We start from the raw sequence: 55316 nt of genomic DNA on the forward strand, positions 1-55316 counted from the left end.
AATCGTCGACATCGATGTAGAAGGTGTCGATCGACGGGTTCTGGCCGTCATCCGGGCTCCAGCGGTAGACGCGGAATTCGCGGGTGTTCTTCGCGCTTGCCGGCTTCGGCCACACCTTGCCTTCGCGCATCTGGGAATTCTTGGGAAGAGCGAGTTCAACCATGTCCAGTTCCTCTTAGTACACGCGAGCCTTGGGCGCGATCTTCTTGGGATCGATGCCCTCTGCGATGAGCTCGGTGTGAACCGGGCGGTAGTCGAGCTTGACGTCGCCGGCGTCGTTGACCCAGGCGAGCGTATGCTTGCGCCAGTTGACGTCGTCGCGGCCGGCGAATGCGCCTTCCGTGTAGTCTTCACGCGCGTGGGAGCCGCGGCTTTCCTTGCGGGCCTCGGCGCCATAGATCGTGGTGATGGCGTTGGCCATCAGGTTCTGTAGCTCGAGCGTTTCCACGAGGTCGGAATTCCAGATCATCGAGCGGTCGGTGACCTTGATATCACGCATTTCCTGCCAGATGGCCGAGATGCGCTTGCAACCCGATTCCAGCGATTCCTGGGTGCGGAACACGGCAGCGTCTTCCTGCATGGCGCGTTGCATCTTCTCGCGCAGCACGGCAGTCGATGTCGAGCCGCTGGCATGGCGAAGACCGTCAAAGCGATCCATGATCTTGTCGCAGGCGGCCACATTCAGATGCGGTACCGGTGCCGCACGGTCTATCACCTCGCCGGCGCGGATTGCCGCGGCGCGGCCGAAGACCACGAGGTCGATCAGCGAGTTCGAGCCGAGACGGTTGGCGCCATGCACCGAGGCGCAGCCGGCTTCGCCGACAGCCATCAGGCCGGGGATGATGCGTTCCGGATTGGAGCTGTCGGCGTTCAGCACTTCGCCCCAATAATTGGTCGGAATACCGCCCATATTGTAATGGACCGTCGGCAGGACCGGGATCGGCTCGCGGGTGACGTCGACACCGGCGAAGATCTTGGCGCTCTCGGAAATCCCCGGCAGGCGCTCGTGCAGAACGGCCGGATCGAGATGGTCGAGATGCAGGAAGATATGGTCCTTGGCCTTGCCGACGCCGCGGCCTTCACGGATCTCCAAGGTCATGCAGCGCGAGACGACGTCGCGTGAGGCAAGGTCCTTGGCCGAAGGCGCATAGCGTTCCATGAAGCGTTCACCTTCGGAATTGACGAGGTAACCGCCTTCGCCGCGCGCGCCTTCGGTGATGAGACAGCCCGAACCATAGATGCCGGTCGGGTGGAACTGCACGAACTCCATGTCCTGCAGGGGCAGGCCGGCGCGGGCCACCATGCCGCCGCCGTCGCCGGTGCAGGTATGGGCAGACGTTGCCGAGAAATAGGCGCGGCCGTAACCGCCGGTCGCCAGCACTACCATCTTGGCGGCGAAGCGATGGATCGTCCCGTCATCGAGGCACCAGGCGACAACGCCGGTGCAGCGGCTGCCGTCTTCCGACATGATCAGGTCGAGCGCGAAATACTCGATGAAGAATTCCGCGTTGTTGCGCAGCGACTGGCCGTAGAGCGTGTGCAGGATGGCGTGGCCGGTACGGTCGGCAACGGCACAGGTGCGCTGTACCGGCGGGCCTTCGCCGAAGTTCTGCATGTGGCCGCCGAAAGGCCGCTGATAGATCTTGCCTTCCTCATTGCGCGAGAAGGGAACGCCGTAATGCTCCAGCTCATAGACCGCCTTCGGCGCTTCCATGGTGAGATACTGCATGGCGTCGACGTCGCCGAGCCAGTCGGAGCCCTTGACGGTGTCGTAGAGATGCCATTGCCAGCTGTCGGGCGTCATGTTCTGCAGCGAGGCGGCGATCCCGCCCTGGGCCGCGACCGTGTGCGAGCGGGTCGGGAACACCTTGGTGATACAGGCCGTGCGGAACCCCTGTTCGGCCATGCCGAGCGTGGCGCGAAGGCCGGCGCCGCCGGCGCCGACGACGATCACATCGTATGAGTGATCGACATATTTGTAGGCCTTCCCATTCTGAGCGGGTGAAGTCGGTGCCATGATACGGTTATCCTACGAATGCAATTTTCAAAATGGCGAAGAGACAGAACCCCGCCATCAGGACCGAAAAGAAGGTGTTCAGCATCAGCAGGGCGAGCTTGGCGAATTCGCCATGCACGTAGTCCTCGATGATCACCTGCATGCCGAGACGCATATGAATGGTACCGGAAATGACCATCAGGCCCATGACGACTGCAACAAACGGGCTCGACAGCGCGTGAACCACGTCCGCGTAAGGCTCGCCCGCGTGAACGATCATGAAAATGATAAAGAAGAAAAAGAGCGGCACATTGGCAACCGCAGTGACGCGCTGACGCCAGAAATGATCGGTGCCTTCCTTGGCCGAGCCAAGGCCGCGAACCTTACCCAGAGGGGTGCGCATATCCATGAGAACAACCTTCAGAAGCGAATGAGGAAGCCGATCACCCAGACCAGCACGGTCAGACAGAGCGATATGACGATCGAAGCCTGGGCCATCTTGGTCGAGACGTCCTTATCGAGGCCGTAGCCGAGATCCCAGACGAAGTGACGGAAGCCGCCGACCATGTGGTGCAGCAGTGCCCAGGTATAGCCGAGCAACACGAGCTTGCCGATGATGCTGCCGAGTATCCAGTTGACCCAATCATAATAGGCCTGGCCGGTTGCAGCTCCGATCAGCCACCAGGCGACCAGCAGCGTGCCGACATAAAGTGCGCCGCCAGTAATACGGTGGACGATCGACATGACCATGGTGGGGATTGGTTTGTAAATTTGCAAATGCGGCGACAGTGGCCGGTTATTTGTGACATTCGCCATCAGAACCTCGCGGCGTCTTCTCTGCGCTCCCGGATTTCGGAGCATTCAAGGCAACCACACGAATGACAAATTTGTTTGTGTGCGTCGCATCAATGGCGACGTTTAATCACGGAAGCCCCTAACGACAAGTATAATTGCACCCCCAATTTAATTTAATCGATTTGCGTCTCTGGGTGGCGTGAACTGCGCTTGACGGCGCGGCGGCTCCGCTGCGCAAGCGGCATGGCCAGACGTCTTCTGGACAAGCGGCGGCTTTTGGCGCATTTTGCGGTTAACGCTTTGTTAACCATCTCGTTTCCGGAGATCCGCGCGATGCTGAAGGCCATATCCATGCTCGTTTCTCTCGCGGCTACGGCTCTGATCGCGCTGCCGACCTCAGCAGGCGATTTCGGCCAGAATTCGTTCTCTCGCCACGGTGGCAAGGGGTTCATGAGGCATCACGCGCCGACGATCGTCGGCCGACCCTTTCGGGGATGGAACGATGGACGCGTCCGCTTCTCGGATGGATACGGCCGGTTCGGCCATCGTCCCGGTCGCGCGCCTCTGATCAAGCGCGCCTCATGGCCGTATCGCGGCTACAATGGTTATAGCGGCTATGGCGGACGCAACGTCGTCATCTTGGTTCAGCCGCAGCCGGGTGGAGGGGTCAGCGGCACCTATTCAGGATCGCCATACGTCTATGATGCCGACGGCGGGACCTATGTCGCCAGCAGCGGCTATGGCTTCCCTGCCCCGCAGCGAACCACCAACCTCGCGCCAATGGCCAAGGTGATCAACGTCACCGCCAAGAGCAGCAGCTGTTCATACGAGGGTGGCGTCTGCGTTATCAGGCCATGAGGCGCCAAACGGTCGTTTTCTTCACCTCGCTGTCTTCCAACGCCCGGGTAACGGGAACCTGATAGATTGCGCAGAATTCCAAGCGCTTCTTGGGAAGATAGGCGCGTCCCGGATCCCCAACCAGGACTTCGATACCCTGACCGCTGAGGGTCTCGAACCATGGAACGATCGCTGCCGCAAAGTCGCTGTCGTAGAAGACGTCGCCCGCGAGCAACATATCCGCCTCGACCTTGTCGCCGATCAGATCAGCACCGGTAAAATCGACCTCGAGCTGGTTCAGGCCGGCGTTCAGCCGTACCGCGGTCTCGGCCCACGGGTCGATGTCGGCGGCAACGACCTTGGCGGCTCCCGCCATCTTTGCCGCAATCGCCACCAAGCCAGAACCTGTGGCGAAGTCGAGAACGCGCTTGCCGGCAACGATGTGCGGATGATCAAGTATGTAGCGCGCCAGCCCCTGACCACCCGCCCAGGCAAAGGCCCAGAAGGGTGGCGGTAGACCGATCTCCGCAAGCTCCTCTTCCGTCTTCAGCCACAACTCATGCGCTTCGTGCGCCAGATGCAATCGAATTTCCGGCACATGCGGCGGCGCCATCGGGCTGGTGTTGGCGCGGATGAAGAGCTCGGGATCGGTTTTCAACGGCGTCTCAACGCGGCGGATTATCGAGGCCACCTAGCCGGCAAATCTCCAGATACTCGTCGTCAGTCACCGGCTGGACCGAAAGCCGCATGGAGGTGACGAGCGACATTTTGGCAAACCTCTCGTTGGCCTTGAGGTCCTTCAACGAAACCGGTTTGGGAATGTCGCAGACAGCGCGAATGTCAACGCAATCCCAGCGGCCATCGCCTTTGGCTGTCGAGTCCGGATGCGACAAGGCACACACCTCGACGATGCCCACGATCTCGAGACCTTCGTTGGAATGATAGAAGAAGCCCTTGTCGCCAAGCTGCATCGCCCGCATGTTGTTGCGCGCGAGATAGTTGCGGACACCCGTCCACTCGGTGCCCTTCTCGCCGGCCGCCTTTTGCTGCTCCCAGGACCAGGAAGCCGGTTCTGATTTGTAAAGCCAGTGCGCCACGCTCATGCCTCCGGATTGTTGAAGACCCAATTGAAGGGCTTGATCTCGACGCTCTCGAAAAGCCCGGCCCTCGTGTAGGGGTCGCTGTCCGCCAGCGCCTTGGCTGCTTCGATCGTATCGGCATGAATGATGACGAGGCTGCCGCATGGCTTGCCCTCACCGTCGAGAAACGGGCCGGCCATCTTCAACACGCCCTCAGCATTGAGCTTGTTGAGATGTTCCACGTGAGCGGGCCGGGCCTCCATGCGGACGCTGAGATGATCGGGCTTGTCCTTGCAGAGAAGAGCAAAGAGCATATCGAAACTCCTATTCTGTGGTAATCGGGCGCGTCATGAGCTGATCGATCGCCTCGGAAATGCCGAGCTTACCGTCGATGATAGCGGAAACGGCATCGGTGATCGGCATGCTAACAGCGAGCGACTGCGCCAGACGCGATGCAACAGCGGCCGCAAAGGCGCCTTCGACGAGCTCGCCGTGGGCGGGATCGACTGTCTCGCCGCGGCCGAGCGCAATCCCGAAGCGCAGGTTGCGCGATTGATGGCTGGTAGCGGTCAGCACCAGGTCGCCGAGGCCGGACAGCCCGCGCACGGTATCGGCCTGTCCACCTTTGGCGACGACGAAACGCGACATCTCGGCAAGCCCGCGTGCAATCAGCGCCGCACGCGCGGAGTCTCCAATGCCGGCCCCCTCGACAATGCCGCATGCAATCGCCAGAACATTCTTCAGTGCGCCGCCGAGCTGCACCCCGACCCGGTCAGACGAGGCATAGAGCCGGAAAGTTCGACCGGAGATCGCATGTGCCAGCCTTTCGGCAACATCCATATCAGCCGCAGCAATCGCCATCGCCGTCGGCAACCCCTTGGCGATATCGGCGGCAAAGCCGGGTCCCGACAGGGCAGCAACCGCATGACCGGGTATTTCGCGTTCCAGCATGTCGGTCAGCAGATTGCCCGTCGCCCTCTCAATGCCCTTGGCGCAGGTCACGACGATGGCACTGCTCCTCAAATAGGGTCGGTATTGTCTCGCGGCATCCGCCTGCGCCTGCGAGGGCATCGCGAAGAGCACGATATCGGCGTCGCCGATCGCATCGGGTTCGGCCGAAAAGGAAAGAGACTCCGGCAACGCGATGCCCGGCAAGACCGCATCGTGCAAACGCTCAGCGTTCAAGTCCGCGATCAGTTCAGGATCCCGACCGACCAGCGTCACCGCGTTGCGCTCCGTCAGGGCGATCACCGCGGCCAGCGCGGTTCCAAAAGCCCCAGCTCCGACGACGGCAATCTTTTCGCTCATGCTTTCGCTCCCCGTTTGCCGAAGCCAAGCAAGGTTTCGGCGTTGGAATCCAGCGGCCAGCGCGAGCGCGGCTGCACATCGAGGTCATCGGGCGCCACGCCTGTCGCCATCCGCTCCAGACCAGCCCAGGCAATCATCACGGCGTTGTCGGTGCACAGCCGCAGCGGCGGCGCGACGAAACGAAAACCGTGCCTGCCGCAGAGCGACTGCAGCGTGCTGCGAACCTCCAGGTTGGCAGCCACGCCGCCAGCCACCACGAGGGCCGGTCTGCCGTCGACATGAAGGGACTCGGACTTGAAACGCTCCAGCCCGCGGCCGATGCGGTCCTTCAGCGTGCGTGAGATCGCCTTCTGGAATGAGGCGCAGATGTCCGCCACATCCTGCTCCGTCAACGGCGCGATTTCGGTTGCGGCCTGGCGCACGGCCGTCTTCAGGCCGGAAAACGAGAAGTTGAGCTTGGCCTCTCCCACCAGTGGCCGCGGAAAATTGAAGCGATCCGGGTTACCACTCTTGGCCGCGCGCTCGACCGCCGGCCCGCCAGGATAAGGCAGGCTCAGCAGTTTCGCCGTCTTGTCGAAGGCTTCGCCGAGCGCGTCGTCAATGGTCGTGCCCCAGCGCTCGTATTGCCCGACACCGCGGACAAGAATAAGCTGCGTATGGCCGCCAGAAACGAGCAGCATCAAGTATGGAAATGCGAGCCCATCCGTCAGCCGCGCTGTCAATGCATGCCCTTCGAGGTGATTGACGGCATAGAGCGGCTTTCCGGAGGCCTTGGCGATCGCCTTTCCGGTCATGAGGCCGACGAGCAGCCCGCCGATGAGGCCAGGCCCGGACGTTGCCGCGATGGCATCGATATCCGAGAGCGACACATTGGCACGTTTCAAGGCTTCGTCGATCAGCGTATCGAGTGCCTCGACATGGGCGCGAGCGGCGATCTCGGGCACAACGCCGCCATAGGCGCTGTGTTCCTCGAGCTGGCTCAGGACGACGTCCGAACGCACCGTCGGCTGCCCGTCGACGGCTCGCTCGACCACTGCCGCCGCAGTTTCGTCGCAGCTTGTTTCGATGCCGAGGGTGCGTAGAAAGGGCGCCATGAAACCTGATCGTTGATTGCGATGGGTCTTAAACCTGTTTACGAGGAACTCCGGTAACAACGGATCAATGCGGATGCAAACAAAACCTTTCCGGATCGGCACCCGAGGCAGCCCGCTGGCACTCGCCCAGGCTCACGAAGCACGCGACAGGCTGATGGCGGCGCACGGACTGCCGGAAGAGATGTTCGAAATCGTCGTGCTGAGCACCAAGGGCGATCGCATCACCGATCGCTCGCTGGCCGAGATCGGCGGCAAGGGCCTGTTCACCGAAGAACTGGAGCAGCAGCTTGCGAGCGGCGACCTCGACATCGCGGTGCATTCGGCCAAGGACATGCCGACACGGCTTCCCGAAGGGCTCTGTCTTTCTGCCTACCTGCCGCGCGAGGATATCCGGGACGCCGTGATCGGACGCACCGCGCCAAAGCTGATCGACCTGCCCCACGGCGCGACCGTCGGCTCCTCGTCGCTTCGCCGCCAGGCGCTGATCCGCCGCATGCGTCCCGATATCAAGGTCATCACCTTCCGCGGCCTCGTCGATACACGGCTGAGAAAGCTGCAAGAAGGCCAGGTCGATGCCACGCTGCTTGCGCTCGCCGGATTGAAGCGGCTCGGCAAGGTCGACGTGATAACCGATATCCTCGCCGCGGAAACTTTTCCGCCCGCACCGGCCCAGGGTGCGATCTGCATCGAAAGCCGCATTGGTGACGCACGCATCGATGCACTCCTTGCCCCCATCAACGATACGGCGACGTTCGACACGGTCTCCTGTGAGCGCGCCTTTCTCGCAGCCCTGGACGGTTCCTGCCGCACACCGATCGGCGGCTATGCCATCTGTGAAGGCGACCAGGTACGCTTCTCCGGCTTGATCATCACGCCGGACGGCCGCAACCAGCACGCCGTCAGCATTGACGGTCACAGGCGCGATGCGGCTGCGTTGGGCACGCGTGCCGGGCAGGAGATTCGGGCGCGCGCCGGCAGCAGCTTCTTCGACGACTGGAGCTGATGTCCTGATGCGTGTCCTCGTGACCCGTCCTCAGCATTCGGGCGAGCGCACCGCCGAGCGTCTTCGCGAACTGGGGCACGAACCGATATTGCTGCCGCTGTCGCAGCCGGTTCACGATGGCGATGCGGCGGTGCGCGGCCTCGAGACGACAGAAGGCGGTATTGTGATCACCAGTGCTGAAACGATCCGGGCGCTTGCAACGCATAGCGCCGAGCTCGCGGTTCATCTCACGCGGCCTGTTTTTGCAGTCGGGGATGCGACAGCCGAGGAAGCGCGGACGATCGGTTTCACCGCAGTCACGGCATCCGGCGGCAGCGGCAACGAGCTCGCCGAGACAATCGCGGAAAGGGCAGGCGGCTTTGTTCTCTACCTTGCCGGTCGACCAAGAGCCGAGACCTTCGAGAAGCGCGCGCGCGAAATCGGCCTAAGGATCACTGTCGTGGAATGCTACCGGATGAAGCCGACACGGATTGCGCCGCAAACACTGCAAACGATCGTCGCTCATCAGCGGCCGGACGCGATCCTCTTTTTCTCGCGCCAGACAGCGGAAAACTTCTTTCGCATGATCGAGGCGCACATGAGTCCCGACGGGCTAGCTGGAATGCGCTTTCTCTGCCTTAGCAAATCCGTTGCAGAAGCAGTCCCCATACCGCTGCAGGGCGCAGTAAGCATCGCCAGCATGCCGGACGAGCGCAGCCTTTTGTCGCTCCTTTGAACGCTTGCCCGCCCAAATTTGATCTAACCTCTTTCCTTGACTGGCATCACTGGCTACTTTCGTTGCATTGCATAAATATGAGGATCTCATGGCACCAGGAAATCCGCCTCGCCACTCGAAGAGCACCGAAGAGCCGGTCACTATCGATCTGGACGCGCAGGAATTTGCTTCTGCCAGGGATGCCGAAACGAAAGCCGATGAACCGGACGCGAGCCCCTCGGATGAGCCCCAAGCGCAGTCCGAATCGCCCAACGGACCGCCGCCTCACGAAGCGCCGACAGCTGCTGCGGACCCCGCGGCCGATGAGCCGGTTCCACCGGCGCCGCCTGCCCCGCAGCGCGGCAGCACGTCGGCTCTGGTCGCCGCCGGTATTGTTGGTGGTCTGATAGCACTCGTCGGCGCCGGCGCCATTCAATATGCAGGTTACCTGCCCGGCTCATCCGCTCCTGTTACAGCATCTGCCGATGTCACCAATCTCTCCGCCGAAATTGACGGGCTGAAGCAATCGCTCGCCAATCTCGCGGCTGCCCCCTCCACGTCCGATAACAATGCGCTAGAGCAGCGTATCGCTGCGTTGGAAACGACGGCAAAAGCACCGTCGCCTGCTGCCACCGACACGACAGCGGTGGATGCCCTCAATCAGAAGATCGCCGACCTGAACGGCCAGATCGATCAGCTGCGCGGCGCCATCTCTCAAGCCGCGGGACAGAAAACCGCCGACGGCGCCGATATCGAGCAACGTCTGACTGAGGCGGAGAAGAAGCTGAACGAACCGCGGCAGGACGTTGCTGTTGCCAAGGCGATCGCCGCCGCCGCGCTGAAAGCGGCAATCGATCGCGGCGGGCCGTTCGTTGCCGAGCTTGACACTTTTGCCAGCGTCTCCCCTGATGACCCGGCTGCCGCAGATCTGCGCAATTTCGCCCAGACCGGCGTTCCCTCACGCGCCGAGCTGATCCGTCAGGTACCGGATGTCGCAACGGCGATCGTCGATTCCGTCAATCAGGCCGACCCCAACCAGAGCTGGTCGGACCGATTGATGGCAAGCGCCAAATCGTTGGTGAAGGTTCGCCCCGTCGGCAATATCGAAGGCGAGAGCGTTGAGGCGATCGCCGCCCGTATGGAAGACAAGGTGAAGAACGGCGACCTACAGGGGGCCGCATCCGAATGGATCGATCTGCCGGCTCAGGCCAAACAGGCATCGGCCGCCTTCAAACAATCGCTGGAAGCCCGCATCCGCGTCGAGGATCTCGTGGGCAGCGCCTTGTCCAAGGCCGTTTCCAACGCCGGCAAGGAGGGCTGAGCATGGTCAGGCTCGTCATATTTGCCTTCCTCGTGCTGGTTCTCGGCTACGGATTTTCCTGGCTGGCCGATCGCCCCGGCGATCTTTCGCTGATCTGGGAAGGGCAGCTCTACCAGACCCGGCTCATCGTTGCGGCGAGCGCCCTGATTGCACTCATTGCAGTCGTGATGATCCTGTGGTGGCTGCTGCGGATGATCTGGATGTCGCCCTATTCCATCACGCGCTATTTTCGTGCCCGCAAGCGCGATCGCGGCTATCAGGCACTGTCAACAGGCCTGATCGCAGCGGGCGCCGGCAATGCGCTGATGGCGCGCAAGATGGCCGCCCGCTCCCGCGGTCTGATCCGCGCCGATCAGGAGCCGCTGATTGCCCTACTGGAGGCGCAGGCTGCTTTGATCGAGGGTCGCCACGACGAAGCCCGCGCCAAGTTCGAGGCGATGACCAACGATCCAGAGACCCGCGAACTCGGGTTACGCGGACTGTATCTCGAAGCCAAGCGGCTCGGCGCCAATGAGGCCGCGCGTCAATATGCGGAAAAGGCTGCCGACAACGCGCCTTATCTGCCTTGGGCTGCCCAGGCGACGCTCGAATATCGGAGCCAGGCAGGTCGCTGGGACGACGCCATACGGCTGCTGGAACAGCAAAAGGCCGGCCGCGTCGTCGAAAAGGCAGAGGCCGAGCGGCTTCGCGCCGTACTGCTGACCGCTCGTGCAACCGAGAAGCTAGAGAACGATCCAGCGGGAGCGCGCGACGACGCCACACATGCGCTCAAGCTCGCCGCCGACTTCGAGCCTGCCGCCATCATCGCGGCGAAGGCGCTGTTCCGCGAAGACAAGCTGAGGAAGGCGGCGTCGATCCTCGAGCAGGCGTGGAAGTCGGCCCCGCACCCGGATATCGGCCGGACCTATGTGCGAGCCCGCAGCGGCGATTCTGCTGCTGACCGCCTGAAGCGTGCCGAGCGCCTGGAGGGGATGCGGCCAAACAACGTCGAATCCCTGCTTCTCGTGGCGCAGGCCGCTCTCGACACGCAGGATTTCGCGAAGGCCCGCGCCAAGGCGGAGGCCGCTGCCCGTATCGAGCCACGCGAATCCGCCTTTCTGCTGCTCGCCGACATCGAGGAGGCCGAAACCGGCGATCAGGGCCGCATTCGCCATTGGCTTGCCCAGGCCCTCAAGGCGCCGCGCGATCCAGCATGGGTGGCGGATGGCTTCGTTTCCGACAAATGGCTGCCGCTCTCGCCCGTCAGCGGCCGACTGGATGCTTTTGTCTGGAAGGCTCCGTTCGACCATGTGGAGAAGGCGGCCGATGAAAGCACGACGATCTCGATCGACAGCGCGCTGAGAACGTTGCCGCCGGTGCGCGAAGCCCGCTCAGAAAGCCCGGCCAACGACCACCGCATCATCGAACTCGAGCGGGCCGCGACAATAGCTGAGGCGGCGCGTCCATCTCCAAAACCGCCTGCACCAACCAAGCAGGCGGCAGAAGCTGTAATTTCACCCGAACCGCGCCCCTTTTTTGGCGGCCTGCCGGACGATCCCGGCGTTCGCAATCCAGCGGCAGAGCCAGAACCCAAGACACGGCTTCGCCTTTTCTAGACAAACAGGACCTAAATGTTCGAACGCTTCCAGGAATTCTTTCAGAATCTGACTTCCGACAATGCAAAGAAAGGCTTCGCCCCCGATGATCCGCGCATCGCGGTGGCCGCGCTCTGCATGCAGGTCATGGAGGCGGACGGTCAGGTCAAGGACAGTGAGACGAAGCGGCTTCGCAAGCTGCTGAAGGATCAGTATGGGCTCGACCGCAAGCAGCTCGATGCGCTGATGGCCGCGGGCCAAGAGGCGGAAAGCGATGCGGTCGACTATTACCGCTTCACCTCGGATCTCAAGCGCCACCTCAACACGGAACAGCGGCTCGAACTGATCGGAGTCCTCTGGGACATCGTCTATGCCGATGGCGAGCGCAGCGAGATGGAGGATGACGCGATCTGGCGTATCGCCGAACTTCTTGGCGTTTCGGCTCGTGAGCGCATCCAGAAGCGCCAGGAGGCAGCGCGACGGGTCACGGATACCGAGGTGGTGCAGGACGATGCCGACTGACCGCTTACCGGAGAAGGGCGAGCATCCCGTCCTGATTGTTCTGCATCAGGAGCGTTCCAGCCCTGGCCGGGTCGGTCAGCTTCTGGTCGAGAAGGGATATCGGCTTGATATCCGGCGCCCGGTTCTCGGCGATAGACTGCCCTCCACGCTCGCCGAACATGCGGGCGCCGTTGTCTTCGGTGGTCCTATGAGCGCCAACGATACAGATGATTTCGTCAAGACGGAGATCAACTGGCTCGATGTGCCGCTGAGAGAGAAACGCCCGTTGCTCGGCATCTGCCTTGGCGCACAGATGCTGGTGAGGCAGCTCGGCGGCAAGGTTCAGGCGAATGCCGACGGTTCCACCGAGATCGGTTGGTATCCGCTACGTCCCACCGAGAAGGGCCGCCTGCTGATGCACTGGCCCAAGATGGTCTATCACTTCCATCGCGAAGGTTTCGACCTGCCGCACGGTGCCGAGCTGCTCGCGGAAGGCGATACCTATGCCAATCAGGCCTTCCGCTATGGCGGCCATGCGTGGGGTCTGCAGTTCCATGCCGAGCTGACACGCGCGATGATGCACCGCTGGGTGGTTCACGGCGCCCATCGCTTCATTCTTCCGAACGCACAGCAGGGTCGTGAGCATCTGGAAGGACGCATGCTTTTCGACGCGCCGCTGAAAGCGTGGCTGAACGAGTTCCTTGATATTGTTTTCGAAGGCAAGATGTCCAAATCCGTCGCAACATCCAGGGCCGTCCTTCCCGCCTAGCAGCGTGCGCCCGGCACAGCGTCGTGCTAGAATCGCGCACCCCACTCTCGTAATATTCACGAGCAAAATTGCGTTCCGAGCCAAGATTAGATCTTGGAATTGCCGTGCCCGAGCAATGACGACCAAAGCTATCTCCGGAGGAATTCCATGGTTAACTACGAGCAGAGACTTGCCGCGATGGGATTGGTTCTACCACAACCCCTGAAACTGCCTTCCAACATGGTCCTTCCGTTTCCGTGGGTGAATGTGCGCGGCAATCGCGCATTCGTCTCAGGCCATGGTCCGCAGAATACCGATGGCACGCCCGCCGGCCCATTCGGAGCCGTTGGCGAGAACATCTCCATTGAGGAGGCCAAGGCATCCGCGCGGAAAGTAGCTCTTTCCATGTTAGGAAGCCTGAAACGGGAGTTGGGCAGCCTTGATCGCATTACCGGCTGGTGCCGCGTGCTCGGTATGGTGAATTGCGCGCCGCGCTTTGCCAATCCGCCAGCCGTAATCAATGGTTTTACCGAACTCATCATCGAGGTGTTCGGGCCCGAGGTGGGCAGGCACTCCCGATCCGCGATTGGCGTTGCCGGCCTGCCGCTGAACTTTCCGGTCGAAATCGAAGCAGAGGTCATTATCTCGGCTTGAGGCCGTCACACTTTTCCTAGCCGCTCCGGCGCATCAAGCGTGTCGATCTTGCGGAGCTTCGGAAAGGTCGTTGCCCAAATCGCCGCCACGGCAAGCGTGCCAACACCGCCGATGATAACCGCAGGGACGGCGCCAAAAATGGAAGCCATCGTGCCTGCTCGAAATTCGCCGAGTTCGTTCGAGGCGCCCACGAAGACCATGTTGACGGCATTGACCCGACCGCGCAGTTCGTCCGGCGTCCAGAGTGCGATCAGGCTCTCCCGCACGTAGACGGAAATCATATCGGCCGCACCCATGATGGCCAGCGCCGCGATCGATAGTTCCGTGCTGGTCGAGAACCCGAAAACGACGGTGCCGACGCCGAATAGGGCGACGCCGACGAACATGGCGACGCCGGCACTATGCCTGAGTGGATAGGCGGCGAGAAAAATTGCCATGGCGATGGCACCGACCCCGGGCGCCGAGCGTAGGAGGCCGAGCCCCCAAGGACCGAGGGTCAGGATATCGCGGGCGAAGATCGGCATCAGTGCCGTTGCGCCGCCCAAAAGCACCGCGAAGAGATCGAGCGAAATCGCGCCAAGCACTACTTTCTCCGCCCGAATGAAGCGGAATCCGCCGAGGATCATGTCCCAGCTTTTGGCTTCACCAGTCGTCTTTTGCGGCGGCTTGGGGATCATATAGAGCAGTGCTGCACCAAGGGCCGCGAAGATAACAGCGACCGTGTAGGCCGTATGAGGGCTGACGCCGTATAACAGACCGCCAAGAACGGGGCCTGTGATCGCCGCGAGCTGCCATGAAGACGAATTCCAGGCAATGGCGTTCGACAGATCCGCTGTCGGCACAAGGTTCGGCGCCAGCGACTGCACTGCCGGCGACATGAAGGCGCGCTCGATGCCGAAAACCAGCAGAACGGCAAATACAGGCAAAGGCGAGAACGTCCCGGTTATCGTCATCAATAGCAGCGCCAGCGTACACAAGGCGCTGACGAGCGAGCAGATGGCGGCGATCGCACGTCGGTTGTGCCGGTCGGCGACGGATCCTGTGACAAGGATCAGGACCAGCGATGGCAGAAATTGCACGAGGCCAATCAGTCCGAGATAGATCGCGCTGCCGGTCTGGTCATACATCTGCCAGCCGACGGCAACACTGACGATCTGCTGCGAGAAAGACAGCAGAAACCGTGCAAAGAAGAACCGGGTGTAGGAGGAATGCCGGAACGCAGCAAAACGATCTCCGGTTGGCGAAAAGGACATGAAGGCTTTCCAAGGCAACAAGCCAGACGCCAACGCACGACGCCGCTGTTAAACATGATTTACAATGCGTTTCGAGACAGCACTTGCTCGTTTAGTCGTCAATGTCTACATGTCTGTCAACAACGAACTGGAGATTGCAATGCTTGCGCTTTTTCAAACCATTGATTTGGCTTTGAATCTCTACACTTGGGTGCTGATCGCCAGCGCTATCTTTTCCTGGCTGTATGCTTTCAACGTGATCAACTCCAGCAACCAATTCGTCAATTCGGTCGGCATGTTCCTCTACAACGTGACCGAACCGCTGCTGCGACCGATCCGCCGCGTGCTGCCGAACCTCGGCGGCATCGACATCTCGCCGATCATCCTGTTGCTGATCATCTTTTTCGTGCGCTCGCTGATGTGGAATTCAATCTTCCCGCTGGTGGCATGAGCCAGCCCTGGGCTGCATTCACCGACCACATCTTTCTTGCAGTTCGCCTGACGCCCAATGGCGGGCGCGACGCAATCGACGGCGTGGACACCGACGCCGCGGGCAAATCCCACCTCAAAGCCAGAGTGACTGCCGTTCCTGAAAAGGGAAAGGCGAACAAGGCGCTGATCGCGCTCGTCGCCAAGTCGCTTGGCGTCGCGAAATCATCGATCAGCCTCGCCTCAGGCGATACGTCGCGTAAAAAAACCCTCCGGATCGAAGGCGACCCGGAGGATTTGATCAGGAAATTGGGTGCTCTCGTCGAGAGCTGATCAGGCCTTTTCCTTCTTGGCGCGTTCGATCGCCTCAAGGATCAGGGCGCCGGCTTCGTTGGAATCACCCCAGCCGAAGATCTTCACCCACTTGCCGGGCTCGAGATCCTTGTAGTGCTCGAAGAAGTGCTCGATCTGCTTCAGCGTGATCTCCGGAAGGTCGGTATAGTCCTTTACCTTCTCGTAGCGCAGCGTCAGCTTCGGCGACGGTACGGCGATAATCTTCTCGTCCTTGCCGGAATTGTCTTCCATCTTGAGAACGCCAATCGGGCGCACATTGATGACGCAGCCCGGAACGAGCGGACGCGTGCTGGCGATAAGGACGTCGATCGGATCGCCGTCTTCAGAAAGCGTGTGCGGCACGAACCCGTAATTGCCCGGATAGGTCATCGGCGTATAGAGGAAGCGATCAACGACCAGCGTCCCGGCCTCCTTATCCATCTCGTACTTGATCGGGTGGCCGCCAACGGGCACTTCAACAATTACGTTGACATCTTCCGGCGGGTTCTTGCCGATGGAGATCGCGTCAATGCGCATAGAGCTTCCCTCTAAAGGTTAAGTCGATGGTTGCCAGATACTGGGAATCATCCCGCAACGCAACACGCCCGTGCGGATTTGAGGCTGTCTTGAACCAACGTCAAGGCAATACGCGGCTTGCGCGTCGTTGCGCAAGCGCCGCACCGGATCCGAGTAACGTCCCTCGTCGGTCTGATGAGACCCGGCGCAGGTAATGGCCCAGCTGCCTCAGCCTTCTCCAGAGGTGGAGACCAAGCATGACCCGACGCTGCAGCGGGTCGGCGACGATGCCCGTTACCAGCCCCGAGCCTATCGAGATCATGACCGGCAACGTCGCTGTCATAGAGGTCGCGGGATTGCCGTTATCGCCGTGAGGCCACCGGCTCCGACGGTAAGAGGAAAAACGGAGAGACCAGCCTCAACCCCAGATGAAGCCGATTTTCTTTAGCTGCTTCTGGTCGAAAGTTTCCATACCCTCGCAATAGTCGACGCCACCATGGCTGCGATAGAACTGCGCGCCGGTCTCGTTTTCCTCGAGGCACCAGACGACCAGTCCATTGCAGCCGAGCGACTTCAGAAGCCGTCTTGCTTCGCCAAAGAGCATGTGTCCGAGGCCAATCCCCTGGTACTCCGGCCGGAGATAGAGTTCATAGATCTCGCCTTCCTGCGGCAGAGCACGGGCACGATTGAGGCCAAGTGTCGCGTAGCCTGCGACCGTGCCGGCCACGTCGAGAACGAGTAGTGTTGCGGGTCCGCGGGTCGCCTTGCGCCACCAGTTCTCCCCGCGACGCTCGATCATTTGCCGCAATGCACGATGCGGAATAATCCCCGCATAGGTGTGCTGCCACGCAAGCCGATGCACTTCCGATATAGCTCGGGAATCCTGCGGTTCGGCCCGCCGAACATCGATCGACAACGTCTTCATAACGCTTACTCTGGTCCCATTGTCGGCAATTAACCATATGCGCCCAACGCATTCAGGTCGCTTGCCCACAGACTTAACGTGTGGACGATGGCTGAAATTTAACGCTTTTTTAACTATTGCGACAAGCCGGATTCGACGCGGCACACAATAAAAAACCCCGGCACGATGGCCGGGGTTTAAAGACTTCAAGGCGTCTGGATGGCTCAGGCGATCTTTGCCTTGCTGAAGCGCTTGCGATCGTTTGCGTCGAGATACATCTTGCGCAGGCGGATCGACTTCGGCGTCACTTCCATCAGCTCGTCGTCCTGGATCCAGGACAGGGCGCGGTCGAGCGTCATGCGGATCGGCGGCGTCAGCTTTACGGCTTCGTCCTTGCCGGCAGCGCGGATGTTGGTGAGCTGCTTGCCCTTGAGAACGTTGACTTCAAGATCGTTGTCGCGGGAGTGGATGCCGATGATCATGCCCATGTAGACCTTTTCGCCCGGCTCGATCATCATCGGGCCACGATCTTCCAGGTTGAACATGGCGTAGGCCACAGCTTCGCCGGCGGCGTTTGCGAGCAGAACGCCGTTGGTACGGCCACCGATTTCGCCCTTGTAAGGCTGGTAGTCCTTGAACAGACGGTTCATCACGGCGGTGCCGCGCGTGTCGGTCAGGAGCTCCGACTGATAGCCGATCAGGCCGCGCGTCGGCGCATTGAACACCAGCCGAACACGGTTGCCGCCCGAAGGACGCAGCTCGGTCATTTCGGCCTTGCGCTCGGACATCTTCTGGACGACGACGCCGGAATGCTCTTCGTCGACGTCGATGACAACTTCTTCGATTGGCTCCATCAGCTGGTCGTTCTCGTCGCGGTGCATCACGACGCGCGGACGCGATACGGCGAGCTCGAAACCTTCGCGGCGCATGGTTTCGATCAGAACGGCAAGCTGCAATTCGCCACGACCCGACACGTAGAAGGAATCCTTGCCTTCTGCTTCCTCGATCTTCAGCGCGACGTTGCCTTCGGCTTCCTTGTAGAGACGATCGCGGATGACGCGTGAGGTCACCTTGTCGCCTTCGGTGCCGGCCAGCGGGCTGTCGTTAACGATGAAGGACATGGTGACGGTCGGCGGATCGATCGGCTGTGCGGTCAGCGCCTCGGTAACAGCCGGATCACAGAAAGTGTCGGCAACCGTGCCCTTTGAGAGACCGGCGATGGCCACGATGTCGCCTGCGTGTGCTTCCTCGATCGAGGTGCGCTCGATGCCGCGGAAAGCGAGGATCTTCGAGATACGGCCGTTTTCGATCAGCTTGCCGTCTTGGCTCAGAACCTTGACGGCCTGGTTCGGCTTGATCGAACCGGAATTGATGCGGCCGGTGATGATGCGGCCGAGGAAGGGGTTGGCTTCGAGGATCGTGCCGATCATCGTAAACGGGCCCTCGTGGACTGTCGGCTCCGGAACGTGCTCGAGCACCAGGTCGAGAAGCGGCGCCAGACCCTGGTCCTTCGGACCTTCCGGGTTGACGTTCATCCAGCCATCGCGTCCCGAACCATAGAGGATCGGAAAGTCGAGCTGCTCGTCGGTCGCGTCGAGGTTCGCGAAGAGGTCGAAGACTTCGTTGATGACTTCTTCATGGCGACCATCAGGACGGTCGATCTTGTTGATCGCGACGATCGGGCGAAGGCCGACCTTCAACGCCTTGGAGACGACGAACTTCGTCTGCGGCATCGGGCCTTCGGAGGAGTCGACCAGAACGATCGCGCCGTCCACCATCGACAGGATACGCTCGACTTCGCCACCGAAGTCTGCGTGGCCGGGGGTGTCGACGATGTTGATGCGAACACCCTTCCACTCGACGGACGTTGCCTTGGCAAGAATCGTGATGCCGCGCTCTTTTTCCAGGTCGTTGCTATCCATGACGCGTTCTGCAACGCGCTGGTTCTCGCGGAACGAGCCGGACTGTTTCAGAAGCTCGTCAACCAGTGTCGTCTTGCCATGGTCAACGTGCGCGATAATCGCGATGTTGCGAAGTGCCATATGTCTATATCTCTGAGGCTGGGCGCCGCGCTGGGAGAAGGCGCCAATTTCATTTGGGCGGCTCATACAGTGTTTTTCGCTTCTGCGAAAGGGGGGAAAGCCGATTGCCTGCCACCCATGGCGTCAACTCGATATCTGCGGGTCGATGGTCGTCCGCCACAGTTCCGTGTCGTTCCGGTCCATCAGCCGCACCCTCAGTTGCTCGGTCTGCCCATCGATATCGATCAGCCCGAAAAATTGCATGCCGGCCGATGGCGGCAGGTTCTGCTCCGGGCCGCCGGGTGCTGCCTTCATGAACTTCACCTGCGGCCCGAAGGTCATGTCGAGTTGTTGCGGTCCGTAGGTTCCGGAATGCAGAGGTCCAGCCACAAATTCCCAGAACGGGAAGAACTCGCGGAACTTCGCCTTGCTGGGATCGTAGTAGTGCGCTGCCGTATAGTGCACGTCGGCCGTCAGCCAGACCATGTTGAATATGCCGGCATCGCGGATGAACCGCAGCAGGTCGGCAAATTCCAGCTCGCGACTGAGTGGCGCGCCATTGTCGCCGTTCGAGATCGACTCGCTTCCCCGCCGATGTCCGTAGTCGTCCCAAATCACAAGCCCGATCGGCAGATCGCAGGCAATCACCTTCCACGTCGCCGTCGAGCGAACCAGTTCTCGCTTCAGCCATGCCACCTGACGCTCGCCCAGCAGGTGAGAGCCATCGGAGAGGTTGGTATCAACGGCTTGGCTGTTCGGGCCGCGATAGGAGCGCAGATCCACGAAGAAGACGTCGAGTAGCGGGCCATAGGCGACCTTGCGGTAAATGCGGCCGGGCTCGTCTGCAATATATCGGATCGGTGTCATCTCATGAAAGGCACGGCCGGCACGGCTGGCGAGCATCGAAACCGACTTTTCCGTGTAGCGGTTGTCGTCGCGAAGGTCGGTCGAAGGCGACCAATTGTTCAATACCTCATGATCGTCCCATTGATAGAAGACGGGACAGACCGCGTTGAACTCCTTCACGTGAGTATCGAGCAGATTGTAAGCCCATTGCCCGCGAAACTGGTCGAGCGTCTGGGCAATGTCCTGCTTTGCCTCGGTGACGATCCTGTTTTTCCAGACACCGCCGTCGCCCAGCTTGATCTCGTCGGGTATCGGGTTGTCGGCATAGATCGTATCGCCGGAGTGGATCATGAAATCAGGGCGGTGATAGGCGATGGTCTGATAGGTGCGCATGCCTTCGTCGTCGATACCCCATCCCTGCCCCGCCGTATCGCCCGACCACGCGAAGCGGACGCTGCGCTTGCGCAACGGCGCGGTGCGAAACCGCCCCAGGATAGGCTCCGAAAGATCGTTGATATCCTGCAAATCCGCCGCTCGGAAGCGATAGAAAATCTCCTGGTCGGGCGGAAGGTTTTCAAGCAGCAGCTTTCCGGCAAGACCGGTTTGTGGTGTGACGTCTATGGGCGCCACGCGCACGGCATTGGCGAACTTGTCGCTTGTCGAGTACTCGATATGGAGCCGAGCTGGCCGGTCCACCTGTGTCCATATCATTGCGGATTTGGCATCGACATCGCCCGACTGGACGCCGGACGCAAAAACCGGACGCCTGGCGGAACCACGCGCATAATAGGGCGTCGCCAGCCCCGCCACTGCTAATCCACCTACCGCTCCCATGGATGAGAGAAAGCGTCGGCGGGTCGTTTCGGTCAATTTCATGCCAAGGTCTATCCGGCTGGAGCGGGAGAGAGCCTCCCGCGCCGAACCTATGGCGGCCGTCATGTCATCATCTTGAAGACGGCATGACGGTTTTTCGAAACTTCAGCGACAGTTTTGTTACGCATGACCGCAGGCGGAGAGCCTGAACTGCGCGCCATTGTACGAAAGTAATTCATTCCGCCACCAGCCCGCTGCGACGCAGCATGCCGAGCAGGAGAAGCGGCAACAACGTGGTGATCAAGATGGCAGGAAAGGCCATGGCATGCCGAGACCGATCGATCCCTGCTCGAACTGGCGCCATGAAAGTAGCGATCGTGTGCATGCCGTCGGGTGCCACGACAACCGAGGCGACCACCTCGCGCGAAGCGAGCGCAAAAACCAGCAGCATCGCCGAGGCGAGACTGGGGAATGCCGATGCCCTTCAAAACAGGCGTTGCACCATAGTGTCGACGCCGGCGGTCGAAACGGCAGCACTCGTCTCTGAAGGCTGAGAGGTCATGAAAAAACCGGCATCGATAAAGTCGATGCCGGTTGCTTATTAACCTTCAGTGAACAGTCATGTGACGAAGCGGTCAGATGTTGTCACCCGCCAATACTTTAGCTTTTGCGCATCGAAGATGCGCAAAACATGACTTGTCAGGCGTCGCTGCCGGACAGTTCTTCGAAGGTCGCAAGTCCCTTCTTCACCAGCATTGCATCCGGGCTCGGCAGCTTGCCGCGGAAGGCCTTGTAGGCATCCTCGGGATCGACGGCGCCACCGACGGAATAGATGTTGTCCTTCAGCCTGGCTGCCATTTCCCGGTTGAACGCGTCGCCCGTCTCCTCGAAGGCGGCGAAGGCGTCCGCATCAAGCACCTCGGACCACATATAGGAATAGTAACCGGCCGAATAACCGCCGGAGAAGATGTGCTGGAAGTGCGGCGAGGCGTGACGCATGACGATCGATTTCGGCATGCCGAGCTCCGAGAGCACCCCGGCCTGCACCGCCATCGGGTCCTCGACCTTGTCGCGCGTGTGGAACGCCATGTCGACAAGCGCGGAGGAGGTAAACTCGACCGTATTGAAGCCGGAATTGAAAGTGCGGGCCGCCAGAACCTTGTCCAAAAGCGCCTGTGGCATCGGCTCGCCGGTTTCGAAATGCACCGCATACTGCTTAAGGATCGCTGGCACCGTCAGCCAGTGCTCGTAAAGCTGCGACGGCAATTCAACGAAATCGCGCGAGACGCCCGTGCCGGAGACCGAGGGATAGGTGACGTTCGAGAGCATTCCATGGAGCGCATGGCCGAATTCGTGGAACAGCGTGCGCGCATCGTCGAGCGACAGAAGCGCAGGCTTGCCTTCGGCAGGCTTGGCGAAATTACAGACATTGTAGATGATCGGCAGCTCGCCCTGTCGCCCGTCCTTCAGCGGCAGCTTGTGCTGCGACTGGAACGAGCTCATCCAAGCGCCGGAGCGCTTCGAGCTGCGAGCGAAATAATCGCCAAGGAAGAGCGCCACCAGCGTGTCCTCTCGGTCGCGGATCTCGAAAACGCGAACATCGGGATGATAGGCGGGAATGCCTTTCTTCTCGAGGGCGCGAATGCCAAACAGCCGGCCGGCGACGTCGAAGCAGGCATCGATGATCTTCTCGAGCTGGAGATAAGGCTTCAACTCGGCTTCGGAGAATTTGAACCGCTGTGCGCGGATCTTTTCAGCATAGTGCCGCCAGTCCCAGGGCATGACCGCATGGTTCTTGCCCTCTGCGGCGATCAGCTTGGCGATGTCGGCCTCTTCTTCGCCCGCCCGCTTGACAGCTTTCGCCCACACCTCTCGAAGTAGGTGGTTCACCGCATCGGGCGTCTTCGCCATCGTGTTGTCGAGCTTCAGCTCCGCGAAGTTACCATAGCCGAGGAGCTTCGCCACCTCGTCGCGAAGCGCAAGCGTATCGCGGATGATGCCGCGATTGTCCGTCACACCATCGTTCTCGCCGCGCGCTACCCAAGCCTCGAAGGCCTGCTCACGCAGATCGCGCCGCTCGGAGAAGGTGAGAAACGGTTCGATGATCGAGCGCGACAGCGTCACGGCAAATTTGCCCTCTTCGCCTCGCTCGCGTGCCGCAGCCGCCATCGCATCCTTCAAGAATTCGGGAATGCCGTCGAGAGCGGCGCCATCGGACAGGATCAGCGCCCAGTTCTTTTCATCGGCAAGCACGTTCTGCCCGAACTGGGTGCCGAGGCCGGCGAGCTTTTCGTTGATGCCCGCAAGCTTCTCCTGCTCGGGTTTCGGCAGCTTCGCGCCAGACTTGACGAAACCCTTCCAGTGCCGCTCCAGCACCCGCGTCTGCTCCAGCGACAGACCAAGGCTTTCGCGCGCTTCCCACAGGGTATCGATGCGGGTAAAGAGCGCTGCATTCATGCCGATCTTGGAGTAGTGACGCGACATCTTCGGCGAAATGTCCCGCTCCAGTGTTTGGATTGTGTCGTTGGTGTGAGCGCCTGCCCGGTTCCAGAACAGCGCGGATACGCGCGACAGCTGATCGCCTGCAATCTCCAGAGCAACGACCGTGTTCTCGAATGTCGGCGCTTCCGGATTTCCGGCGATCTCATCGATCTCCTTCTCGTGTGCGGCGAGTGCGGTATCGAAAGCGGAAGCGAAGTCACCGTCGTTGAGCGCATCGAACCGAGGCAGGCCGTGAAGGCCGTCCCATTCGAAGAGTGCCGGATTGAATTCTGGTGTGGAAGGCATGCGGACATCCTTTGTGGCAGGCAACTGAAGAGGCAATATAGGGATGCCCGTACGCAATTGGTATTGCCGATCGGACGCTCTTTCCGCCGCCCGACTGTGAAAAGTTCACGGCAAGAAATGATGCATGAGAATTGACTAATCGTTAACGATTGACGCGGCTTCGGCGCGCGCGATAGCTTTGCTCGTCATCTTCTTGCAATTGGATATGGGCCATGGAAATCCTTTCTGTGCGGTCTTCGCCGAATTTCCTTTTCAGAAGAAATTCCGATAATTCTAATAGTTACAATGAATTAGAAGCCAAAATCGGCACAACTGCGAAGCCTTCGACGGCATTCCACATTGATGAAACTGGCGGCGATACGCCGGATTTCTCAGCGATCAGCGCCAGCGAACTGCGCCACTATGCAAGGCAGAGCTTCGATGCGGGCGCGATCAATCAGGATACATTCGCCGCCATCTCCGAACCGCTGCCGATGCGAGCGATCGACCCAGCCGGCAACATCCTCGACCTCTCCGATATCACCGATGCGACGACCTTCAATTTCCGGGACTACTACAAAGACCAGCTGCAGATCGCGACGTCGATCGGCGACCCGGAAACGGTGGCGACGCTAAATTCGGTCGTCAATTTCCTCGACGTCTGATCTCAGGCTTTCCGCCACCCGAGCAGGCCCGGTGTCGCGTGCCAGAGCGCCTGCGCTGCGAAACCCATGAACAAGACACCGGAGCAGCGGACGATCAGCCGCTCGTGCGAGCGATAGAACCGCCGCACCGTGCCGGCGCCAATGATCGTGATCAGGATCATATCGGCGACAATGAAGCCCAGAAACGAAACCGCAAGCAGGACCGGCAACGTGTGAAACTGCAACGCGCTCGCCGAGCCGGCAACGAGAGCCGTGAACGTTGCGAGCGCCACGGGATACCCTTTCGGGTTGGTGACGCCGAAGATCAGGCCACGGCGGAACGGCCGTTCGACGACCATCAAAGCCTGTCCGTCTCCTTTCGGCTTTGCCCTCACAGCATTCCAGCCGATCCAGGCAAGATAGAAGCCACAGAGAAGACCGAGCGCGTCGAAGACAAAGGTCCCGATCGTCTTTGCGCCGATGATTGCAATCAGCGCCAGTGACGCCCACAGCAGATCACCGACCAGATGGCCGCCGACGAACAGCGCGCCGGCGCGACGTCCCTGCCCCGCACCGATGCCAAGCAGGGCGAGGAACGCCGGACCGGGAATGAGCACATAAAGAAGGGCAGCCAGAAAGGCTCCTGCAAGCAACGATTGGGTCATCGAAAGAACTCCGGAAGGAACCACTGCAGCTTATGCGCCAATCCAAACCCGTCAAGCGATGATGGCGACCCATAAGATTTTTGAATTGCCGGATCACGCAGCTTGCGACAGAAGGAAGGGGTCGCCCTTTGGCGGCTTCTCACATGCCATCAAGACCGAGTACCCCTATGCCCCCATTCCGGATGAGCGAACGGCGAACCAGCATGCTCGGCGCGCTTCTCGCAACAATCGGCCCGATCTCGATGTCGATCTATACGCCTGCGATGCCCGAGCTCGTGCAGGCGTTCCGGACGTCCGACTCGGCAATCAAGATGACGCTCTCCGTCTATTTCGCCGGTTTCTCGTTTGCGCAATTGCTTGCAGGCCCGCTCTCGGACGCTTTCGGGCGGCGCGCGGCGACGCTCCTCTTCATCGGCATCTATGTCGCCGGTAGCCTGCTTGCCGCCTTTGCGCCTGGCATCGAATGGTTGCTCGCCGGCCGTCTCATCCAGGGCATCGGCGCCTCCGTCGGGATCACGGTCGCCCGCGCCATCGTGCGCGACCAGTTCACCGGAACCGAAGCCTCCCGTATCATGAACCTGATCGGGATCATGATCGCCATTGGGCCGGCCGCGGCACCGACAGTCGGCGGTTTGGCGCTTGCCGCCTTCGGCTGGCAGTCCGTCTTCTTCCTTCTGATCGGTTTCGGTCTGCTGATCTGCCTTTCGGTGATCGTCTTCATGCGCGAAACCAGCGTGCCCGATCGCCGCCGTGCCCTACCCGGACCGCTTCTGGCCGCTTATGCCGAGCTTGCACGTGAAAGCCGTTTCGTCTCCGCCTCGCTTGTGCTCGGCGGCTCGATCGGTGCCCTCTATGCACAGGCGACGCTGCTCCCGTTCATCCTCATCAAGGTCGTCGGTCTCTCGCCTGCAGCCTTCGGCCTCGGAATGCTGCTACAGTCCGGCTCCTACTTCCTGGGCTCCGTCTGCCTGCGTTATGCGGCGCCGCGCTTGGGCGGCGACGGTTCCGTGCGCGTCGGGCTCGGGCTGCTCGGGTTCGCGGGCATCATGATTGCGCTCTCCGTCCACTTCGTGACGCCCACCTATCTCTCGATCATGGGGCCGATCGCGTTCCTGGCCTTCGGACTTGCCTTGCTGACGCCGCACATGACAACCTCGGGCCTCTACCCCTTCCCGCATATTGCCGGCTCGGCGTCCGCAATGATGGGCTTCATCCAGATGGGTGGCGGCTTTGCAGGCGGCGTCGCGGGTTCGTTGATCGGCATGTCGCTTCTGGCGTTCGGAACCGTGATCCCGACCATGGCACTGATCTCAATCGCGAGGTACGTCTGGTTCGTCCGCGCCTCACGGCGCGCTGCAAAGGTTTCCCACGCCACGATTGGCGCATGAAAAGGCCCGCACGAGGCGGGCCTTTGATCTCTATCGGGCTGTTCTCGCTTACTTCGAGATATTGCGCTTTGCGAGCGTGCGCAGACGCAGTGCGTTGAGCTTGATGAAGCCGGCGGCATCCTTCTGGTCGTAGGCGCCCTGGTCGTCTTCGAAGGTGACGAGCTTGTCGGAGTAGAGCGACTTCGGGCTCTCGCGGCCGATGACCATGACATTGCCCTTGTAGAGCTTCAGCGTCACTTCGCCTTCGACATGCTCCTGGCTCTTGTCGATCAACGCCTGCAGCATCTCGCGCTCCGGCGAGAACCAGAAGCCGTAATAGATCAGCTCGGCGTAACGCGGCATCAGCTCATCCTTGAGGTGCGCGGCACCGCGGTCGAGCGTGATGGATTCGATTGCGCGATGCGCGGCAAGCAGGATCGTGCCCCCGGGCGTTTCGTAAACGCCGCGCGACTTCATGCCGACGAAGCGGTTTTCCACGAGGTCGAGACGTCCGATGCCGTTGTCGCGGCCGTAACTGTTAAGGGTTGCAAGCAGCGTCGCCGGGCTCATGCGAACGCCGTTGATCGAAACAGCATCGCCCTTCTCGAAACCCACCTTGATGATCGTTGCCTTATCAGGAGCGGCTTCCGGCGAAATCGTGCGCATATGCACGTATTCAGGAGCTTCCTGCGCCGGATCTTCCAGAACCTTGCCTTCGGACGAGGAGTGCAGCAGGTTGGCGTCGACGGAGAACGGCGCCTCTCCCTTCTTGTCCTTGGCGACCGGGATCTGATGCTGCTCAGCGAATGCCAGGAGATCGGTACGGCTCTTGAAGGCCCAGTCACGCCACGGCGCGATGATCTTGATATCCGGGTTCAGCGCATAGGCGGAGAGCTCGAAACGAACCTGGTCGTTGCCCTTGCCGGTTGCGCCGTGCGCGATCGCATCGGCGCCGGTCTTGCGGGCAATGTCGATCAGGTGCTTGGAGATCAGCGGACGCGCAATCGACGTACCGAGCAGATAGACGCCCTCATAGACGGCATTGGCACGGAACATCGGGAAGACGAAGTCTTTCACGAACTCTTCGCGCACGTCCTCGATGTAGATTTCCTTGATGCCGAGCATCTCGGCCTTCTTGCGCGCCGGCTCCAGCTCTTCGCCCTGGCCGAGATCGGCCGTGAAGGTCACGACTTCGGCGCCGAGCTCCGTCTGCAGCCACTTCAGGATGATCGAGGTATCGAGGCCGCCGGAATAGGCGAGCACGACTTTCTTCACGTCTTTCTTAGATGCCATGATGATGAGGTCCGTTGCAAAGGGGCAGCGGCAAACCCGCCAAGCCCGGTATGGCTGGGCACTTTTAGCGAGATTGACGCACGACGCAAGGGCAACGGCGACCATAGACGGCGCGGATAATGTTTGACAGGCCGAAAGCGCAACCCATATCTGCCAGCGTCCTGACAATGCTGAGGAGAGGCTGGCCGTGACAAGAATCCAAGACATCATCAAGAAATCCAATGTTGCCGTCATCACCGGCGGAGCCTCCGGAATCGGGCTTGCCGCGGCAAAGCACTTTGCCCGAGCCGGCATGAGCGTCGCCATTGCCGATCTCGGCGGCGAACGGCTGGCAGAGGCCGCCAAGCAGCTGAAATCGATCTCTGGAGAGGAGCACGTGCTGGCTGTTGAAACCGACGTTGCGCAGAAGGACTCGCTGGACGCGCTCGAACGGACCGTGATCCAGCGCTTCGGCCGCGTGCATATTCTTATGAACAATGCCGGCATCGGCCCCGAGACGTCGATGTTCAGCGCCCAGGCCGATTGGGACAGCATCCTTGGCGTCAACCTGCTTGGCGTCGTCAACGGAACGCGCACCTTCGGCCAGCACATGCTCTCGCACGGCGAACCGGGCCTTATCATCAACACCGGTTCGAAGCAGGGCATCACCACCCCGCCCGGCAATCCGGCCTACAATGTTTCGAAGGCCGGCGTGAAGGTGTTCACCGAAGCACTGGAGCACGAATTGCGAAACACAGAGGGCTCGAGGATCTCTGCCCACCTGTTAATCCCCGGCTTCGTCTTCACCGGCCTGACAAAGGGCGATCGTGCCGAAAAGCCGGCCTCCGCCTGGACGCCGGAACAGACCGTCGACTTCATGATCGAAAGCCTGGAACGCGGCGACTTCTACATCCTCTGCCCCGACAACGACGTCGCCCGCTCGGTGGACGAACGCCGCATGGCCTGGGCGATGGGCGACATCATCGAGAACCGTCCGCCGCTGTCGCGCTGGCACAAGGACTATGCCGACAAGTTCAAGGCCTACCTCGAACGCAAGGAATAGGTCGCATTAGAAGGTTTGATTAGACATTTTCTGAAAGCCGGATATGACGGCAAAGCTTTCATCCGGCTTTCGGAGTGTACCATGGACTTCCTGCCCAGCTTTCCGACGCTTCTCGCCTTTGCCGCTGCGACCCTTCTGCTTGCGGCGACACCCGGCCCCGATATGACCCTGTCCATCAGCCGGGCGCTGGCGCAGGGCAAGAAGGCGGCGTTGTTCGTCGTTCTCGGCACGAGCCTTGGCATCGTCGTTCACACCATGCTGGTCGCCTTCGGCGTTTCGGCCTTGATCACCGCATCGCCCACGGCCTTCCTGATCCTGAAGACAGGCGGTGCAGCCTATCTGCTCTGGCTTGCCGTCCAGGCGATCCGGTACGGCTCGAAGTTTTCGGTCAACAAGGTGGAAGCATCAAAGGGCACGCCGCTTGCCAACATCTCCTCGGGCTTCTGGGTCAACCTGTTGAACCCGAAGGTTATCATCTTCTTCATGACGTTCTTGCCGCAGTTCGTCAGCGCCGGCGACCCGACAGTGACGCAGAAGCTTTTGTTTCTCGGGTTCTGCTTCATCGTCATCGGCATGCCGGTGAATGCTGCCGTCGTCTTCGCGGCCGACTGGCTTGCCGGCTGGCTGCAGAACAACAAGAAGGTTCTGCGCGGCATGGATTTTACCTTCGCCGGCGTGTTCTCGGTTTTCGCGGCAAAGATCCTGCTGACGCAGGCGCGCTAAGCGCCCTACGGCTCAACCGATCAGCAGCGCGTCGTCATCCAAGGTCTGGCCGCGCATTTTGCGGAACATGGCGATCAGGTCTTCGACCTGCAGCGTCTTGCGGCTGTCACCGCTGACGTCGAGAACGATCTCCCCACCATGCAACATGATCGTGCGGTGCCCATAATCGAGCGCCTGGCGCATGGAGTGTGTGACCATCAGCGTCGTTAGTTTGCGTTCCGAGACAATCTTCTGCGTGAGGCCCATGACGAATTCGGCCATGCCAGGATCAAGCGCCGCCGTATGCTCGTCGAGCAGCAGCACTTCGGAGCCGGCAAGTGTCGCCATGACCAGCGACACCGCCTGCCGCTGACCGCCGGAAAGCAAGTCCATGCGGTCCTTCATCCGGTTTTCGAGGCCGAGGTTGAGCTCGGCAATGCGATCACGGAAATGCTCGCGGCGCTGCGGTCCGAGCGCCGAGACAGGGCCGCGCCGCTCACCGCGACGGGCCGCCAGCGCAAGGTTCTCCTCAATCGAAAGCGAGCCGTAGCTTCCCGTTAGCGGATCCTGGAAGACGCGGGCGACGAGGCCGGCGCGGGCCGCCGTGGATTTGCGCGTGACATCGGCGTGGCCAATCAGAACCTGGCCTTCGCTGGCAAGCACATCGCCGGCCAGAACGCCAAGCAGCGTCGACTTGCCGGCTCCGTTCGAACCGATGACAGTGACGAACGAACCTTCTTCGATGGTAAGGCTAACGCCGTTCAGTGCCTGCTTCTGCAGCGGCGTCCCCTTGCCGAAGATGACCTTGATTTCCTTGAGGGTTATCATGACGCGGCGCCTCCGCGGCGAAGGCGGGGAAGAATGAGCGCAACAGTAACCAGGACGGCCGTCACGAAATTGAGGTCGGATGCCTGCAGCCCGATGACATCGGTCGAGAGCGCCAGCTGGATCGCGATGCGGTAGAGGATCGAGCCTAGGACGCAGCCGATCAGCGCGATCAGCAGACCCCGCCGGCCGAGCAGCGTTTCGCCGATGATGACCGCCGCAAGACCGACGACGATCGTTCCGACACCCGAGGTGACGTCGGCAAAGCCATTCGTCTGCGCAAACAACGCACCGCCGAGGGCGACCAACGCATTCGAGATCGCCATGCCGAGATAGATCTGGCGGCTGGTATCGACGCCCTGCGCGCGGGCCATGCGGGCATTCGCACCCGTCGCGCGCATCGCCAGACCCGAGTCGCTCTCGAGGAAGCGCCAGACGAGGACGACGGCGACAACGACGAGGACGCCGACGAACAGCGGTCGAGCGTAGAAATCACGCAGCCCATGACCGAAGAACGGGCTGATCATCGTATCCGCGTTGATCAGCGCGACGTTCGGCTTGCCCATGACGCGCAGATTGACGGAGAAGAGCGCGATCATCGTCAGGATCGAGGCCAGCAGATTGAGGATCTTGAACCGTACGTTGAGCATCGCCGTGACGAGACCCGCCGCAGCACCAGCGACCATGGCAACGAGAGCAGCAAGCCAGGCGTTGACGCCGGCGACAATCAGCACCGCTGTCACGGCAGCACCCAACGGGAAGGAGCCGTCGACGGTCAGATCCGGAAAATCTAGCACCCGAAATGCGAGGTATACGCCGAGCGCTACGAAGGCATAGACCAACCCCAGCTCCACGGCTCCCCAGAATGCGATCTGACTCAAGGCTCCTGCCCTTTCTTCTGACCTGTCGCGCCTCTCAGCGGACCCAAGCTTCTAATACCATCAGCCGCCCCCGCATAAAACGGGAGCGGCTGGATGGTTGGTTCTGAAATCGACTTCGATCAGTCGATGGTCTTCGTCGCGCGCTTCAAAACGCTTTCCGGCAGCGTGACGCCCATCTTTGCTGCCGCACCCTTGTTGATGACGAGATCGCTGCCGGCAGCAACCTTCACCGGAATGTCCCCTGGGTTTTCGCCCTTGAGGATGCGAACGACGATCTCGCCGGTCTGCTTGCCGACGTCGTAGTAGTTGAAGCCGAGCGCAGCAATCGCGCCGCGCGAGACGGAGTCCGTGTCTGCCGTGAACAGCGGCAGCTTGCTTTCTTCGGCAACGGCAACGGCACCTTCGAGCGCAGAGATGATGGTGTTGTCAGTCGGGATGTAGATGGCATCGGCACGGCCGACGAGCGCGCGCGCAGCACCCTGCACTTCGGCGGACTTGGTGGCGGCCGACTCAACGACCGTCAGGCCGGCCTTCTCGGCCTCCGTCTTCAGGACGGCAAGCAACGATACGGAATTGGCTTCGCCGGAGTTGTAGAGGTAGCCGATCGTCTTGGCGTTCGGCAGGATTTCCTTGATGAGTGCAACATGCTCCGCAACCGGCGACATGTCGGACAGACCGGTGACGTTACCGCCGGGCTTGTCCATGTTCTTCACGAGCTGCGCGCCGAGAGGATCGGAAACGGCGGTGAAGACAACCGGAATGTCGCGCGTTGCGGAAACGACGGCCTGCGCGGAAGGGGTGGAAATCGGCACGATGACATTGGGGCCTTCGCCGGCGAACTGGCGGGCGATCTGCGCTGCCGTTGCTGGATTACCTTGGGCGGACTCGAACATGAACTTCAGGTTCTCGCCGTCCTTGTAGCCTGCGGCCGTCAGCACATCGAGGACACCCTTGCGTGCGGCGTCGAGAGCCGGATGCTCGACGATAGCCGTGACCGCGACGGTCACATCTTCCGCCTTGGCAGGCAGGGTGAGAGCCAGCGTGGCCGCGACAGCAAGCAGAATGGAACGCATTGGGTATCCTCCAGACATGATTTTGGCCTGCTTCTAGGAAAAGCAGGCCATGAAATCAATCATCCGGAGGTGTTTGAAGGATCAAACTTGCTGATCAATCATCCGCGCCGTGGTTGGCGATCATCATCGCCTCGAAAGCCAGCCGTTCGGTCTTGCGCATGCGCTCCGATTCCGACTTCAGCTGGCCGCAGGCTGCAAGAATGTCGCGGCCGCGCGGCGTGCGGATCGGCGAGGCATAGCCGGCCGAGTTGATGAAATCGGCAAATTTCTCGATCTGCGCCCAGTCGGAACACTGATAGTTGGTGCCGGGCCACGGGTTGAACGGAATGAGGTTGATCTTCGCCGGCACGCCCTTCAGCAGCCGGACGAGACCCTTGGCATCCTCGAGGCTGTCGTTGACGTCCTTCAGCATCACATATTCGAAGGTGATGCGGCGGGCGTTCGACAAGCCCGGGTACGTCCGACAGGCGTCGATCAGTTCCTTGAGCGGGTACTTCTTGTTGATCGGTACGAGGATGTCGCGCAGGTCGTCGCGCACGGCATGCAGCGAGATTGCCAGCATCACGCCGATTTCATCGCCGGTGCGGAAGATTTCAGGCACAACGCCTGACGTCGACAGCGTCACGCGACGCTTCGACAGCGACAGGCCGTCGCCATCGGTGGCGATCAGCAACGCCTGCTTCACGGCATCGAAATTGTAGAGCGGCTCGCCCATGCCCATCATCACGATGTTGCTGACCTTGCGGCCTTCGGCTGGCATGATGGTGCCCTGTGGGGCTTCACGGTCCGGGAAATCGCCCAGCCGATCGCGGGCCAGTAGAAGCTGGGAGAGAATTTCTTCGGCCGTCAGGTTGCGCACCAGACGTTGCGTTCCGGTATGACAGAAGGAACAGGTCAGCGTGCAGCCCACCTGGCTTGAGATGCAAAGCGTTCCACGGCCCTCTTCCGGGATATAGACAGCCTCGATCTCGACCGGACGGCCGGCGCCGCGCGCCGGGAAGCGCAGCAGCCACTTGCGAGTGCCGTCGTTTGACACCTGCTCCTCGACGATCTCCGGGCGCGCAATGGTGAAATGCTGCTTCAGCATCTCGCGCATGTCCTTGGCGACATTCGTCATGTGATCGAAATCGGAGACGCCGCGCACGTAGATCCAGTTCCAGAGCTGGGCCACGCGCATCTTGATCTGTTTTTCGGCCACGCCCCTTTCGCGCAGCGCAGCGCCCATTTCTTCGCGGCTCAAGCCGATCAGCGAAGGCTTTAGCGCGGCATCGGCACTGCGCATCGGGGCGCCGGCAGGCTTGGTAACGGTCATCGCATCCATGACGGACATAATCTCTAATCCCGAATTCAACATGCGATCCTCCCAGTAAGCCGGATGACTTGCGGGCACGGAGGGCATGATGGCAGAGTTGAATGCGGAGCACGGCGGCAAAGCCGCGATCTATCCGCTGTTGTGCGGGCCTTTAGCATCATTTTTGCCGCGCGTCACTAGAGATGGAAAACGACGAAGGCCGACGCAAGGCCGGCCTTCGAATTCAATGAACGGTCACGAAGCGCTTATTTGCAGCCTTCAACCTGTTTCAGCGCGGCCGAAATGCCGGAGAGCGAATAGCTGTAGGAGGTCGACGTGCCTTTGCGAGACGTAGCGTTGACGGTCATCGCGTGACCGTTCTTCATGGCCGCGACGAGTGCCGGCTCCTGAGCCGCGTTCTCAACCCAGCCGGCCTTGTCCTTGGTGAACATCACGAAGGTCTTGTTGTCGATAACGACATCGATCTTCGAGTTCTCCTTGACCGTGTAGCCCATCATTGCTTGCGGCTCGTAGGAAATGTTCTGGCCGGGACGCTGCGAGACGATGAAGAAGTTGTCACCGTGGTCGATGCCCGCCGGCTTCTTTTCCGTCGGCACAGACAGCACGTAGCAGACGGTGCTCGCGCCGGACTTGTACGAATAGGCGCCCCAAGCCTGAAACTGCTGGATACGTGTCGGCGCCGTCGAAGCCGGCGTTGCCTGCTGCTGCGCTGCCGGCGCTGCAGGCTGCGACTTCTTGGACTGAGCGGATGCAATGCCGGCGCCGGTGAGAACGAGGGAAAGGGCGATTGCGGTACTTCTTACAAACATGGATATCCTGCCGGTTCTTGCGATTCGAGCCCGAAGCGAACGGGCGACGCATAATCACGATCTGCTTTATTTTGACTTAATTCAGGTTACCAAAGCGTCAACAGGGACTGCGAGAAGTCCCTGCCTGTGTCATTTTCGCCCAAGTGCCAACGTCGGGCGCTGGCGCCTCGCCGGTGATGGCGTGATGCCGCGTGCGCACGCACACCATCGTCATGAATGATTTAAGACATAAAGATTCAGGCAAGAGTTTGACCTTTTCAGAAACCGTTGTACGTCAATAAGCGTTGGAAATCCGTTGGAGAATTCGCTGAGCCAGGGGACTTTGCACGGAACATGAATGCCGAGGAGAAACAGCGCTTCGCCGCCCTCGCCAGGGCCGTTGCGGAACGCCGCGACCAAGAGGCATTCACCGTGTTATTCGACTACTTCGCACCGCGCCTCAAATCTTGGTTACTACGTCAAAGGATGGCAAGCAGCGAGGCAGAAGAACTCGTTCAGGAGGTGATGATCGTGCTTTGGCACAAGGCCGGACTCTATGATGCAAGCCGTTCGTCTCTGTCGACCTGGCTTTTTCGCATTGCCCGCAACCGGCGGATCGATCTTCAGCGTCGGGCCAGAGCGCATGTCCTGGATCGAGCAGACCCGGCATTGCAGCCGGTCGCTGAAAGCGGCGCCGACGAGATCCTCGCAAACGACGATCGCGACGCCCACGTGCGCGCCGCTGTCAGCCAACTCCCGCAAGAACAACGGGAAATGCTCCGCGCCGCCTTCTTTCTCGGCCAATCCCATTCGCAGATCGCGGAGGCGACGGGCTTGCCGCTTGGGACCGTAAAGTCCCGCATCCGGCTTGCCTTCGGAAAACTCAGGAAGGTTCTTGAGGCCGAGAGCGCCTGACGTACCGACGCGGCTAGATCGTCTTCATGCCTTCAGCCTTGTCGGCGAGCGCACGGTCTGCTGCTTCATAGTGCCTCGGCTGCAGGTGCCTGCTGACCATCGCGAAGGCTGCGGAGAGGACTGCTACGTCGTCCGAAAAACCGATCACGGCAAAAACATCAGGGATCATGTCGATGGGCATGACGAAATAGGCAAGCGCCGCCAGAAGGACGCCGCGCACCCTCGTCGGCGTCTGCGGATCCATCGCGCAGTAGAATGCGGCAACGACGTCGCGCGCGAATGGAATCTGCCGCACGGCCTTCTTGAAAGTCGGCCAGAATTTCTTGCGTACAGTCTGCTCGCGCCGGCTCTGCGTATCATCGTCACCCGGCAGAAGGATCTCACCGAATTTGACGTCGTCCATCCCGATTGGTCCTTTCGTTCACGCGCACATATGGTGATGGCTGCACCGGATTCAATCAAGCCGGCGTGCTGCCGCCTTCTCCATCGCCGTCGCTAGCCGGAAGTCAAGCTCGGTCAGGCCGCCAGCATCGTGGGTGTTGAGCTTCACCTCGACGCGCGAATAGACATTGAGCCACTCGGGATGATGATTGAGCCTTTCCGCCGCGAGCGCTGCTTCGGTCATGAAGCCGAAAGCCTCGACGAAATTGCGAAACTTGAAGCTTCGCGAGATCGACGTGCCGGCGTCATCGAGCGACCAGCCATCCAGCTTGGCGAGCTCGGCAGCGATGGCTTGCCGTTCCAGTTTTTCCCGTTTCATGCGATTGTCCCTCCTCTTTCCATCATGGACCACAGATGAAACGCATCAGCATCCTGTTTGTTTGCATGGGCAATATCTGCCGTTCTCCCCTTGCCGAGGGTATCTTCTCGCATCTTGTCGACGCGGCCGGCTTTGCCGATCGTTTCGAGATCGATTCTGCCGGCACCGGCGGTTGGCACCAAGGCGAGCATCCCGATCAGCGTTCGATCGCGACGGCCAGAGGTCACGGGATAGACATCTCCCGGCAAAGCGCTCGTCGGATAACGACGGAGGATTTCAGCGACTTCGGCCTGATACTCGCGATGGATCGCACAAATATCGCCGAACTGCATCGGATCCGCCCGCAAGCCACAAACATCCACCTATTCGGCGATTTCGCGTTGGCGAGCGGCGAGGATATACCCGACCCCTATTACGGCGACGCGGACGAGTTCGAACTTGTCTACGCCAGGCTCTTCACCGGCTGCAGGAAGCTGCTCGAGACGCTGGGAACGGACAATGCCTCGTGGAGCGGGAAGATCTCTTCCGTCAGATAGGGGCCGCCGCCGACCGATTCCCTTGACGACAGCAGGACGAAGCGGGGAACAGTGAAGGCCGAGGTCTGGAAGTTTCCGCGACCGGCCAGATAATGCACCACATCGTCGACCCGCGACGATTTCAGCCGCGCGAGCGTGACATGCGGCGTGAACTTACGGGGATCCGGCGGCAATCCGATACGCTGGCAGATCCGCTCGATTTCGGCCTGCAGCGCATACATCTCGGGCGAAGGCGAGACGCCGGCCCAGACCGAATGTGGCTTCTTGGACCCGAATGCGCCGATTCCATCGAGACGGATCTGGAATTCGGGCCGGTCGATGCGGTCGAGCCGATCGACAATTTCGTCTGCCGTTCGTCCATCGACATCGCCGATAAACCGCAAGGTGATGTGGTAATTTTCCACATCGATCCATCTTGCACCAGGGAGACCACCGCGCAGCAATGAGAGGCTCATCGCGGCATTGCGCGGAATTTCGAGGGCGGTAAACAGTCTCGGCATAACGAGCACTCCCCGAATCTTTTGCACGTGCTCACACGGAATCACGCATTGGGCACCTGTGCAAGCCCCTAATTCTTCACAGTAGAAATCGTTGCCAAGAATTGCGTGATAGCCGGCTCCATCTTTTCGACCATCACATCAACCCCCTTGCTGTTGGGGTGCATCCCATCCTCAAGCTGCAGACCGGCATGAAGGACTACGCCTTCGAGAAAGAAGGGATAGAGCGCAACGCCATGTTTTTGCGCGAGTTTCTGGTAGATCGGGTTGAAGCGCGCCGCATAGTCCCCGCCCATGTTCGGCGGCGCCAGCATTCCGACGAGAAGGACGGCAATCCCACGCTCCTTTAGCCGGGCAATCATCTGATCGAGGTTTTTTTCACTTTCTTCGGGAGGGATGCCGCGCAGGGCATCATTGGCACCCAATTCGAGAATCACGCCATTGGTGCCGTCAGGGATCGACCAGTCTATCCGCGCAAGACCGCCGGTCGTCGTGTCGCCGGACACTCCCGCGTTGGCGATCGATATGTCGACCCCTTTGGCTTTCAGTGCTGCTTGCAGTTTTTCCGGAAAGCCATCACCGGGAGGGAGTTGGTAGCCCGCCATAAGGCTGTCTCCAAAGCCGACCAGGCTGATTGGCCTTGCGCTCGCCGCGACAGCAAAGATCAGCGAAGCAACAATGACGGCGATGTGAAGGCCGGCAACTTTAAATCTCATTCCGCTTTCCCTAGATTGGCAAGACGATCGGCATCTATATAGGGCGAATACTGTTGGCAAAAACCATCATCGAGTTGAAGCGCGCCGATTTGACGCTTGGCAGCGCCGCCGCCTCTGTCCATGTGCTGAAGGGCATCGACCTGACGATTGCCGCCGGTGAGTCGGTCGGCATCGTAGGACCGTCGGGCTCTGGCAAATCGACATTGCTGATGGTGCTTGCAGGGCTTGAGAAACTCGATAGTGGCGAGATCAATGTCAGCGGCACACCATTGCATGCTCTGAGTGAAGACCATGTGGCCGACTTCCGTGGCCGCAACATCGGCATCGTCTTCCAATCTTTCCACCTGATTGCCAACATGACGGCGCTGGAAAACGTTGCTGTGCCGCTGGAGCTTGCCAACCTTCCCAATCCCTTCGAAATCGCACGCCGCGAATTGAAATCCGTCGGTCTTGGCGATCGATTGAACCACTATCCCGGCCAGCTTTCGGGCGGCGAACAGCAACGCGTGGCAATTGCCCGCGCCCTCGCACCCTCGCCGGCATTGCTGATTGCCGACGAACCGACCGGCAACCTCGACACCGACACCGGCCGCCAGATTGCAGATCTCCTGTTTTCGAAGCAGGCTGAGCGCGGCATGACGCTGCTGCTTGTCACCCATGACACCGCCCTTGCCAAACGCTGCTCTCGGCAGATTCGGGTTCGTTCCGGCCAAATTGAGGGCGATAGTGCGCCAGTGCAGCCCGAGGCGGCGATTGCATGACATTGCTGACCCCGCGCGTCTCCCTTGCCTTTCGTCTCGCGCTCCGCGAGCTTCGCGGCGGGCTCGGCGGCTTCTACATCTTTCTGGCCTGCATCGCCCTCGGCACCGGCGCCATTGCGGCGGTCAATTCGGTTTCGCAGTCAATCACCGACACGATCGCCACGCAGGGTCAGGAGATCCTTGCAGGCGACGTGCGCTTCGAGCTCAACAACCGCGAGGCGACGGAAGCCGAAATGGGCTTCCTGCGGGGTTTCGGAAAGGTGTCGGTGTCGACCGGCCTGCGCTCGATGGCGCGCAAGCCCGACGGCTCGGATCAGGCCCTGGTCGAAGTCAAGGCGGTCGACGGCGCTTACCCACTCTACGGTACTTTCGAAGCCGAACCGAACTATCCGCTGCACGCGCTTCTATCCGGGCAGAGCGGCACCTATGGCGCAGTGGCCGCGCCGCTTCTGCTCGAGCGGCTCGGCCTCTCCATTGGCGACGAGATCCTGCTCGGCAATGTCATCTTGAACATCACCGGCACGATCAAGACTGAGCCGGACGCGGTCTCGGAAGGTTTCGGCTTCGCACCCCGCCTCCTCGTGAGCAGGGACGGGCTCAAGGCATCCGGCCTCATCCAGACCGGCAGCTTGGTCGAACACGTTTACAAGATCCGCATGGACGATCCGGCCGAGAGATCCACGATCCGCGATCGGGCTGCGAAGGACTTTCCGTCCGCCGGCTGGTCGATCCGCACGAGCGATCGGGCAGCGCCTTCGCTAACCGAAAACATTGAGCGCTTCTCGCAATTTCTAACGCTGGTCGGACTGACGGCCCTGATCGTCGGTGGTGTCGGCGTCGCAAACGCTGTGCGTGCTTTCCTGGATTCCAAGCGCACGACGATTGCTACGTTCAAGTGCCTTGGCGCGCCGGCAGCGACTGTGGTCCTGATCTACCTGTTCCAGATCGCGATGATTGCCTTGGGCGGCATGGTCATCGGCCTCGTCATCGGAGCGCTGGCGCCAATCGTGGCGTCGCAATTTCTGGCGCAATTCCTGCCTGTTTCCACCGATCTGACGTTCTACCCCGGGGCCTTGTCGCTCGCCGTCCTTTTCGGCATTCTGACAACGCTGGCCTTTGCCATCATGCCGCTCGGACATTCCCGCGAGGTTCCGGCGACAGCTCTCTTCCGCGAACAAGGTTTCGAGGCGCGGGGTCTACCATCGTGGCCCTACATCCTCCTTGCCGCGGCCTTTCTCCTTGCCCTTGCCGGTCTTGCCATCGTCACCGCTCACGATCGCTTCATCGCGATCGTCTTTGTCGGCGCGATCGCCTTCTCCTTCGTGATCTTGCGGCTTGTCGCTGCCGGGATCGCTTGGCTCGCGCGTCGCAGCCCGCGGGTGAATTCACCCGCCCTGCGGCTCGCAATCGGCAACATCCATAGGCCCGGCGCGCTGACGCCCTCCGTCGTCCTGTCTCTCGGTCTTGGCCTTGCACTGCTCGTCACCCTCACCCTGATCGACGGCAACATGCGGCAGCAATTGACCGGGCGCATGGCCGCCGGCGCGCCGAACTTCTTCTTCGTCGACATTCAGGGATCGGAACGCGAGAAATTCCGTAGCGTCATCAAAGCCAGTTCCCCGGATGGCCACTTGGTCGAGGTGCCGATGCTGCGCGGCCGCATCCTCGCCTTCAACGGCGAGGACGTGACGAAGCGGAACGTTCCGCCGGGCGGCCAGTGGGTCCTGCGCGGCGACCGCGGCATCACGTATTCGCAAACACTGCCGGAAAATGCATTGTTGACCGAGGGTTCATGGTGGCCGAAGGATTATAGCGGTGAGCCGCTTGTCTCCTTTTCTGCCGAGGAAGCGAAGGAACTCGGTCTGAAGATCGGCGACACCGTCACCGTTAACGTGCTTGGGCGTAACATCACAGCCAAGATCGCCAATCTGCGCAAGGTCGAGTGGGAAACGCTCTCCATCAACTTCGTGATGGTGTTCTCGCCGAATACGTTCCGCGGCGCCCCGCACGCCTGGCTGGCGACGCTCACCGACCCGGCCGCGACCTCTACTCAGGAGGCCGTGATTCTCAAATCCGTGACAAATACCTATCCGACGATCACCAGCGTGCGGGTCAAGGATGCGATCGATATCGTCAACACACTGGTGGCGCAGCTTGCGACGGCGATCCGCGCCGCCGCCTCCGTTGCACTTATCGCCTCGGTGCTCGTTCTTGCGGGCGCTCTGGCTGCCGGCAACCGCGCCCGTACCCATGATGCAGTCGTCCTCAAGACACTGGGCGCGACGCGACGAATGCTGATCCGCGCCTTCTGCTACGAATACCTCATTCTCGGGGCAGCAACCGCAGTCTTCGCCCTGTTTGCCGGCGGCGTCGCGGCCTGGTTCATCACCGCCCGGATCATGCGCATCCCCTCGCACTTCCTGCCCGACGTCGCCGGCCTGACACTCATAACGGCGCTGGTGCTCACCGTCGGCATTGGACTCATCGGTACCTGGCGCATCCTCGGCCAGAAAGCGGCACCCGTTTTGCGCGAGCTCTGATTGACCAAACGGAGAAATTCCCTTCACCTTACGGCGATTTAACCCGATCGCGGGTTGCAAGGGCCTTGTTTGCGAAAGGCGAAAGGCTCATATTGTGTGCAGGCATGCTGGGCTCCGCAGCGGCGCCCGGGTTACGCACCCGCCACCGTGTCCACACCGGAGCTTATAAGAGGAAACTATGGCTGACCTTCGTAATTACCAAGGCCGCGTACAAACTGGCGAGATGATCGACCAGGGCCTACGTAGCTATATGCTCAGGGTCTACAACCTGATGGCGCTGGGTCTGGCGATCACCGGTGTGGCCGCCTATCTCGGCTTCAATTTCGCCGTCCAGGACAATCAACTGACGCAGTTTGGCGTGCTGCTCTTCCAGTCGCCGCTCCGTTGGGTGGTCATCCTTGCCCCGCTGGCCGCCGTGTTCTTCCTGAGCTTCAGGATTAACCGCATGAGCGTTGCCGCCGCGCAGACGACCTTCTGGGTCTATGCCGCGCTGGTGGGTCTGTCGCTTTCGTCGATCTTCCTGGTCTACACGCAATCGAGCATCACGCAGACGTTCTTCGTGACGGCGGCCTCATTTGGCGCGCTTTCGCTGTATGGCTACACGACCAAGCGTGATCTCTCCGCGATGGGCTCGTTCCTGATCATGGGCCTCTTCGGTCTGATCATCGCGTCGATCGTGAACATCTTCCTGGCGTCGTCTGCCCTGCAGTTCGCGGTCTCTGTGATCGGCGTGTTGATCTTCGCAGGCCTGACCGCCTACGATACGCAGCGCATCAAGGAGCTGTATTACGAAGCCGACGGCGCAGAGGTTGCCGGCCGCAAGGCGATCATGGGTGCACTGACCTTGTATCTCGACTTCATCAACCTCTTCATGTTCCTCCTGCAGTTCATGGGTGACCGCAAGTAAGGAACAGGGATGTTGTCGAAAAAGGCGGCTTCGGCCGCCTTTTTTGTTGCCTGGTCATACGGAGAATGATTTCTGGATGGGTCCATTGTTCAAATCCTCCCGGCCGACCGAATGCCCATCTTCCTCCGCGACGCTTCCTCATTCGACCTCCCCACCATCACGGCCATCTATCGCGAATCCGTCCTGAATGGTGTCGCAAGCTACGAGATCGTCCCGCCGGAGCAAAGCGAGATGGCGGCACGATTTTCCGCGATCACGGGCCAGAACTATCCCTACATCGCCGCCATCGATGAGGATGGCAGCCTGCTCGGTTACGCCTATGCCTCAGCCTTCCGGACGCGGCCGGCCTATCGCTGGATGGTCGAAGATTCGATCTACCTGGGGCCTGAAGCACGCGGCAGGGGCGTTGGAAGGCTGCTGCTCGCCGAACTGATCCGACGCTGCACGGATCTCGGCTTTCGCCAGATGGTGGCCGTGATCGGCGGCGCACATCCGGCATCGATTGCCGTGCATCGCGCATTGGGCTTTGAGGAAACCGGCCGCCTGAGAGCAACAGGTTACAAGCACGGTCGCTGGCTCGATACGATGATCATGCAGCGGGCCCTTGGTGAAGGCGCGGCCACGGACCCCGATGCCTCGACTTATCCAGGTACCCTGTTCAAAGCTTGAGCCGAGCTACTTCTCGACCAGCTTCAAGGCCTTATTGAAGACCTTCAAAACCTGCTGCAGCTCGTGCCCGCGCTTCAGGATGACACCGTGAGTGTTGAAAACGGAATAGGCACCCTGCTTGGTGGCAAGCTTCGGATTCTTCTCGATGCGAAAAAGCGGCATTTCGCCCGATCGCTTGAAAACCGAGAAGATGGCGCAGTCTTTCAGATGATCGATCGCGTAATCCCGCCACTCGCCCTCGCCGACCATGCGGCCGTAAATCCACAGGATCGCGTCGAGCTCGCGACGGTGAAAGGTGACCGGCGGTGGGTCCTTGCTCTGCTTGTACTCCTTGAGATCTACGACGACTGAGGAACTGTTCTCGGCCGACCGGCTTTCGCCGCGCCGCAAATCCGGCTGATCTGACATCAGTCTCCCTGTGCCTCCGCTCGTGACAGGAGAATGACAGTTTGCCTTAGCGTTTATAAATTGCAAGCAGGCGATCAGTCACATTAATCATAGTCTGTGCAATCTCCCGAGCGCCGCAATTCAGTCAAAACAGCGCCTCATTTGCAAGGGAAATTCCCTCACGATTGCGCCGCGGGCCCCGTTCGGACCCGTCGTCGCACCCGAATTGCGCATGATCTTTTGCCAGATTTGGTCTGCTGAAACGGTTGTGTGTGAGTTTGGCGCCAGCGCGCCAAAGGGCCCGGCTGACCGTATCGACCTTAACCCCAGCCCCGAATACGATCAGCCGGGCCACCCCGTTTTCGATCCGCAGAAGCAGATGAAACGGTCAGATGTTCTTCCCGGCCATGACAACCGTCGCTCCGAGGATCGCAGATGGATTGCCGTCGGCGGTGGAGGATTGAAGTAGAATCGCGCAGCCCTCAAGGTCCGGCTTCTGCATCACGCTGGCCGGCAGCGTCAAGCTCGTTTCCTTGCCCTCCCACATGCCGACGGTCTCAACATCGGCAACGCTGTTGAGGTATGCAATCTTCTGTCCGCTGTTTTCGCCCTTCTCCACGTCGATGGTCTTCTCGCGGTTGAAATAGACCATGACGACATTGGCTTTGCCCTGTCCTGCGCCGATCTTGATCTCGAGTTGGTCGTCGCGCATCTGCGCAGTCACCGGCACTGACAACCCCATGCCTTCGGCTGCATAGCCATCGATCTTCTTATTGATCGCGCCAAGATCGGCTCCCGCTACGTGGTCGCGGCCGTTGACGATGACCTGCGGCGTATAGACGTTGGCGCGTCCCATGGTCTGCGCGTAGCCATACTGGCGCTCCGTATTCTCCTTGGAACTCAGCGTATCGGCCCATCCCATATAGTTCCAGTAGTCGACGTGATAGGCGAGAGCGATAACGCCGCCGGCCTCGACGATCTTGCGGAAAGCCGCATCGGCTGGAGGACAAGAAGAACATCCCTGCGAGGTGAAGAGTTCAACCACACCTTTCGGCGCGTCCTGGGCAAAAAGTGGGCCGGCAAGCGCCACACCTGCAACCATGGAAATCAGAAACCGCGGGGACATTCACTGCACCTTTTTATTCAGTACCTACCGCCACGCTTCGCCGCAGGTTCCGATGTATGAACGTAGAGATAGTGGTTCTCGCTCCAAACGGAAAGTCACGAACGGGTGAGACCAAGCTTCGTGGAAGCCAAGCCGAAACACATCGTCGTGACCGGGCATCCAATACCGTGCGCTCAAACGAAAACCGCCGGAAATCTCTTTCCGGCGGTCATTGTCACGGAAGCCTGTTAACAATCAGGCAGCGAGATCGCGCAGAACCGTCTGCAAGATGCCGCCGTTGTTAAGGTAGATCACTTCATCGAGCGTATCGACACGCGACAGCAGTGGAACGTCCTTCACGGTGCCGTCGCCATAGGTGATCTTGGCGATCTTCTTTTCGCGCGGCTTGATGTTTTCAAGGCCTTCGATGGTGACGATTTCGTCGCCCTTCAGACCGAGGCTTGCCCAGGTCGTGCCTTCTTCGAATACGAACGGGACGACGCCCATGCCGACCAGGTTCGAGCGGTGGATACGCTCGAAGGACTGCGCGATTACAGCCTTGACGCCAAGCAGGTTGGTGCCCTTCGCCGCCCAGTCGCGGGACGAGCCGTTGCCGTATTCGACACCTGCGAAGATGACGAGCGGAACGCCCTCGGCCTTGTATTGCATGGCCGCGTCGTAGATCGATTCCTCTTCCTTGGAGGGATAGTGGATCGTATAGCCGCCTTCCTTGCCGTTCGGGCCGAGCATGTGGTTGCGGATGCGAATGTTGGCAAATGTGCCGCGCATCATCACTTCATGGTTGCCGCGGCGTGTGCCGTACTGGTTGAAGTCCGCGACGCCGACATTGTGCTCGAGCAGGTAGGCACCGGCCGGAGACGCCGCCTTGATCGAACCGGCAGGGGAAATGTGGTCGGTGGTGATCTTGTCGCCGAACAGGCCGAGAACGCGGGCACCCTTGATGTCGGAGATACCGGAGCCGGACTTGCCCATGCCCACGAAGTACGGCGGGTTCTGAACGTAGGTCGAATCGTCGTCCCAGGCATAGGTCTGGCCAGGAGGAACCTGAACGGCCTGCCAGTTCTCGTCGCCCTTGAAGACGTCAGCATACTTCGTCTCGTAGAGCTCGCGCGTAACGTACTTCTGGATGAATTCCTGAACTTCGTGCGAAGTCGGCCAGATATCCTTGAGGAACACCGGATTGCCGTTCTGGTCTTCGCCGATCGGCTCTTTGGTCAGGTCCTTCTGGACCGAACCGGCAAGCGCATAGGCAACGACCAGCGGCGGGGACGCCAGGTAGTTCGCCTGAACATCAGGAGAGATACGGCCTTCGAAGTTACGGTTGCCCGACAAAACGCCCGAAACGATAAGCCCCTTGTCGTTGATTGTCTTCGAGATCGGCGCCGGCAGCGGGCCGGAGTTGCCGATGCAGGTCGTGCAGCCGAAGCCGACGAGGTTAAAGCCGAGCTTGTCGAGGTCAGCCTGCAGGCCGGACTTGGCGAGGTATTCGCCGACCACCTGCGATCCTGGAGCGAGCGAGGTCTTGACCCACGGCTTGGACTTCAGGCCCCTGGCAACGGCATTACGGGCGAGAAGGCCGGCAGCGATCAGAACCGACGGGTTGGAGGTGTTGGTGCACGACGTGATGGCGGCAATCGCAACGTCGCCATGGCCGAGATCGAAGTCGGTGCCTTCGACCGCGTAGCGGTTGGAGAGCTGGCCCGGCTTCTTGTAGTCGGCGTCCATCGAACCAGCGAAGCCGGCCGCGATGCTTTCGAGCGGGATGCGGCCTTCGGGACGCTTCGGGCCAGCCATCGCAGGCACGACGTCGCCGAGGTCGAGTTCGAGCGTATCGGTAAAGACGAGGTCCGAACCGTCGCCGTCGCGCCACATCCCTTGAGCCTTCGAATAGGCTTCGACGAGCGCGATGCGGTCCTTGGTGCGGCCCGACATGTTGAGGTAGTTGATGGTTTCGCCGTCGACCGGGAAGAAACCGCAGGTCGCGCCGTATTCCGGACCCATGTTGCCGATCGTCGCGCGGTCTGCCAGCGGCATGTTGTCCATGCCCGGGCCGAAGAATTCGACGAACTTGGAAACGACGCCCTTCTTGCGCAGCATCTGCACGACCATCAGCACCAGGTCAGTCGCCGTGACGCCTTCCTTGAGCTTGCCGGTGAGCTTGAAGCCGATGACTTCAGGCAGGAGCATCGAGACCGGCTGGCCGAGCATGGCCGCTTCAGCTTCGATACCGCCAACACCCCAGCCGAGAACGCCAAGGCCGTTGATCATCGTCGTATGGCTGTCGGTGCCGACGCAGGTGTCGGGATAAGCGATCGTCTCGCCGTCCTCTTCCTTCGTCCAGACGGTCTGGCCGAGGTATTCGAGATTCACCTGATGACAGATGCCGGTGCCGGGAGGAACGACGCGGAAGTTCTTGAATGCCTGCTGGCCCCACTTCAGGAAGCGGTAGCGCTCGCCGTTACGCTGGTATTCCAGCTCGACGTTCTTGGCAAAGGCCTGCGGCGTGCCGAATTCGTCGACGATAACAGAGTGGTCGATGACGAGGTCGACCGGAACCAGCGGATTGATCTTCTCCGGGTCGCCACCGAGCGACACCATCGCGTCACGCATCGCGGCCAGATCGACGACGGCGGGAACGCCGGTGAAGTCCTGCATCAGGACGCGCGCCGGACGATAGGCGATTTCGTTTTCGACAGCACCCTTGTTATCAAGCCATTCGGCAACGGCCAGAATGTGTTCCTTGGTCACCGACTGACCGTCTTCGAAGCGCAGCAGGTTCTCGAGCAGAACCTTCATCGAGTAAGGAAGCTTCGAAACACCCGGCAGGCCATTCGCCTCAGCCTTGGGCAGGCTGAAATAGACGTAGTCCTTACCGTTCACGGTGAGCGTGGAACGACAATTGAAGCTGTCAAGAGATTTAGACACGAGAGACCCCGTTTCTGATAGCGAACACAATCGTGCGGACGCCTATGCACGTAATGCACATCAGGATGCGGGTACGGCCATTTCCGCTGTCCGCACGTGGAGCAAAGCCCATGTTCGGCGCAAGGATGAAATTCACGCCGACCGCTGGCGTGGTTGCGGGTCTTATAGATAATTTCTAAGAAAGGTGCCAGAGAGTGCGTGGCCCATTTCGGATTTTTTTGCATTGCGATGACTGAAAAATTAAACCACGGAAAAGTCATGTATCTCGAGGCCGCCAATCTGGCCGCGCGCCGGGGAGAAGAACTCATTTTCGAGGGCGTATCCTTTCGCCTGGAATCGGGCGAAGCGCTGGTTTTGACAGGCAAAAATGGATCGGGAAAGTCAACTTTGTTGCGCGTCGTCGCCGGTTTGCTGCATCGGGAAAGAGGCTCGGTTAGCTTCACCGATTCGCATGGCAACACTCTCCGGCGCGTCGGCGAAATCAGCCACTATCTCGGCCACCGCAATGCGATGAAAAGCGAGTTGACGGTCGCCGAAAACCTCGACTTCTGGCGCTGCTTTCTGGGAGATACGCAGGGCGGTTCGACCGTTTCCATCGACGAGGCAGCCGAGGCGGTCGGGCTCGCGGGAATAACGCAGCTTCCCTTCGGCTACCTTTCGGCTGGCCAGCAACGCCGCTTTGCCTTCGCCAAGCTGCTTATCGCCTACCGGCCGGTCTGGATTCTCGATGAGCCGACCGCTGCGCTGGACGCAAGCGGCGACCGCCTTTTTGCAGAGCTTATCGAGGCGCATCGGCGCAAGGGCGGGATCGTGCTTGCCGCAACCCACCAGCCGTTGGGCCTGGAGGGCGCGCAGGAGCTGCGGATGGCGGGATTTTCTCACACTGGTCCGGGAGTGTGGGCATGATGGCCCTTCTGCTGCGTGACCTCAAACTTTCCATTCGCGCCGGCGGCGGCGCGCTGATCGGCGTTCTCTTCTTTCTGACCGTCGTCGCGGTCATCCCCTTCGGCGTCGGGCCTGACCTTGCACTTCTGTCTCGCATCGGTCCGGCGATCGTGTGGATCGGTGCGCTGCTTGCGGCGCTTCTCGGCCTCGACCGCCTGTTTCAGGCCGAACGCGACGATGGCTCGCTCGATCTCATGCTGATGCACGAACATCCGCTTGTTTTGACGTTGCTAGTTAAGTGCCTGGCACACTGGATCGCCACCAGCCTGCCGCTGGTCATCGCCTCGCCGCTGCTTGGCCTCTTCATGAATATGAGTGAGACGGCGATCGGCGCGACGATGCTGACGCTCCTCGTCGGTTCGCCCGCGATTACCTTCATCGGCGCCGTTGGCGCCGCCGTTGCTGTCGCCTTGCCGCGTGGCGGACTGCTGGTCTCGATCCTGGTGCTGCCGCTGACCATTCCGGTGCTTATTTTCGGCGTCAGCGCCACTTATGCGGCGGTCGAAGGCCCATCGCCCTTTTTGCCGCCTTTCCTCATCCTGATCGCGCTCACGCTGTTCTTCGCCGTCATCGGCCCGGCAGCGGCCACACTGGCACTACGCAACACGACGGATTGATGGGGCGCTCGATTGCGGCATCGGGCATATCGCGGTAAGGAAACGGCATGAGCGAAACGAGCCTAGCCATCACGAAATTCAGCGATCTCGCCAACCCGACGCGGTTTCTGGCGCTGGCGGCACGCATCATTCCCTGGATGGCTGGTTTCACGGCCCTCTGTTTTATCGTGGGTCTGTATCTCAGCTTCACGACCGAAGGCGACTATCAGCAAGGCGAAACCGTTCGTATCATGTATGTCCACGTGCCAGCCGCCTGGCTGGCGATGATGGGCTATACGATCATGAGCCTCTCGGCGATCGGTACGCTGGTCTGGCGCCATCCGCTGGCGGATGTATCGGCAAAGGCCGCCGCCCCGCTCGGCGCCGCCTTCACTCTGATTGCCCTGGTGACAGGTTCGCTCTGGGGCAAGCCGATGTGGGGCACCTGGTGGGTATGGGACGCCCGGCTCACCTCCGTCTTCATCCTGTTCCTGATGTATCTCGGGCTCATCGCCCTCAATCGCGCGATCGACGACCCGTCAAAGGCCGCCCGCGTCAGCGCCGTCCTGATCCTCGTTGGCTTCGTCAACATCCCGATCATCAAGTTCTCCGTCGAATGGTGGAACACACTGCATCAATCCGCGAGCGTACTGCGCCTCGACGGCCCAGCCATCGATCCGGAGTTCCTGCGGCCACTGCTGGTAATGGCCGTTGCGTTCACCGCGCTCTTCTTCACGCTGCATATCATGGCCATGCGCAACGAAATCTGGCGACGCCGCGTCACCGCCCAGCGCCGCATGGCAGCACGCTTGGCGAGCCGCGAGGGACAGCCATGACGCATGCTTTCTATGTCTATGGCGCCTATGGCTTTGCAGCCCTCGTCACCATCGCAGCCACGCTTTGGACGTGGGCGGACGGCCGTGCGCGGCGCAGCGAGATGGCAACCCTCGAAGCCGCCGGAATCCGCCGCCGCTCCGTGCGGACAAAGGATGGCGAATGAGCACCACACCGGAAACGAGCCGTGCCAAGCGCGGATTTGGGCGCTATGCCGTCGCCTTGATCCCGTTGATCGTCTTTGCCGGCATTGCAGCCACCGCGGCAAAGATGCTTTACGACCAGGACGTCCACGGCAAGGATATCTCCGAAATCCCCTCTGCACTGATCGGCACGAGGGCGCCGGCACTGAACCTTGCGCCGCTTGAGGGTGCCAACCTGCCGGCGCTGACTGACAGTGTCATCAAGGGCAAGCTGACCCTCGTCAACGTCTTCGCCTCCTGGTGCATTCCCTGCCGCGAAGAACATCCGATCTTGAAGGAACTGGCAAAGGACGGCCGCCTCAACCTGGTTGCGATCAACTACAAGGACAAGAACGACAACGCACTTCGCTTCTTCGGCGAACTCGGCAATCCCTTTGCCGCCATCGGTGTCGATCCCAAGGGGCAGGCAGCCATCGATTGGGGTGTGTACGGCATCCCGGAAAGCTATCTCGTCGCTCCCGACGGCACGATCCTCTACAAGCGGGTCGGCCCGTTCGACGAGGTCAGTCTGAAGGAAGGGCTTTTCCCCGCCATGGAGAAGGCGCTGGCAAAGCCGGCGTCCTGACTAGATCCCGCCTTGCCAGGTCTTGATCGCCTCAACGGGCCAAATCAGCATCAGCACGTTGAGCGTCAGGTTGTCGCGAATGAGGTAGCCGGTCAAGAGCTCGAAGAAAATCGCGATCGCGACCGTTAATCCGACGGGCGCTCGCGAGGCGAAGAAGAACCCGACCACCATGAAGACCGTGTCCATCGCGGAATTCAGAATGCTGTCGCCGTAATAATCGAGCGAGATCGTTGCCGTCCGATAGCGGTCGATGATCAAGGGTGAATTTTCCAGCAATTCCCAACCGGATTCGATCACGAGCGCCAAAAGCAGCCGCACGGCGATCGGCTTTCCGCGCATAAAGAGGTGCGCGATGCCGTAGAAAATGAAGCCGTGGATGATGTGAGAGGGCGTGTACCAGTCGGAAATATGCTGAGAGTTACCGCTGGAATTGACGGTGCCCTCCCATAGCTTGACATATCCGCAGGTGCAGATGGGTGTGCGACCCATCATGTATTCGGCGATGATCTGGACCAGCAGAACGGCAATGCACGCAGCAAACCAGAAGGTCTGATGCTTCGCTCTATCGGCCGTATCCAGTGTTGTCAATTCTCGATCTCTCCCGCCGGCGTGACCGTATGCTTCATGATCAGTGGCATCTGTGCAAGCGTGAAGATGATGGTGATCGGCATTGTGCCCCAGACCTTGAAGGCGACCCAGAAATCATCGGAGAAATTGCGCCAGACGACCTCGTTCAGCACCGCGAGGAAGAGGAAGAAGATACCCCAACGGATTGTCAGCTTGCGCCATCCCTCCACATCGAGCTGGAAGGCCGCGTTGAAGACGTAGCCGAGCAACGATTTGCCGAAGGCGAGGCCGCCAAGCAGAGCAACGCCGAAGAGCGCGTTGACGATGGTCGGCTTCATCTTGATGAAGGTCTCATTCTGCAAATAGATCGACAGCGACCCGAAGATGACGACCACGATGCCCGACACGAAGGGCATGATCGGCAGATGCCTGAGCACGACCTTAGAAACGATTAGTGAGATCACCGTTGCAGCCATGAAGAGGGCCGTCGCCACGAATAGTGGTCCGCCAAGCTCCGAAAGAGCCGGGAACCGCTCGACCAGCCAGGGGCCGCGCAGGTTGGCGAAGAAGAAGATCAACAGCGGGCCAAGTTCCAGCGCCAGCTTCAGCATCGGGTGATGCCGGTCGGCCGCGCTTGGGGTGATATCGCTCTCTGTCGTCATTCTATCTCAAATCCGTTTGTGAACACGAAACGCTTGCCCGTGCTTGTCGGCATATCTGTGGCATTATTGGCCGAGACCGGCAATGGCATGCGCGAAATCCTCGGCCTCGAACGGCTCCAGATCCTCGACGCTTTCTCCGACACCGATGAAATAGACCGGCAGCTTGTGCTTGGCCGAGATCGCCACGAGAATGCCACCCCGCGCCGTCCCATCGAGCTTTGTCATGATCAGGCCGTTGACGCCGGCGACATTGCGGAAGATCTCAACCTGCGACAGCGCGTTCTGCCCCGTCGTGGCGTCGAGCGTCTGCAACACGGTATGCGGCGCATCCGGATCGAGCTTGCCGAGAACGCGAACGATCTTCTCGAGCTCCGCCATCAGCTCCGCCTTGTTCTGCAGGCGGCCGGCTGTATCGATGATCAACACATCGCACTTCTTCGCCTTCGCCTGCTCGAAGGCGTCATAGGCAAGACCCGCAGCATCGGCGCCGAGCTTGGTGCCGATGAATTCTGATTTGGTGCGGTCAGCCCAGATCTTCAGCTGCTCGATGGCAGCGGCGCGGAATGTATCGCCGGCGGCGACCATGACCTTGAGGCCGGCACCCGAAAGCTTCGCGGCCAGCTTTCCGATCGTCGTCGTCTTGCCGGTGCCGTTGACCCCAACGACCAGGATGACGTGCGGCTTATGGCTCAGATCGAGCTGTAGCGGCTTTGCGACAGGCTTCAGCACCTTGGCGATCTCGCTTGCCATGATGCGGCTCACATCCTCGCCGGTGACGTCCTTGCCGTAGCGCTCGGATGCCAGCGTATCGGTGACCCGCATCGCCGTCTCGACGCCGAGATCGGCCTGGATCAGCAGATCCTCCAGATCCTGCAGCGTCTCGTCGTCGAGCTTGCGCTTGGTGAACAGTGCCGCGATCCGGCCGGTGAGATGCGAGGAGGTGCGGGCAAGGCCGGCGCGCAGCCGCTGGAACCAGGAAAGCTTTGGCGGAGGGACCAGGGGCACAGGCTCGGAAGCCGCAGGACCCGTGGCAAATCCCTTGGGAAGGACAGGAGCGGCAAAAGGATCACTTGAAGTGCTGTCGTCTTCCTCTGTTCGGGCGGATATCTCTTCCGCGGCCGGAGACATAGGATCGGCGATGGGCTCCTGCTCCGCGTCAGCTTCTGCGGCAAGCCCGGACGCAGGCGTCTCTTCAGTCTCGCCGACAGATGCTACCTCCGCGACACCCTCATCCTCTGGACGATCGCCACTCCCCAGCTGGAGAGGCAAAGCAGCAGGAAGCGTGTCTTCGATAGTGCTTTCGGCAGGAGCCCCGGTCTCGGCTTCCGCTTCCGCCTCAAGCAGCGAGAGCGGCACAAGGCCCATATCCTCAGCCTGCACCTCAGCCGGAAGAACATCGGAAACATCGTCGTCTTCCGGCGCGAGCGCTTCGGCCTGATCGGCAAGCTCCTCCACGGAGGCATCCTTGCCTACGTCATCGGCAGGCCCGCCGGCCGTCTCCATCTCTTCCGCCAGGACCGGATCGGCGGCAACGGGAAGGTTCTCCTCACGCGAATGCGGCTCCAGTTCGGATTTGAGTACTCTCGCCTCGACCGCCTCCGGTGCCTGTTCTTCCTCCGGCTTGGGGCCGAAGGTGAAGACCTTTTTGATAAAACTGAACGCCATGAGGATTCCGTAAACTCAGGCCGCGTCGGCGGCCGTCAATTGCATGTCGAGGTGCTTGCCGTTGTGGCCAGTAATTGCAGCCTGCACGAAGCTTCGAGGCGCAAGCCCGGCTGCGGCGACAAGCGTGAAGTTTTCGGTGTGCGCCAAACCGTTGTTTTCCACGAGCAGCCATTGCCGCGTTCCGACCATTCCGTCGAGATGGGACTGATGCAAGCGATGTCCAGTGGCGCGAAGCCGTGCAGCCCGCTCCTTGACCAGCGCGCGATCGAGCTGTGGCATTCGCGCGGCAGGCGTGCCTGGCCGCGGGCTATAGGGAAAGACATGGAGATGGGCGATATTGGCGTCTTCCGCCAGCCGCACGGCATTGGCGAACATCTCTTCGCTCTCAGTCGGAAAGCCGGCTATCATATCGGCGCCGAAGCTCATGTCCGGTCGCACGTTGCGCACGTCGTTGATAAAGGCCAAGGCATCCGCGCTCGAATGGCGGCGCTTCATCCGCTTCAGGATCATGTCGTCGCCATGTTGCAGCGAAAGGTGGAGATGCGGCATGAAGCGCGCTTCGTTGGCGATAAGATCCAGCAGATGCCTGTCCGCCTCAATGCTGTCGATCGATGAAAGCCGCAGGCGGCGAACATCCGGCACCTGTTTCAGAAGCGTCTTGGCAAGCAGTCCGAGCGTCGGCTCCCCAGGCAGATCGACGCCGTAACTGGTTGCGTCGACCCCGGTCAGCACGATCTCTCGGTAGCCGGTTTCGACGAGCTTGCGCGCCTGGTCGACGACTGCCCCCATCGGCACGGAACGCGAATTGCCGCGGCCATAGGGAATGATGCAGAACGTACAGCGGTGGTCGCAGCCGTTCTGGACCTGGATGAAAGCCCGCACATGACCATCGATGTGCTTGACCATCTGCGGCGCCGTCTGGCGCACGCTCATGATATCGTTGACGCGCAGCTTCTCTTCCGCTGAAACGCCGAAATCCGGAAGCGTGCGATAGGAGGCGCTTTTCAGTTTCTCTTCGTTCCCGAGAACGGCATCGACCTCGGCCATGCCAGCGAAGGTCTCTTTTTCCGTCTGCGCCGCACATCCGGTAACGATAATGCGGGCATGCGGGTTGTCGCGCCGTGCGCGTCGGATCGCCTGGCGAGCCTGGCGCACAGCCTCGCCGGTAACCGCACAAGTATTCACCAGGATGGCATTGTTGAGCCCGGCCTTCTCGGCCTCCGCCCGCATCACTTCGGATTCGTAGGTGTTCAGACGACAGCCGAAGGTAATGACCTCGACGCCGCTCACCGCGCTTGCGCTCCCTGGGTCGCATCTCGCGACCACGCACCCGTCGACGGATCGAGCGCGCCGGACCACTCCCACTCGGCAGGGCCCGTCATGATGACGTGACCATCATGCTCGCGCCATTCGATCGTCAACACACCCTGGTTGGGGCTGCTTGCGACCGTCACCGCGACTTCACGCCCCGTCCGACCGGTACGGGCGGCAGAAACGGCCGTGGCGCAGGCGGCAGACCCGCAGGCAAGCGTCAGTCCCGCGCCCCGCTCCCAGGTGCGCGTCGTGATCGAGCTTGGAGAGGTCACCTGCGCCAGCGTTATGTTGGCGCGCTCGGGAAACATCGGATGGTTTTCGAGCAACGGGCCGAAGCGCCCGAGATCGAAGGACATTACATCCCTATCTACCCAGAAGATCGCGTGGGGATTACCCATCGAAGCGACGGAAGGTGAATGCAGCACCGGATTGTCGATCGGCCCGATTTGCAGCTCGATGCGGCTCGTGTCGTGGAATTCCTCCGCAAGCGGAATCTTGTCCCAGTCGAAGACCGGCTTACCCATATCGACGGAGATCGTCCCATCCTCGTGTTCGACGGCATTCAGAATGCCTGCGACCGTCTGGAAGGTGAAAACCTTCTTGCCGGTTTCCGCGGCGAGTGCCTGTACGACGCAGCGCGTGCCGTTGCCACAGGCCTGCGCCTTCGATCCGTCGGAGTTCAGGATATCGATCCAGGCATCCGTGCCCGATGCCTTCGGATCGTGGATCGCCATGATCTGGTCGAACTGCGTGTCCGGCTCGGCATTCAGCGCGATTGCCGCGGCAGGCGTCACCCTGTCGGCGCGGCCGCGCATGTCAACGACCAGGATCTTGTTGCCAAGCCCGTTCATCTTCGCGAATTCGACCGTTGCGCTCATGGGTGTCATGTCCGTCACTGTTTGGGCTGTATATGGCGGAAATGCGGGGGAATTACCAGTGGGTTGACGGACCCGAACGCAGCGACACATTGATGGGAGCGCTATACCGAAGCCTCATATTTAAGAATGATCGCAACTATCTGGCGCTTTTCTTCGCTTCGAGGCATTCTTTGGTTTCGGATGCGTGCTTTTGGCAGGGAGGATCGCCGATGCGCTGCTTCACGGTACTTGGGCCCTCGCAGACGGGAAAAACGACGCTCGTCGCAAAGCTGGCCTCGCTCGAGGGAACGCC

The 55316-nt window shown here is 60.6% G+C and carries 60 protein-coding genes and 1 pseudogene (2 of these 61 only partly in view); 26 read left to right on the forward strand and 35 right to left on the reverse strand.

Features of this window, described 5'->3' with window-relative positions; genetic code table 11:
* The 4 genes in view from BSG20_RS04275 to sdhC are tightly spaced (at most 12 nt apart) and all read right to left on the reverse strand, a layout consistent with a single transcriptional unit that may run on beyond the window.
* Positions 1–163 carry the 5' end (the start) of a succinate dehydrogenase iron-sulfur subunit gene (locus BSG20_RS04275; RefSeq protein WP_072369359.1) on the reverse strand. 617 nt of this gene lie to the left of the window's left edge, so 163 of the gene's 780 nt are visible here — the first part of the coding sequence; its start codon is at positions 161–163; its stop codon lies beyond the left edge, outside the window.
* A 12-nt stretch (positions 164–175) separates the two neighbouring features.
* Positions 176–2017 (reverse strand): succinate dehydrogenase flavoprotein subunit, encoded by a 1842-nt coding sequence (gene sdhA, locus BSG20_RS04280; protein ID WP_072369361.1) that lies wholly within the window; start codon positions 2015–2017, stop codon positions 176–178.
* A gap of 7 nt (positions 2018–2024) precedes the next feature.
* The gene (sdhD, locus tag BSG20_RS04285) at positions 2025–2405 is read right to left on the reverse strand and encodes a succinate dehydrogenase, hydrophobic membrane anchor protein (RefSeq protein WP_072369362.1); all 381 of its coding nucleotides are present in this window, start codon (positions 2403–2405) and stop codon (positions 2025–2027) included.
* An 11-nt stretch (positions 2406–2416) separates the two neighbouring features.
* The gene (gene sdhC, locus BSG20_RS04290; RefSeq protein ID WP_072369364.1) at positions 2417–2812 is read right to left on the reverse strand and encodes a succinate dehydrogenase, cytochrome b556 subunit; all 396 of its coding nucleotides are present in this window, start codon (positions 2810–2812) and stop codon (positions 2417–2419) included.
* A gap of 312 nt (positions 2813–3124) precedes the next feature.
* Between sdhC and BSG20_RS04295 the strand changes: the two genes are divergently transcribed.
* The gene (locus tag BSG20_RS04295) at positions 3125–3649 is read left to right on the forward strand and encodes a hypothetical protein (protein WP_072370144.1); all 525 of its coding nucleotides are present in this window, start codon (positions 3125–3127) and stop codon (positions 3647–3649) included.
* On the opposite strand, the gene BSG20_RS04300 is transcribed toward BSG20_RS04295, so the two are convergent.
* The 5 genes from BSG20_RS04300 to tsaD are packed head-to-tail and all read right to left on the reverse strand — an operon-like array spanning position 3639 to position 7109.
* Entirely contained in the window at positions 3639–4286 is a 648-nt protein-coding gene (locus BSG20_RS04300; RefSeq protein ID WP_072370150.1) for a class I SAM-dependent methyltransferase, read from the reverse strand. The two genes, BSG20_RS04295 and BSG20_RS04300, sit on opposite strands and share 11 nt — an antisense overlap.
* A 7-nt stretch (positions 4287–4293) precedes the next feature.
* The gene (locus tag BSG20_RS04305) at positions 4294–4725 is read right to left on the reverse strand and encodes an EVE domain-containing protein (protein WP_072370147.1); all 432 of its coding nucleotides are present in this window, start codon (positions 4723–4725) and stop codon (positions 4294–4296) included.
* Between the two features lie 2 nt (positions 4726–4727).
* The gene (locus BSG20_RS04310; RefSeq protein WP_024316809.1) at positions 4728–5021 is read right to left on the reverse strand and encodes a YciI-like protein; all 294 of its coding nucleotides are present in this window, start codon (positions 5019–5021) and stop codon (positions 4728–4730) included.
* Positions 5022–5031: 10 nt separating this feature from the next.
* Positions 5032–6015 carry an NAD(P)H-dependent glycerol-3-phosphate dehydrogenase gene (locus BSG20_RS04315; RefSeq protein WP_072369366.1) on the reverse strand — a complete coding sequence of 328 codons (984 nt, stop codon included), beginning with the start codon at positions 6013–6015 and terminating at the stop codon, positions 5032–5034.
* Positions 6012–7109, reverse strand: coding sequence for a tRNA (adenosine(37)-N6)-threonylcarbamoyltransferase complex transferase subunit TsaD (gene tsaD / locus BSG20_RS04320; protein ID WP_072369368.1), 1098 nt, complete (start codon positions 7107–7109; stop codon positions 6012–6014). The genes BSG20_RS04315 and tsaD overlap by 4 nt, the downstream gene beginning before the upstream one ends.
* Before the next feature lie 73 nt (positions 7110–7182).
* Here tsaD and hemC point away from each other — a divergent pair, with 73 nt between their 5' ends.
* The 7 genes from hemC (at position 7183) to BSG20_RS04355 (ending at position 13604) form a co-directional block, all read left to right on the forward strand.
* Entirely contained in the window at positions 7183–8112 is a 930-nt protein-coding gene (gene hemC / locus BSG20_RS04325) for a hydroxymethylbilane synthase (RefSeq protein WP_072369370.1), read from the forward strand.
* 7 nt (positions 8113–8119) lie between these two features.
* The gene (locus tag BSG20_RS04330) at positions 8120–8827 is read left to right on the forward strand and encodes a uroporphyrinogen-III synthase (RefSeq protein ID WP_072369372.1); all 708 of its coding nucleotides are present in this window, start codon (positions 8120–8122) and stop codon (positions 8825–8827) included.
* Between the two features lie 88 nt (positions 8828–8915).
* Positions 8916–10127: a COG4223 family protein gene (locus BSG20_RS04335; RefSeq protein ID WP_072369374.1), complete on the forward strand. Its 1212-nt coding sequence runs from the start codon at positions 8916–8918 to the stop codon at positions 10125–10127.
* A 2-nt stretch (positions 10128–10129) separates the two neighbouring features.
* Positions 10130–11722 (forward strand): heme biosynthesis protein HemY, encoded by a 1593-nt coding sequence (locus BSG20_RS04340; protein ID WP_072369376.1) that lies wholly within the window; start codon positions 10130–10132, stop codon positions 11720–11722.
* Positions 11723–11737: 15 nt separating this feature from the next.
* Positions 11738–12223, forward strand: coding sequence for a tellurite resistance TerB family protein (locus tag BSG20_RS04345; RefSeq protein ID WP_007794220.1), 486 nt, complete (start codon positions 11738–11740; stop codon positions 12221–12223).
* Complete coding sequence (locus BSG20_RS04350; RefSeq protein ID WP_072369378.1) at positions 12213–12971, forward strand: glutamine amidotransferase; 759 nt, start codon at positions 12213–12215, stop codon at positions 12969–12971. The genes BSG20_RS04345 and BSG20_RS04350 overlap by 11 nt, the downstream gene beginning before the upstream one ends.
* 147 nt (positions 12972–13118) lie before the next feature.
* A complete protein-coding gene (locus BSG20_RS04355; RefSeq protein WP_072369380.1) occupies positions 13119–13604 on the forward strand; it encodes a RidA family protein in 486 nt (161 codons plus the stop codon).
* Between the two features lie 5 nt (positions 13605–13609).
* Here the strand turns inward: BSG20_RS04355 and BSG20_RS04360 are convergent, their stop codons facing one another.
* Positions 13610–14857 (reverse strand): MFS transporter, encoded by a 1248-nt coding sequence (locus tag BSG20_RS04360; RefSeq protein ID WP_072369382.1) that lies wholly within the window; start codon positions 14855–14857, stop codon positions 13610–13612.
* 139 nt (positions 14858–14996) lie between these two features.
* Between BSG20_RS04360 and BSG20_RS04365 the strand changes: the two genes are divergently transcribed.
* Positions 14997–15287: a YggT family protein gene (locus tag BSG20_RS04365; RefSeq protein ID WP_016556606.1), complete on the forward strand. Its 291-nt coding sequence runs from the start codon at positions 14997–14999 to the stop codon at positions 15285–15287.
* Positions 15284–15598 (forward strand): DUF167 domain-containing protein, encoded by a 315-nt coding sequence (locus BSG20_RS04370; protein ID WP_072369384.1) that lies wholly within the window; start codon positions 15284–15286, stop codon positions 15596–15598. Before BSG20_RS04365 ends, BSG20_RS04370 begins: the two co-directional genes overlap by 4 nt.
* On the opposite strand, the gene ppa is transcribed toward BSG20_RS04370, so the two are convergent.
* From ppa to BSG20_RS04400, 6 genes and pseudogenes are all read right to left on the reverse strand, one after another.
* Positions 15599–16135, reverse strand: coding sequence for an inorganic diphosphatase (ppa, locus tag BSG20_RS04375; RefSeq protein WP_072369385.1), 537 nt, complete (start codon positions 16133–16135; stop codon positions 15599–15601).
* A gap of 397 nt (positions 16136–16532) precedes the next feature.
* Positions 16533–17039 (reverse strand): GNAT family N-acetyltransferase, encoded by a 507-nt coding sequence (locus BSG20_RS04380; RefSeq protein ID WP_072369387.1) that lies wholly within the window; start codon positions 17037–17039, stop codon positions 16533–16535.
* Positions 17040–17242: 203 nt separating this feature from the next.
* Positions 17243–19060 carry a translational GTPase TypA gene (gene typA, locus BSG20_RS04385; protein WP_024316796.1) on the reverse strand — a complete coding sequence of 606 codons (1818 nt, stop codon included), beginning with the start codon at positions 19058–19060 and terminating at the stop codon, positions 17243–17245.
* A gap of 123 nt (positions 19061–19183) precedes the next feature.
* Positions 19184–20761, reverse strand: a complete 1578-nt coding sequence (locus BSG20_RS04390) for an alkaline phosphatase D family protein (protein ID WP_072369389.1) — start codon at positions 20759–20761, stop codon at positions 19184–19186.
* Positions 20762–20933: 172 nt separating this feature from the next.
* Positions 20934–21167: pseudogene (locus BSG20_RS04395) on the reverse strand (iron ABC transporter permease); the annotation flags it as partial.
* Positions 21168–21397: 230 nt separating this feature from the next.
* Positions 21398–23485: a M3 family metallopeptidase gene (locus tag BSG20_RS04400; protein WP_072369392.1), complete on the reverse strand. Its 2088-nt coding sequence runs from the start codon at positions 23483–23485 to the stop codon at positions 21398–21400.
* Positions 23486–23697: 212 nt separating this feature from the next.
* On the opposite strand from BSG20_RS04400, the gene BSG20_RS04405 reads away from it, so the two are divergent.
* Complete coding sequence (locus BSG20_RS04405; RefSeq protein WP_072369394.1) at positions 23698–24129, forward strand: hypothetical protein; 432 nt, start codon at positions 23698–23700, stop codon at positions 24127–24129.
* A 2-nt stretch (positions 24130–24131) separates the two neighbouring features.
* Here BSG20_RS04405 and BSG20_RS04410 read toward each other — a convergent pair whose 3' ends face one another.
* Entirely contained in the window at positions 24132–24773 is a 642-nt protein-coding gene (locus BSG20_RS04410; RefSeq protein WP_072369397.1) for a LysE family translocator, read from the reverse strand.
* A 203-nt stretch (positions 24774–24976) separates the two neighbouring features.
* Between BSG20_RS04410 and BSG20_RS04415 the strand changes: the two genes are divergently transcribed.
* A complete protein-coding gene (locus BSG20_RS04415; protein WP_093041027.1) occupies positions 24977–26161 on the forward strand; it encodes a multidrug effflux MFS transporter in 1185 nt (394 codons plus the stop codon).
* Between the two features lie 48 nt (positions 26162–26209).
* Here the strand turns inward: BSG20_RS04415 and BSG20_RS04420 are convergent, their stop codons facing one another.
* Positions 26210–27433: an argininosuccinate synthase gene (locus BSG20_RS04420; protein ID WP_072370153.1), complete on the reverse strand. Its 1224-nt coding sequence runs from the start codon at positions 27431–27433 to the stop codon at positions 26210–26212.
* Between the two features lie 187 nt (positions 27434–27620).
* On the opposite strand from BSG20_RS04420, the gene BSG20_RS04425 reads away from it, so the two are divergent.
* Together BSG20_RS04425 and BSG20_RS04430 are read left to right on the forward strand one after the other, a co-directional pair.
* Positions 27621–28475 carry an SDR family NAD(P)-dependent oxidoreductase gene (locus BSG20_RS04425; protein ID WP_072369404.1) on the forward strand — a complete coding sequence of 285 codons (855 nt, stop codon included), beginning with the start codon at positions 27621–27623 and terminating at the stop codon, positions 28473–28475.
* A gap of 81 nt (positions 28476–28556) precedes the next feature.
* Entirely contained in the window at positions 28557–29198 is a 642-nt protein-coding gene (locus BSG20_RS04430; RefSeq protein ID WP_024315288.1) for a LysE family translocator, read from the forward strand.
* 12 nt (positions 29199–29210) lie between these two features.
* On the opposite strand, the gene BSG20_RS04435 is transcribed toward BSG20_RS04430, so the two are convergent.
* The 5 genes from BSG20_RS04435 to BSG20_RS04455 form a co-directional block, all read right to left on the reverse strand.
* Entirely contained in the window at positions 29211–30005 is a 795-nt protein-coding gene (locus BSG20_RS04435; protein WP_072369406.1) for an ABC transporter ATP-binding protein, read from the reverse strand.
* Positions 30002–30883: an ABC transporter permease gene (locus BSG20_RS04440; protein WP_072369409.1), complete on the reverse strand. Its 882-nt coding sequence runs from the start codon at positions 30881–30883 to the stop codon at positions 30002–30004. Before BSG20_RS04440 ends, BSG20_RS04435 begins: the two co-directional genes overlap by 4 nt.
* Positions 30884–31002: 119 nt before the next feature.
* Complete coding sequence (locus BSG20_RS04445; RefSeq protein WP_072369411.1) at positions 31003–31956, reverse strand: ABC transporter substrate-binding protein; 954 nt, start codon at positions 31954–31956, stop codon at positions 31003–31005.
* Between the two features lie 94 nt (positions 31957–32050).
* Entirely contained in the window at positions 32051–33286 is a 1236-nt protein-coding gene (gene rlmN, locus BSG20_RS04450; protein ID WP_072369413.1) for a dual-specificity RNA methyltransferase RlmN, read from the reverse strand.
* A 227-nt stretch (positions 33287–33513) separates the two neighbouring features.
* Positions 33514–34077, reverse strand: coding sequence for an invasion associated locus B family protein (locus tag BSG20_RS04455; RefSeq protein WP_024315293.1), 564 nt, complete (start codon positions 34075–34077; stop codon positions 33514–33516).
* Between the two features lie 333 nt (positions 34078–34410).
* Between BSG20_RS04455 and BSG20_RS04460 the strand changes: the two genes are divergently transcribed.
* On the forward strand, positions 34411–34971 hold the full coding sequence (locus tag BSG20_RS04460; protein WP_072369415.1) for a sigma-70 family RNA polymerase sigma factor: 561 nt from the start codon (positions 34411–34413) through the stop codon (positions 34969–34971).
* Positions 34972–34984: 13 nt separating this feature from the next.
* On the opposite strand, the gene BSG20_RS04465 is transcribed toward BSG20_RS04460, so the two are convergent.
* Both BSG20_RS04465 and BSG20_RS04470 read right to left on the reverse strand, forming a co-directional pair.
* Positions 34985–35374 carry a YkvA family protein gene (locus BSG20_RS04465; protein ID WP_072369418.1) on the reverse strand — a complete coding sequence of 130 codons (390 nt, stop codon included), beginning with the start codon at positions 35372–35374 and terminating at the stop codon, positions 34985–34987.
* Positions 35375–35425: 51 nt separating this feature from the next.
* On the reverse strand, positions 35426–35731 hold the full coding sequence (locus BSG20_RS04470) for a 4a-hydroxytetrahydrobiopterin dehydratase (RefSeq protein WP_072369421.1): 306 nt from the start codon (positions 35729–35731) through the stop codon (positions 35426–35428).
* A 35-nt stretch (positions 35732–35766) separates the two neighbouring features.
* Between BSG20_RS04470 and BSG20_RS04475 the strand changes: the two genes are divergently transcribed.
* Entirely contained in the window at positions 35767–36267 is a 501-nt protein-coding gene (locus BSG20_RS04475) for a low molecular weight protein-tyrosine-phosphatase (RefSeq protein ID WP_072369424.1), read from the forward strand.
* Here BSG20_RS04475 and thpR read toward each other — a convergent pair.
* Together thpR and BSG20_RS04485 are read right to left on the reverse strand one after the other, a co-directional pair.
* Positions 36174–36767 (reverse strand): RNA 2',3'-cyclic phosphodiesterase, encoded by a 594-nt coding sequence (thpR, locus tag BSG20_RS04480; protein WP_072369426.1) that lies wholly within the window; start codon positions 36765–36767, stop codon positions 36174–36176. The genes BSG20_RS04475 and thpR overlap by 94 nt on opposite strands.
* A gap of 68 nt (positions 36768–36835) precedes the next feature.
* Positions 36836–37480: an arylesterase gene (locus tag BSG20_RS04485; protein ID WP_072369429.1), complete on the reverse strand. Its 645-nt coding sequence runs from the start codon at positions 37478–37480 to the stop codon at positions 36836–36838.
* Positions 37481–37533: 53 nt separating this feature from the next.
* Here BSG20_RS04485 and BSG20_RS04490 point away from each other — a divergent pair, with 53 nt between their 5' ends.
* The 4 genes from BSG20_RS04490 to BSG20_RS04505 all read left to right on the forward strand — a co-directional run bounded on the left by BSG20_RS04490 (position 37534) and on the right by BSG20_RS04505 (position 42357).
* Positions 37534–38241 (forward strand): ABC transporter ATP-binding protein, encoded by a 708-nt coding sequence (locus BSG20_RS04490; RefSeq protein ID WP_072369434.1) that lies wholly within the window; start codon positions 37534–37536, stop codon positions 38239–38241.
* Positions 38238–40781, forward strand: coding sequence for an ABC transporter permease (locus tag BSG20_RS04495; protein WP_072369437.1), 2544 nt, complete (start codon positions 38238–38240; stop codon positions 40779–40781). Before BSG20_RS04490 ends, BSG20_RS04495 begins: the two co-directional genes overlap by 4 nt.
* A gap of 178 nt (positions 40782–40959) precedes the next feature.
* Positions 40960–41688, forward strand: a complete 729-nt coding sequence (locus BSG20_RS04500) for a Bax inhibitor-1/YccA family protein (protein ID WP_072369440.1) — start codon at positions 40960–40962, stop codon at positions 41686–41688.
* Between the two features lie 111 nt (positions 41689–41799).
* Complete coding sequence (locus tag BSG20_RS04505; RefSeq protein WP_072369443.1) at positions 41800–42357, forward strand: GNAT family N-acetyltransferase; 558 nt, start codon at positions 41800–41802, stop codon at positions 42355–42357.
* Positions 42358–42363: 6 nt separating this feature from the next.
* Here the strand turns inward: BSG20_RS04505 and BSG20_RS04510 are convergent, their stop codons facing one another.
* The 3 genes from BSG20_RS04510 to acnA all read right to left on the reverse strand — a co-directional run bounded on the left by BSG20_RS04510 (position 42364) and on the right by acnA (position 46795).
* Positions 42364–42765, reverse strand: coding sequence for a DUF2794 domain-containing protein (locus BSG20_RS04510; protein WP_072369446.1), 402 nt, complete (start codon positions 42763–42765; stop codon positions 42364–42366).
* 367 nt (positions 42766–43132) lie between these two features.
* A complete protein-coding gene (locus BSG20_RS04515; RefSeq protein ID WP_072369460.1) occupies positions 43133–43870 on the reverse strand; it encodes a DUF1223 domain-containing protein in 738 nt (245 codons plus the stop codon).
* A 234-nt stretch (positions 43871–44104) separates the two neighbouring features.
* The gene (acnA, locus tag BSG20_RS04520) at positions 44105–46795 is read right to left on the reverse strand and encodes an aconitate hydratase AcnA (protein ID WP_072369462.1); all 2691 of its coding nucleotides are present in this window, start codon (positions 46793–46795) and stop codon (positions 44105–44107) included.
* A gap of 258 nt (positions 46796–47053) precedes the next feature.
* Here acnA and ccmA point away from each other — a divergent pair, with 258 nt between their 5' ends.
* From ccmA to BSG20_RS04545, 5 genes are read left to right on the forward strand one after another with little or no spacing between them, the layout of a single operon-like run.
* Positions 47054–47701: a heme ABC exporter ATP-binding protein CcmA gene (gene ccmA, locus BSG20_RS04525; RefSeq protein WP_072369464.1), complete on the forward strand. Its 648-nt coding sequence runs from the start codon at positions 47054–47056 to the stop codon at positions 47699–47701.
* The gene (gene ccmB / locus BSG20_RS04530; RefSeq protein ID WP_072369465.1) at positions 47698–48357 is read left to right on the forward strand and encodes a heme exporter protein CcmB; all 660 of its coding nucleotides are present in this window, start codon (positions 47698–47700) and stop codon (positions 48355–48357) included. The genes ccmA and ccmB overlap by 4 nt, the downstream gene beginning before the upstream one ends.
* Before the next feature lie 47 nt (positions 48358–48404).
* On the forward strand, positions 48405–49172 hold the full coding sequence (locus BSG20_RS04535) for a heme ABC transporter permease (protein ID WP_072369468.1): 768 nt from the start codon (positions 48405–48407) through the stop codon (positions 49170–49172).
* Positions 49169–49336, forward strand: a complete 168-nt coding sequence (gene ccmD, locus BSG20_RS04540) for a heme exporter protein CcmD (RefSeq protein WP_072369470.1) — start codon at positions 49169–49171, stop codon at positions 49334–49336. The genes BSG20_RS04535 and ccmD overlap by 4 nt, the downstream gene beginning before the upstream one ends.
* Positions 49333–49938 (forward strand): DsbE family thiol:disulfide interchange protein, encoded by a 606-nt coding sequence (locus tag BSG20_RS04545; protein WP_072369478.1) that lies wholly within the window; start codon positions 49333–49335, stop codon positions 49936–49938. The genes ccmD and BSG20_RS04545 overlap by 4 nt, the downstream gene beginning before the upstream one ends.
* Here the strand turns inward: BSG20_RS04545 and BSG20_RS04550 are convergent, their stop codons facing one another.
* From BSG20_RS04550 to dapF, 5 genes are all read right to left on the reverse strand, one after another.
* Positions 49939–50526: a DUF2585 domain-containing protein gene (locus BSG20_RS04550; protein WP_072369480.1), complete on the reverse strand. Its 588-nt coding sequence runs from the start codon at positions 50524–50526 to the stop codon at positions 49939–49941.
* Complete coding sequence (locus tag BSG20_RS04555) at positions 50523–51167, reverse strand: septation protein A (RefSeq protein WP_072369482.1); 645 nt, start codon at positions 51165–51167, stop codon at positions 50523–50525. Before BSG20_RS04555 ends, BSG20_RS04550 begins: the two co-directional genes overlap by 4 nt.
* Positions 51168–51230: 63 nt before the next feature.
* Positions 51231–52832 (reverse strand): signal recognition particle-docking protein FtsY, encoded by a 1602-nt coding sequence (gene ftsY / locus BSG20_RS04560; protein ID WP_072369484.1) that lies wholly within the window; start codon positions 52830–52832, stop codon positions 51231–51233.
* 15 nt (positions 52833–52847) lie between these two features.
* Positions 52848–54122 (reverse strand): tRNA (N(6)-L-threonylcarbamoyladenosine(37)-C(2))-methylthiotransferase MtaB, encoded by a 1275-nt coding sequence (gene mtaB / locus BSG20_RS04565; RefSeq protein WP_072369486.1) that lies wholly within the window; start codon positions 54120–54122, stop codon positions 52848–52850.
* A complete protein-coding gene (gene dapF, locus BSG20_RS04570; protein ID WP_072369492.1) occupies positions 54119–55024 on the reverse strand; it encodes a diaminopimelate epimerase in 906 nt (301 codons plus the stop codon). Before dapF ends, mtaB begins: the two co-directional genes overlap by 4 nt.
* Before the next feature lie 209 nt (positions 55025–55233).
* Between dapF and BSG20_RS04575 the strand changes: the two genes are divergently transcribed.
* Positions 55234–55316, forward strand: the 5' portion of a protein-coding gene (locus BSG20_RS04575) for an elongation factor G (protein WP_072369495.1). The gene runs 1876 nt beyond the window's last position; the window shows 83 of its 1959 coding nt (coding positions 1–83); its start codon is at positions 55234–55236; the stop codon falls past the right edge of the window.

It is taken from the genome of Rhizobium tibeticum (assembly GCF_900110205.1).
Classification (GTDB): Bacteria; Pseudomonadota; Alphaproteobacteria; order Rhizobiales; family Rhizobiaceae; genus Rhizobium; species Rhizobium tibeticum.

Excerpts from the sequence above, each read along its gene's own strand:
- sdhA (WP_072369361.1), bottom strand. The coding sequence starts at position 2,017 with ATGGCACCGACTTCACCCGCTCAGAATGGGAAGGCCTACAAATATGTC.
- sdhD (WP_072369362.1), bottom strand. The coding sequence starts at position 2,405 with ATGGATATGCGCACCCCTCTGGGTAAGGTTCGCGGCCTTGGCTCGGCC.
- sdhC (WP_072369364.1), bottom strand. The coding sequence starts at position 2,812 with ATGGCGAATGTCACAAATAACCGGCCACTGTCGCCGCATTTGCAAATT.
- BSG20_RS04295 (WP_072370144.1), top strand. The coding sequence starts at position 3,125 with ATGCTGAAGGCCATATCCATGCTCGTTTCTCTCGCGGCTACGGCTCTG.
- BSG20_RS04310 (WP_024316809.1), bottom strand. The coding sequence starts at position 5,021 with ATGCTCTTTGCTCTTCTCTGCAAGGACAAGCCCGATCATCTCAGCGTC.
- BSG20_RS04315 (WP_072369366.1), bottom strand. The coding sequence starts at position 6,015 with ATGAGCGAAAAGATTGCCGTCGTCGGAGCTGGGGCTTTTGGAACCGCG.
- tsaD (WP_072369368.1), bottom strand. The coding sequence starts at position 7,109 with ATGGCGCCCTTTCTACGCACCCTCGGCATCGAAACAAGCTGCGACGAA.
- hemC (WP_072369370.1), top strand. The coding sequence starts at position 7,183 with ATGCAAACAAAACCTTTCCGGATCGGCACCCGAGGCAGCCCGCTGGCA.
- BSG20_RS04330 (WP_072369372.1), top strand. The coding sequence starts at position 8,120 with ATGCGTGTCCTCGTGACCCGTCCTCAGCATTCGGGCGAGCGCACCGCC.
- BSG20_RS04335 (WP_072369374.1), top strand. The coding sequence starts at position 8,916 with ATGGCACCAGGAAATCCGCCTCGCCACTCGAAGAGCACCGAAGAGCCG.
- BSG20_RS04340 (WP_072369376.1), top strand. The coding sequence starts at position 10,130 with ATGGTCAGGCTCGTCATATTTGCCTTCCTCGTGCTGGTTCTCGGCTAC.
- BSG20_RS04345 (WP_007794220.1), top strand. The coding sequence starts at position 11,738 with ATGTTCGAACGCTTCCAGGAATTCTTTCAGAATCTGACTTCCGACAAT.
- BSG20_RS04350 (WP_072369378.1), top strand. The coding sequence starts at position 12,213 with ATGCCGACTGACCGCTTACCGGAGAAGGGCGAGCATCCCGTCCTGATT.
- BSG20_RS04355 (WP_072369380.1), top strand. The coding sequence starts at position 13,119 with ATGGTTAACTACGAGCAGAGACTTGCCGCGATGGGATTGGTTCTACCA.
- BSG20_RS04360 (WP_072369382.1), bottom strand. The coding sequence starts at position 14,857 with ATGTCCTTTTCGCCAACCGGAGATCGTTTTGCTGCGTTCCGGCATTCC.
- BSG20_RS04365 (WP_016556606.1), top strand. The coding sequence starts at position 14,997 with ATGCTTGCGCTTTTTCAAACCATTGATTTGGCTTTGAATCTCTACACT.
- BSG20_RS04370 (WP_072369384.1), top strand. The coding sequence starts at position 15,284 with ATGAGCCAGCCCTGGGCTGCATTCACCGACCACATCTTTCTTGCAGTT.
- ppa (WP_072369385.1), bottom strand. The coding sequence starts at position 16,135 with ATGCGCATTGACGCGATCTCCATCGGCAAGAACCCGCCGGAAGATGTC.
- BSG20_RS04380 (WP_072369387.1), bottom strand. The coding sequence starts at position 17,039 with ATGAAGACGTTGTCGATCGATGTTCGGCGGGCCGAACCGCAGGATTCC.
- typA (WP_024316796.1), bottom strand. The coding sequence starts at position 19,060 with ATGGCACTTCGCAACATCGCGATTATCGCGCACGTTGACCATGGCAAG.
- BSG20_RS04390 (WP_072369389.1), bottom strand. The coding sequence starts at position 20,761 with ATGAAATTGACCGAAACGACCCGCCGACGCTTTCTCTCATCCATGGGA.
- BSG20_RS04400 (WP_072369392.1), bottom strand. The coding sequence starts at position 23,485 with ATGCCTTCCACACCAGAATTCAATCCGGCACTCTTCGAATGGGACGGC.
- BSG20_RS04405 (WP_072369394.1), top strand. The coding sequence starts at position 23,698 with ATGGAAATCCTTTCTGTGCGGTCTTCGCCGAATTTCCTTTTCAGAAGA.
- BSG20_RS04410 (WP_072369397.1), bottom strand. The coding sequence starts at position 24,773 with ATGACCCAATCGTTGCTTGCAGGAGCCTTTCTGGCTGCCCTTCTTTAT.
- BSG20_RS04415 (WP_093041027.1), top strand. The coding sequence starts at position 24,977 with ATGCTCGGCGCGCTTCTCGCAACAATCGGCCCGATCTCGATGTCGATC.
- BSG20_RS04420 (WP_072370153.1), bottom strand. The coding sequence starts at position 27,433 with ATGGCATCTAAGAAAGACGTGAAGAAAGTCGTGCTCGCCTATTCCGGC.
- BSG20_RS04430 (WP_024315288.1), top strand. The coding sequence starts at position 28,557 with ATGGACTTCCTGCCCAGCTTTCCGACGCTTCTCGCCTTTGCCGCTGCG.
- BSG20_RS04435 (WP_072369406.1), bottom strand. The coding sequence starts at position 30,005 with ATGATAACCCTCAAGGAAATCAAGGTCATCTTCGGCAAGGGGACGCCG.
- BSG20_RS04445 (WP_072369411.1), bottom strand. The coding sequence starts at position 31,956 with ATGCGTTCCATTCTGCTTGCTGTCGCGGCCACGCTGGCTCTCACCCTG.
- rlmN (WP_072369413.1), bottom strand. The coding sequence starts at position 33,286 with ATGTCCGTCATGGATGCGATGACCGTTACCAAGCCTGCCGGCGCCCCG.
- BSG20_RS04455 (WP_024315293.1), bottom strand. The coding sequence starts at position 34,077 with ATGTTTGTAAGAAGTACCGCAATCGCCCTTTCCCTCGTTCTCACCGGC.
- BSG20_RS04460 (WP_072369415.1), top strand. The coding sequence starts at position 34,411 with ATGAATGCCGAGGAGAAACAGCGCTTCGCCGCCCTCGCCAGGGCCGTT.
- BSG20_RS04465 (WP_072369418.1), bottom strand. The coding sequence starts at position 35,374 with ATGGACGACGTCAAATTCGGTGAGATCCTTCTGCCGGGTGACGATGAT.
- BSG20_RS04470 (WP_072369421.1), bottom strand. The coding sequence starts at position 35,731 with ATGAAACGGGAAAAACTGGAACGGCAAGCCATCGCTGCCGAGCTCGCC.
- BSG20_RS04475 (WP_072369424.1), top strand. The coding sequence starts at position 35,767 with ATGAAACGCATCAGCATCCTGTTTGTTTGCATGGGCAATATCTGCCGT.
- thpR (WP_072369426.1), bottom strand. The coding sequence starts at position 36,767 with ATGCCGAGACTGTTTACCGCCCTCGAAATTCCGCGCAATGCCGCGATG.
- BSG20_RS04485 (WP_072369429.1), bottom strand. The coding sequence starts at position 37,480 with ATGAGATTTAAAGTTGCCGGCCTTCACATCGCCGTCATTGTTGCTTCG.
- BSG20_RS04495 (WP_072369437.1), top strand. The coding sequence starts at position 38,238 with ATGACATTGCTGACCCCGCGCGTCTCCCTTGCCTTTCGTCTCGCGCTC.
- BSG20_RS04500 (WP_072369440.1), top strand. The coding sequence starts at position 40,960 with ATGGCTGACCTTCGTAATTACCAAGGCCGCGTACAAACTGGCGAGATG.
- BSG20_RS04505 (WP_072369443.1), top strand. The coding sequence starts at position 41,800 with ATGCCCATCTTCCTCCGCGACGCTTCCTCATTCGACCTCCCCACCATC.
- BSG20_RS04510 (WP_072369446.1), bottom strand. The coding sequence starts at position 42,765 with ATGTCAGATCAGCCGGATTTGCGGCGCGGCGAAAGCCGGTCGGCCGAG.
- BSG20_RS04515 (WP_072369460.1), bottom strand. The coding sequence starts at position 43,870 with ATGTCCCCGCGGTTTCTGATTTCCATGGTTGCAGGTGTGGCGCTTGCC.
- ccmA (WP_072369464.1), top strand. The coding sequence starts at position 47,054 with ATGTATCTCGAGGCCGCCAATCTGGCCGCGCGCCGGGGAGAAGAACTC.
- ccmB (WP_072369465.1), top strand. The coding sequence starts at position 47,698 with ATGATGGCCCTTCTGCTGCGTGACCTCAAACTTTCCATTCGCGCCGGC.
- BSG20_RS04535 (WP_072369468.1), top strand. The coding sequence starts at position 48,405 with ATGAGCGAAACGAGCCTAGCCATCACGAAATTCAGCGATCTCGCCAAC.
- ccmD (WP_072369470.1), top strand. The coding sequence starts at position 49,169 with ATGACGCATGCTTTCTATGTCTATGGCGCCTATGGCTTTGCAGCCCTC.
- BSG20_RS04545 (WP_072369478.1), top strand. The coding sequence starts at position 49,333 with ATGAGCACCACACCGGAAACGAGCCGTGCCAAGCGCGGATTTGGGCGC.
- BSG20_RS04555 (WP_072369482.1), bottom strand. The coding sequence starts at position 51,167 with ATGACGACAGAGAGCGATATCACCCCAAGCGCGGCCGACCGGCATCAC.
- ftsY (WP_072369484.1), bottom strand. The coding sequence starts at position 52,832 with ATGGCGTTCAGTTTTATCAAAAAGGTCTTCACCTTCGGCCCCAAGCCG.
- dapF (WP_072369492.1), bottom strand. The coding sequence starts at position 55,024 with ATGAGCGCAACGGTCGAATTCGCGAAGATGAACGGGCTTGGCAACAAG.